The following is a 57,671-nucleotide window of genomic DNA, read 5'->3' as shown; positions in this document are numbered from 1 at the left end:
TTCGACGATCATTGATCGCTGCATTTGCACTATAGCCCGCACCAGCACAAATCCCCATTGCGCCAATTTTATCGTTATCGACGTACTCTAACGTTGTCAGATAGTCGACGACTGCGCTCACGTCTTCAGTACTCGTGTAAGGGTTTTCCATTTGGCGAGGCTCACCTGTACTTTCACCTTGATACGAACGGTCAAACGCAATGGCAATTATGCCGCTTTTTGCAAGTTTACTCGCATATAGGCCTGCGGTTTGCTCTTTTACGCCACCACCTGGGTGTGAAACAACAACCGCCGCATATTGTTTACTTGCATCAAAATCTGTAGGGAAGTTGATAACCGCTGAAATCTCAATACCTTGACCATTGAGATTTTTGAAAGTGACTTTAGACATAGCGACATTCTCCATTAGAGGTTAACTGTTCATCTCAGGCTGACCTAAGCTTCGATGTAATATTAGTCAACACACTGTTTCGGATAAATATCGTTTTATCTACATGACTGTTTAGTTATACTTAACAAATGAGAATAGAACCTTCTTTAATTTCATCACTGACGTGGTTTGCACATATTGCTCGCCATCGCAGTTTCACTAAAGCAGCCTTAGAAATGGGGGTAACCCGTGCTGCCTTATCACAACACCTAAAAGCGTTAGAACAACAGCTACAAGTTCGGTTAATTAATCGAACCACCAGAAGTATGTCGCTGACGGAAGAAGGCCAACGTCTGCTTGATATTTTGCAACCTTCATTGGTGAACATTGAGCAGGTCGTTAACGAATTGAACGACTCTCATCTTGAGCCTTCGGGATTAATCCGTATCAGTGTATCAAGAACCGCTGCTCGGCTGCTTATTGAGCCCTATCTAGGTGAGTTCCTCTCTCGTTATCCTAAAATACGCCTAGAGCTAATCATGGATGATGGGTTTTCTAACATCGTCGCAGAAGGCGTTGACGCTGGCATTCGCTTAGGATTAAGCTTAGATGAACATATGGTTGCGATCCCTATTACTCCGCCGTTAACAACGGCAATAGTGAGCTCTCCTGAATACTTTAGGCAAAATGGACTACCTCAAACTCCTGAGGATTTAGAAGATCACAATTGCCTTGCTTATCGTTTTACCTCTAGCGGAACAATTGATCATTGGTCGCTAACCTCTCCAGATGTTGCAAAGCGCACCCTCGTTTTCGAGCCTAAAGGTAATGCTATTTTTAATGATGACTATAGTATGTTACAAGCTGCAATACAGGGTGTGGGTTTAGTGAAGCATATTGATTTATGGGTGGAAAAGCACATAGATGAGGGAAGATTGACCCGAGTTCTGACACCTTGGTGCAAAGAGTTTCCAGGGTTTTATTTATATATGCCTTCACGAGAGCATATGCCGAAAAAAATCCGCGTCTTGATGGATTTTTTAATCGAAAAGCGCGAAGCTCTGAAACTCAAAGAGTAATTACCAAATTGCTTTAAATAAAAAAGCGAGCACGAGGCTCGCTTTTAACTTTCTGTTTTCGTTATATATTACAATAGCTCAACCGATTGTTTAGCTATCACAAATTCCTCGTTAGTAGGAATAACAAGAGCTTTGGCACCTAACAACTCAGATGCTGCAATAACACCTGCGTTACCAAATCTTGCATCTTCGTTACCTTTCTCATCTTCAACAAAACCTAACAGTTTTAGGTTTTTCAAGATTTCACGACGAATTGGTAGTGAGTTTTCACCAATACCACCAGTGAAGATGATGCCGTCTAATGAATCCAGAGCCGCGAGGTAGGATGTAATGTATTTCGCAACGCGGTAAGTGAAGATCTCAAATGCCAACTTCGCACGTGAATTCCCCGCTTCCATTGCTTCTAGTACGCCACGAGCATCACTTGTCACACCAGATACACCTAAGAAACCTGACTTCTTGTTCATCATCTCGAACACTTCGTCTTTTTCCCAGCCTTTACGGAAAAGGAACTCGATAACACTTGGGTCGAGGTCACCACAGCGAGTGCCCATCATTAGGCCAGCTAACGGCGTCAAACCCATACTTGTATCAACACATTCGCCATTTTTAACCGCACTCACTGATGCACCGTTACCTAAGTGCACAGTGATAAAGCTGCTTTCTTCAACCGGCTTATCTAGCATTTTCGCTGCTTCACGGCTTACGTAGTAGTGGCTTGTACCGTGAGCACCGTAACGACGCACTTTATGCTCTTCGTAAAGCTCGTAAGGAAGTGCGTACATAAAGGCTTTGGCTGGCATTGTTTGGTGGAAAGCAGTGTCAAATACAGCAAATTGAGGCAGTGAAGGGAACGCCGCCATTGCCGCTCTCATGCCTTCAGCGTTCGCTTTGTTATGAAGTGGTGCAAGTTCAGCAAGGCGCTCTACTTCTTGAATAACTGTTTCATCAACTTTCACAGTTCCTTTAAAGGTTTCACCGCCTGCGACAATGCGATGGCCTACAGCGACAAATTTTGAGCTCAAACCTAGAGTTTCGAGTAGTTTTACCACTCGCTCAACAGCGTACTGATGATGGTTACCGCCAGCTGGAATTGCTTCAACGGTTTTTTCTCCCTGATATTTCCAACTGATTTCAGCTTCAGGTAGGCCAAAACACTCACCAATACCTGATACCAAAGCTTCACCGGTTTCAGAATCAATAACAGCAAATTTTAATGAAGAGCTACCAGAGTTGATCACCAGTACAAACGAATTAGACATGAAATAGTTATCCTGTTGTAGAGCAGAGGTTGTAATAGCGCTTGTGCGCTGCGTACTTCTTGTTTGCCCCTCTATTATTCAATAATTTTTTAATCTTTCAACAATCTTTTAGTAAAAGCGATTTGATTGAACAAATTTTGTTGATCTGTAGCAAGTTTTGATTTTATTTGAAGACTAAAAAATATCACTTGTTAAACATAATTTATGAATAGGTCAATTTGTACAAAGTCAGATATATAAGCTACGTTGTTTATTGGGTGAACAAAAATAACAAACCAATCAATAAATTGGGGGTAATAATGTGCCCACTATTGCATTTCTATTAGTGATCTTAGGTTTGATTTTGCTCTGCTGGGGATGGCAGATGACAAAAAACATCTGCTCGAAAACTGACGTAACCGGGTGGACTTTCCTATTATTGTTAATCAGCTGTTTCATTTTTGCTTATGCCGTTTTTTTGCACGCTATCATGCAAAAACCTATTACTTCTCTCTTAGAAACGGGGGTTTCTCTTATACTTTTTGGCGGCAGTATCTTTGTCGTGCTGGTGATTAAGTGGAGCAACGATTCGATATTAAAGCTTCATACTGTTGCTGAAAGAGAGAAGCGCAATGCCGTCCATGACGCTCTTACTGGGCTCCCTTATCGTAAATACTACTTTGAGTCTATCGAAGACATGACACAACCTGAAGGCCAATGACTGATTCAAATTATGAGATAACCTCAAAAACGTCGAAAGATTGATAATACGTTTCAAGGTAAGCTGGTTAATTTCTTTTCACAGCAAGCCGCACTGAAGGCTCCCGCTCTATCGTTGAGAACACGATTGCGCTAGCACATGGATTAGGGTATTCGGTCGTAGCAGAAGGCGTTCAAGACATGGACACACTGCATTTTTTGAGAAGTCGAGGCTGTGACATCATTCAGGGTTACTTGTTCTGCCCTGCCCTTAGACGAAGTAATAAGTTGGGTAAACAAACACGATGAAAAGCAAAACCGTATTAGACGCGCATAAAAAAGCCGAGCGCTTTGCTCGGCTTTCAATTCTTTTTGTAGCAACTTAAACCGTCGCTTTAATCACTCGTGATTATGCGTCTGTACGACGGCCACGACCGTGACCACGTTCACCACGATGTGCACCACGGTGATCACCACCACGGTTGCGATCGAAACGACGTTCGCCACCTTCACGATTACCATCGCGGTTGCCGTCACGGTTACCACGGAAACCACCTTCGCGACGACCGCCTTCACGACGATCACCACCACGATTGCCGCCTTCGCGGTTGCCACGGTAACCACCGCCATCACGACGACCACCATCGCGACGACCACCGTCACGGCGACCACCACGAGACTCGCGGAAATCATCGAAATCACATACTACAGCACCAACATCTTGTTGACGGATACGTAGTTTGCTTAGCTTGTTCGCCGCGTCTGAAGTCATTGCTTTAGGTAGCTGTACGAATGTGTGACCTTGAGCTAGCTTGATCGCACCGATAGAACCTTTACCTAGACCTAGTTCGTTTGCTAGAGCGCCAACGATGTCTTTAACTTGAACGCCTTGCTCACGACCAACTTGAAGCTGGTAAGTATCCCAGTCTTGGTTGTTGAAGTTACGACCGCCGTCGCGACCACCTTCACGGCGCTCTTTACGACGTTGCTTGTCACGCTCAATTGCTTCAACCATTGGGTCTTCGCCAATGTAGAACAGAGGACGTTTGCCTTGCTGACGCTTAAGAAGCATAGCAGCAAGTGTTGCTGGGTCGATGTCTAGAGAAGTTTGTAGTTTCTCTACCAGCTCAGCAAATTTGTCTAGTGCTTTGTGCTCTTTCTCTGCTTCAAGCTCAGCGCCTAGCTTAGCTAGACGAGCTTCAGCAACTTGGTCACGTAGAGGAAGTTGGATTTCTTCCATAGATGACTTAGTTACACGCTCGATAGTGCGAAGCATACGAATTTGGTTAGTGCGAACTAGAAGGATCGCTTTACCCTTACGTCCAGCACGGCCAGTACGACCGATACGGTGGATGTATGACTCAACATCAAATGGGATGTCGTAGTTAAATACGTGCGTAATACGTGGAACGTCAAGACCACGAGCTACAACATCAGTTGCAACTAGGATGTCAATAACACCTTGTTTGATGTGATCAACAGTACGTTCACGTAGAGACTGAGGAATGTCACCGTGCAGTGCAGCTGCTTTGAAGCCACGTGCAGATAGCCAGTCAGCCAGACGCTCAGTATCTTGACGAGTACGTACGAATACGATTGACGCGTCAGTTTCTTCAGTTTCAAGAAGACGAGACATCGCTTCATCTTTCTCTACACCTTTCACTACCCAGAACTGTTGTTGAACTTTGTCTACAGTGTGGTTTTTACCAGCAACGTCAACCGTTACAGGGTCACGAAGGAAGCGTTCAACGATCTTCTTCAGCATTGGAGGCATAGTTGCAGAAAACAGAACGCGTTGTGCTGACTCTGGAGCGTGCTCCATGATCGCAGTTACGTCATCTACGAAACCCATGTTTAGCATTTCGTCTGCTTCATCAAGAACGAAAGTACTAACTTCGTCTAGGTGTAGACGTTCGCGATTGATAAGATCTTGAACACGGCCTGGAGTACCGACAACTACATGAGCGCCACTTTTAAGAGCACGCATTTGGTCGACAATAGATGCGCCACCGTAAATCTCTAGAACTTTCAAACCTTTGATATTTTTACCAAGGTTTTTCATTTCCGCTGCAACCTGAATTGCCAGCTCACGAGTCGGAGCAAGTACAATCGCTTGCGGTTTGCGTTGGTTTAGATCGAGTTTGTTGAGAAGAGGCAGAGAGAACGCTGCTGTTTTACCTGTACCTGTTTGAGCTTTACCCAGCGCGTCAGCACCTTCCAATAGGTGTGGGATTGCCGCAGCCTGAATTGGAGTTGGTGACACGAAACCCATTCCGTCTAGAGCAGAAAGGATAGAATCATTCAGAGATAAATCACTGAATTGAATAACAGAATCTTGCATTGGGATCCTACTTAATTAAACAAAAAAACAGTCCCATATGCTCTTCCAATTCGATACTGATCCATCCAGATACTGATTCCATTCAGACGGGAACACAGCACAGTACACAACCGCGATAAGCCATTAGGGACGACTAAGGGAGGCGGATTATTCCTTAAAAGCATAAAAAAATCCAGAAAAAATTGAATTACATCACAATTTATTCTCAACAATGGTATTTTTAGCATATTTTTCCACCAGCCCTACCATTCCCCGTAGATTCGCGTAACTCACAGATGAGAATTTCATCAATATTTAAGCCAATTTCTCGTGGTTAAATTGGCAAAATTCACGGCGAAATTACGCTCCACAGGTAGTAATAATAGCTCGCAATGATTATAGTGTGCCCAACTCCATAGGTAATTTAAGAAAAGATGTTTCAAGATAACCCACTACTCGCTCAGCTTAAGCAGAAAATCCAAGAAAACCTGCCCAAAAAAGAAGGCTCAATAAAAGCCACAGATAAAGGCTTTGGCTTTTTGGAAGTGGACAGTAAGACGAGCTTCTTCATCCCGCCTGCGTACATGAAAAAGTGCATGCACGGTGACAAAGTCGTCGCCATTATCCGCACCGAAAATGAACGCGAAGTTGCAGAGCCACAAGAGCTGCTGGAACAAGCCGTGACTCGCTTTATTGGTCGAGTAAAAATGTTCAAAGGCAAGCTCAACGTAGCACCTGATCACCCACAGCTTAAAAAGCTATCTCTTAAAGCGAAACTAAAGAAAGGTCTAAAACCTGACGAGTTCGCCGAAGGTGATTGGGTTGTCGCACATCTTATTCGCCACCCTCTAAAAGGCGATAATTCCTTCTTCGTAGAAATTTCTGAAAAAATCACTGACGCGAATGATAAAATTGCGCCTTGGTGGGTAACGCTTGCTCAAAACGATCTACCAAACTCTGAGCCAGCAGGCATCGATAACTGGGAACTGAAAGACGACGCGGAGCTAGAACGCGTAGACATGACTCATGTTCCATTCGTCACTATCGACGGTGAATCGACTAAAGATATGGACGATGCGCTGTACGCGAAGAAAACCGTATCTGGCGATTTCGAACTCACCATCGCTATTGCGGACCCAACCGCCTACATCACACCTGAAGATGAAATGGATAAAGTAGCACGTGAGCGTGGCTATACTATTTATCTTCCAGGCCGCAACATCCCGATGTTACCTCGTGATTTAGCGGACAACCTATGCTCTCTGATTGAAGGTGAAACCCGCCCTGCTATTTGCTGTACCGTAACGGTAAGTAAAGATGGTGTGATTGGCGACGATATTAAATTCTTCGCAGCAAACATCAAATCACATGCACGCCTAGCATACGATCACGTGTCTGATTGGTTAGAAAACGGCAGCTCTGAAGCATGGACGCCATCTGAAGAGATCGCGACTATCGTTCGTGATCTTTATGAGTTCTCTCTTGCTCGCGCTGAATGGCGTGAGAAAAACGCAGTGGTCTTCCCTGATCGTCCTGACTACCGTTTTGAGCTCAGTGAAGATAACGATGTAATCGCTATCCACGCAGACATGCGCCGCAGTGCAAACCGTCTTGTTGAAGAATCCATGATTACCGCAAACATCTGTGCAGGTCGTACATTACGCGATAAATTTGAAACAGGTGTCTTCAATACGCATGCAGGTATCAAGAACGAGAAGATTGAAGAATTGGTTCAACTTGTCAATCCAGAAGGCCAGTTGGAGTTCACAGCGGAGTCTATTGCTACGCTAGAAGGCTTTGCTGCGTTGCGCCGCTGGTTGGCAGCTCAAGAAACGTCTTATCTAGATAACCGCATTCGTAAGTTCCAAGCATACAGTGAGGTGGGTAATCAGCCTCTGCCTCATTACGCAATGGGTTTAGACATCTATGCAACTTGGACATCACCAATTCGTAAATACGGTGATATGATCAACCACCGTATGTTGAAGGCCGTCATCCTTGGTAAAGAACCCGTACAAAAACCAGAGGACCAAGTAGGCGAAGAGCTAGCTCTACATCGTAAACATCATAAAATCGCTGAGCGAAATGTCTCAGATTGGCTATATGCACGCACGCTTGCTGATGAGCCGAGCAAGAAAACTTGTTTCACAGGTGAGATTTTCGATATTAATCGTGCAGGCGCACGTGTCCGACTTCTCGAAAATGGCGCAGCAGCCTTTATTCCTGGTGCACTAATTCTTGATAATAAAGAAAGAATTGAGTGCAATGGCGACAACGGTACCATCTCTATCGATAAAGAGGTCGTATACAAACTTGGGGATACATTGGAAATTGTCCTTACGGACGTAAACCAAGAAAACCGCAGTTTAGTTGCAAAGCCAACCCAGGTATTCGCTGAACAACCAGCAGCACAAACAGAACAGACTGTAAGTGAATAATACCGAATGAAGTTAAAAGGCGCTCTATTGAGCGCCTTTTTTATTTGTTATGTAAAACGATAAGAACGAGTATGCCGAACATTGAGATCATTCGCTTTAATCACTTCACTGCACGCAAAAGTGAGCGTTACACTGCAACACATAATGGGTTATATATTGTTGAAGAAGGTGCCCTATTAGTTCATCAACCTAATGGTGAGCAATTTGAACTTAAAGCCGGAGATTTCACACTCTATAACTCCGCAGATCTGAGCAATGCAGAAGCCGTCTCTAGTGACGGAGGCTTTAAAGCACTGGCTTTAGTCTTCAATCCAAATATATTCTGTGACTTTAAGAAAGCGCACCCGATGCTACGTTCCAAAACGGAAGAAAGGCGCTTCTATCCTTTTTCAACGCAATCCAGTAGCGAAGTAGCACAATTGAAGGACATGTTGGTTAAGTTAGCGAGTCGCAATGCTCCAGACTACACACAAAGCCATATCGCAATGGCATTGCTGTCGTTGATGGTTGAGGTAGAGCCAAACATCCTATCTATCATAGATGATGCAAGTAGCCTGAGCGACTCTCAAAAAGCCATTAAGTACATTGAGGGTAATATTGAAAAAGACATCACGCTAGAAGGCTTAGCGGCTCATATGAGCATGTCCATCGCAACCTTAAAACGTCGCCTCGCCGCAGATGATCTTTCGTTTTCTCAGATATTAAAGGTGAAACGGATAAACTTCGCAGCAACCCAACTGCGCAAGTCAGAAAAATCAATAACAGAAATAGCGTTTGAGTCTGGTTTTAAAAGTGCAGCGCATTTCAGTACAGCATTTAAATCCGTTTACAACATGACCCCCAAAGACTTTAGAAACCAAGTTGTTAGGCCTAAAGTATAAATCATGTCGGCATTCGCATCCGTTGGGCTCGCCCTATTCCCAAAAACACGCTTGAGGATCGCGCTCCAACTCGTTGAGTAAGTCCTCAAGCATTCGGCTAAATGGAAGTGGCTTATAAGGCACCCACCTTAACAGCTCGTTGTGATATGTGGGAACATAGAAATACCAAAGTTGGTTGTCCTCATCAAACATGATCTTCGCGACGGGAGAAGTATACTCGCTATGCTGGGAGTCGAGGAGAAAATGCGCCCGATGAAGCTCAACGCCATTTTCTACTAGCTCATAGAGGCACTTGCCCTGTTCGACAGGCAAGTTAGCATTACGCGCAGAGCAGAGCGATTGAACTGATTTGTATAAACGACTTGTCGCCATTTGGGACACTGACATCAACGTTCTCCCGATGGATGATAGTTAGAGCTGTCGATCCTAGTATATAGCCTTTACATCATCACCGATGGTAGTTATCTACCTAACTCAAGTATAAGATAGCTATATTATCATTTGCCCAGATTATCATCTCAATCCACTTGGAAACGCTAGCTCCATCACCTCTTGACTAGAAACAATTCCCCTGTTTAGCGCTAACAGTTCACAAAAGTGTAACCTGAACGCAATATCATAAACTCTGCTTTATCCCGTATATGGAGTTTAATATGTTACGTTTTACTGTGGCGACGTTATTGGCCATAGCAGTCTCCCTCCCTACCATTGCAAAAGAAATCAACATCTCGGGTTCAACTTCGGTTGCTCGTGTGATGGATGTACTTGCTGAGGAATACAACAAAACACACCCAGACGATTACGTTGCTGTTCAGGGCATTGGTTCGAGTGCTGGTATCACCATGGTCAATAAAGGAGTAGCCGAAATAGGCATGAGCTCTCGCTATCTGACTGAAAGCGAAAAAGGTGAAGATCTCAATGTATACCCTATCGCTTATGATGGCCTCGCTGTTGTTGTAAACCGTACCAACTCTGTAGAAAACCTTTCTCAGCAACAGCTGTTTGATATTTACAAAGGTAAGATTAAGAATTGGAAAGAGGTCGGGGGCACAGATCAGCCTATCGCGGTGGTTACTAGAGAAGCGTCTTCAGGTTCACGTTACAGCTTCGAAAGCTTGCTGGGACTGACCAAAATCGTTAATGATCGCCTTGTCTCGGATATCAGCCCAAACAACTTGGTTGTAAACAGCAACAGCATGGTAAAAACCATTGTTAACCATAACACTCGCGCCATTGGTTTTATCTCTGTAGGGTCAGTAGATCGCTCGATCAAGGCGATTCAGTTAGATGGTATTGACCCAACGTCGACAAACATTAGCAATCATAAGTACAAGTTGGCGCGACCATTCCTAGTGCTATACAAAGTAGATAAGATTAGCGATGCAGGTAAAGGTTTTATCGCTTTCCTTCGTTCAGAGCAGGGACAAAAAGCGATTGCAGATTACGGTTATACGCCAGTAAAAAACTTTAATCAGTAAAAATAAAAAAGAGAGCACCTTGATGCTCTCTTTTCCTATGTAGTGTTCTCTCCGGTTTCGGAATTAGAAATGCAGTTGAATTACAGAGACCACAACCGCACCAGGTCGACGAATACCTTCAATTTCCACTTTAATTTCGCGCTCAATCTCCAAACCTTTTTTGATTGGCGTTACTTTTGTTAACGTGCTGACTGCACGAACATTATTGCCTGCTTTGACAGGGTAAGGGAAACGAACTTGGTTTAAACCCAAATTAACTACCATTTTAGCTGTTGGGAACATTGGCTTTTCTGGATCGACTGAATCCGTCAGTTTAGGCAGCAATGCTAATGTTAAAAAGCCATGAGCGATAGTTGTCTTAAATGGAGATTCAGTTGAAGCACGCTCTGGATCAGTATGAATCCATTGCATGTCTTCCGTTACCGCACCAAATTGGTTAATACGTTCTTGAGACACATGAACCCAATCACCAGTGTGAATAACTTCGCCAATTTTTTCACTTAACTCGTCATAAAGCTTTTGAGCCTCAGGTGCCATTACGATCGGTGCAGGTTGAGGTGCAACTTCTTCGTTGACGGCTGGCTGCTGGTGATCACGAACTTTTGAGAAAAGAAAGCTATTTTGAGCTTTCCCCAAAAAGTCACTCCAATAATCGCGTAACGTTGGAGACATCCAATTCATAAACTCGGATTGATGAGCAGAAATCGCATCAACTTTGTCTTTAAATAGATTTGTGACCTTCATAAACACCCTTAAGAATTCTAAGCACAACTGGCTATACCAGTTAATTTTGAATTAGTTCACAAAGTCTTGCAAATACTTTCGGGCGAACACATGTACCCTAAAAGCATGTTATGTCTTATATATCAGCAAGATAACAATAAAACACCATTTTATTGACGTGCGCCAATATAAAGTAAAAACTCTACAAATTGGTACTTTTTGTCCCTTTTTCACTCCGTTTTCAAACTGTCCAACATCACATCAGTGATCATAAAACAAGCAAACAGTACTTCTATTATAATTCAGCACTTTACAAGTTGGACTATGCTCCTTATTATACCGCCCACAACGGAGAGATGGCTGAGTGGTTGAAAGCACCGGTCTTGAAAACCGGCATACGTTAATAGCGTATCTAGGGTTCAAATCCCTATCTCTCCGCCACTTATTTAGAGAGCTCGCATTTATTGCGAGCTTTCGTCATTTTAGCTCTTAAAAAACGAGATTTAGAAATCCTCGCTCGTAAACGAATCCGGCACTTCACTATATTCCAGTTAAAAGCCCGCTAATGTTTAGCGGGCTTTTAACTTCGATTTTCTAAAGTTTAAGCAAACTTCTTAATCATTTCAGACAGGTCATTGGTGCAATTTTGCACTTTGGTGTTCATATGATTCGTTTCAGTCATCAGTTCATACGATTCACTGTACTTTAAATTAAGCGACTGGATGTTTTCATTTATTTCATCCGTTACATAAACCTGCTCTTCTATCGCGACCGCAATTTGTTGGTTTCGTTCGACGACGTCCTGAACAAGGGATTCCAATTGTTGAATGCTATCCAAAGCAGTACCTAACAATGTTACCGTTCCGGTCGACATTTCGTTACCTTTCTCTAACGCAGAAACCGCTGATTTGCTCCCATTTTGAATCCCTTCAATGGCCGATTTAATCTCTGTTGTCGATTCCTGAGTTCTTTTAGCTAAGGTTCTCACTTCATCTGCTACAACGGCAAACCCTCTGCCTTGTTCGCCTGCCCTCGCGGCTTCAATAGCAGCGTTCAACGCTAATAAATTAGTTTGTTCGGCAATACCATTGATGACTTCAACAACAGTTCCAATTTGCTCGGTTTGTTGGTTCAAACGTATGACCACTTTAGATATTTCGCCGAGCTCACCCACCAACTCTAAAACCGATTGGTTAACATTATCGATAACGCTACGGCTGTCTATCATCGTATTTTGCGCTTCTAACGTAGCCTCGGCGGTCGCTTGAGCATTATTTGATATCTCAGATGAAGAGGCTTGCATCTCGTTGACCGCTGTTGCGACCGAGTCAATCTCCACTTTCTGTGCGCTTAAGTTCTCCGTCACTTGCTGGCTATTTGTCGCAGCACTGTTAGCACTTGCGCGCGTTTCTTCGCAAGAGTCTTTTACAGACACGCCAACGCGCCCCAATAGCGCATTTGCAAATTGCTTACGCATCTTCATACCCAGCTCAATCTCAGCCAGATCGTTGATTCTTCCGCAATAAATATATTCCATGAGTGGATTATTGAAGTCTTGCCTAGCCTGTTTAGCGAGCTTCTCAACTGGTCTGGTTAATACATAAATAGAGAAAACGGAAAGTAACGCAACAACGCCAAACGCTATCACTGGTGATTGATTCATTTGTAGAATGAGTAAGCCAAGAAGGTTTGAAATTAAAAGGAAGAAGGCCGATCTCATCCACAAACGTGTACGAGGAAGATACATTTTCCACGGCTTACGATTATTTCGAAGCTTCGAATACGCTTTTTCCGCTCGCTGGATGTGTATACGCTCAGGTTTAAATCTCACTGATTGGTATTCCACAACTTCACCATTAGATTTTATAGGAGAAGCAAACGCGTCAACCCAATAATAGCCGCCGTTTTTACGTCGATTTTTGACCATTCCCATCCAGTGTTTGCCAGTTTTCAGGTGAGTCCATAAATCTTTAAAAGCCTGTTTTGGCATATCAGGATGACGCACAACATTGTGGGGTTTACCAATAAGCTCCCCTTCATCAAACCCCGCTACTTCATTAAAGTTTTCACTGGCATATTTGATGTAACTGGAGGTATCGGTAATGGAAACTAGGCTGTAACTCGAGGGGTAATCGTATTCCGTTTCACTCATAAACATGTGTCCTTACATTGATTAATTAACAAACGGCAAATATGAACTTATCGGCATAACATTCACATGCATAATGATAGGTTGATTCAAAAATAAAACAAAATTATTGACAAGCTTACTTGTTACTTAATGACTCTAGTCGCATTTTTATCCTCTAATACAAGGCTTCGTTAATATGTACAAGACTGAGCACTGTTCAAAATTAATACACAAAAGCGCTTCCGTACTGAGTTCGTAAATTGTTATAAGTAATCCACTAAAGCGAAAACAAGGAAGACAAACACAATGACTATTCACTTTCGTCAGCTTGCAGCTAAGAGAAACACGACACACTTGTTTATTGACGATTGGAAAATTAACACTCAGCAGTCTTGGGGGATATTCAGCGCGGATGGAGATATTGGCTCTCTGCTTGGAGACCTTATTTGTGATGAAATATCACCAAATAGTGGGGAAATTGAGCTAAATGGGCTGTCCGTTGCGCAAGTGTCGTTATCAGAGCAACAGCGATTACTGGAAAGAGAATTAGAAAAAGATGATACGGATTTTCTTGATCGTATCGACCAAGGAAGCACTGTTTATTCATTAATCCTAGAACAGAGCCAAGACACTAACTTAACTGAACAGCGAGTTAATGATCTCGACCTAAGTCATCTTAGAGATAGTGGCTTCCGTGTTCTCTCTACCGGAGAAACCAGAAGAGTAATGCTCGCCCGAGCTTTAGCCACACAACCTGACTTAGTATTACTCGATAATCCATTTACTGGCTTAGATATTGCGCACCGAGCTGCTCTCGCTCGCTATTTACACTCGCTTTCTCAAAATGTGCAACTACTCATAACCTTCTCTCGCGAATCTGACATGCCTGAGTGGATCAATAGCATCGCGCTTTTCAGTGCAGGAAAGCTTGATAGTACAATGGATAAGTCCAGTTGGGATAATCATCCAATCATTGGACAAATAAAATCTCAGTCAGAGCAACAGAGTGAAGAAATGATAAGCTTGATACGTCAGCATCAGCACTCGACGCCATTCAACAACCCAATATTTGAACTAAAGAATGGGGCTGTCGAATACACCGATAAGAAGATTTTTACTGACTTGAACTGGCGCATAGACAAGGGCCAACATTGGCAGGTCAAAGGTCCAAATGGTTGTGGAAAGAGTACCTTACTTGGATTGATCTTTGGCGATCATCCGCAATGCTACAGCAATGACATTGATATTTTTGGTAAAAAGCGTGGTACTGGCGAGACAATCTGGGAAATTAAGCAGCATATCGGCATGGTGTCTTCAGCGCTACACCTCCAATATCGAGTCAATTGCAGCGCATTAGAAGTCATTTTGTCAGGATTTTACGATTCGATTGGGTTGTATAACCAGCCAACTCGCAAAGAGATGAATATTGCAAACGAGTGGCTCGATATCTTACATATGAGCCAGTACAAAAAAACCTCATTCAAGCAATTAGAGTACGGTCAGCAGCGACTATTACTGATTGCAAGAGCCATCGTGAAACAACCCACATTATTGATTTTGGACGAGCCGTATCAAGGGTTAGATTTTTTGGGTAGACGGTTAGTTAAGAACACACTTGAACTCATCGCTAGAGAGAATTTAAGCCAACTATTGTATGTGTCTCACTACCAAGAAGACCGCTTAGATAGCATCAAAAATGAGTTGGAGTTTGTGTTTGATGAAAATGCTCAGTGTTATAGAGCTAACGTCTACCAATCATAATGATTTCGCTGCGCAAGCTGCTCATAAGGTAATGGTTTGGAGTACAGGTATCCCTGATGATATCTCACTCCCATCTGCTTTAAGTGTTCAGCTTGCGCTATGGTTTCCACGCCTTCAGCGATCAATTGTACTTGTAACTCTTCCGCGAAATGAACCATCGCTTTTAAGACAGAAGCACTAAGGCTAGGAATACCAATGGTTTCGACAAAGCACTTATCGATTTTTAAGTAATCTATGCGCATGTGCTGTAAAAATGCTAACGAGGTTTGGCCAGTTCCAAAATCATCGATCAGCACATCAATACCATGCACTCGCAGTGCTGCAATGCATTTTCTCGCCTCTGAATCAATGAGCTGACGCTCCGTTATCTCTACCCCTAATGAGACTTTGTTTCGGCTCAACTGTCTGTCGAGCAATTGAATTTTTCTGATCGCGTTTGGTCCGACTAAATAACCAGGCGGCACGTTAATACCAAGGTGGACAGGCTGATCAAAGCCTAATTTACTGAAGTCCTCTGCCGCTTTATCCAGAACGAAATCAGTAAGTAAAAAAACCAATCCACTTTGCTCTGCCGCAGGGACAAACTCATCCGGAGAAATGAACCCCTTACTTTGATGCTCCCATCGCACTAGCGCTTCAAACCCGAATAACTGGCCGGTATCAACGTTAACTTGCGGTTGGTAATACAGGGTCAACTCTCCTCTTTTTATCGCTCTTTTAAGATCCAGTATCAAATTGCGATGAGGATCAATAAACTTATTCAACGCATACAAGCAAAGGTAGATCACGAAAATAATTGGAATTGAGTACAAAAAATAGGAAAGTGTTCTCTGTTTGACGAAAAGATCGCTGGCTTCGCTCAAAGCTTCATACTCAAACATTTGCGACGATTTGATACCGATAGGATTACTTCCCGCTCTTAATGCTCCTTCAGGTGAAACTTGCTCATGAATAAACAGCGCAGAACGTTTTAGGCGTAAATCGTTGTTAAACCCTATTGTCGCATTAAAGTAGTCATGATCGATAATCGTTACGGCTTGATAACCGCGCTCTCCTTCCGTTACCACTAGCAAAAACTGATCGTACAAGCTATCAACACTACCAAGCGCTAGCGTTTGTCCCTTGGGAAAGGTGATGTGCTCAGCTAACGGTTTAGAGATACTTCCCAATTTCGAAGAACAAGTAATGACTCCCTCTTTCACAATGAGCATTTCTTCAATATCTCGTTCAAACATTAAGCTTTGCTGGAGCTCTTCACATCGCTCAGGGTGTAGCAGCGCCGTGCGGTTTTCTGTCTCTATTTGGAATAAAATTTCATCTGCAATTTGCACATTTTTTTCTAATAAATGATTGAGATTGTTTTGCACGCTTTCACGAGCTAAATACAAAACCTCTCCAATAACCAAGGGAATAGGCAGAAGAAAAATGATGGCTTTTTTAAAAATCGCCTTATTCAGCATATAAAAGTAACCTTTTATAAAACCGATTTACTGAGATGGTACCTCGATTCCGATACCCGCTAGCAACTCACGTTTTTTAACATTATTTGTTTGGATTAACTCAGTATGCGAAACGCTGAGTAATACCGCAAACTAAACAATGTCTTATTCACTCCTGTTCCAATTTAGTATCAAGCGCCTCAAACCTGAGACTTTAATTCGACACCATGTTATGTCTATCGGTACTTGCGAAAGTCTTTACCTGTCTGTTTCTCATCATGTAAGAATTACCCATTAAAATTATTTTTCTTTTCTCAGTGATTAAGAATTATATTTGTCGTAACTCCTACAACACGTTACAACACTCTCATGACGACAAACAAAGCTAATGCTAACCAGGTAAACGAAAAATCACTGCAGTTGTTAATGCAAGTTGCAGTTAGTCCGTTCCCAGTTTCTGCGAAAACGCTAAGCGAGCAATTGAACGTTCCTTTAAGCAGCCTTTACCGACACTTAAAACTGCTTAAAGAGTGGAACTTGATCGAAGAAAGCGTTCACGACAAGACATTTGTAGTTGGTCCGGCGGCATTATTACTCATGCACAGCTATGAGACCGCGCAACATGGGCTCGACATGGTCGAAACCATACTGGCTAGGTTGGTACAACAAACCGGGGAAATGGCCGCTTATATGGTACCAGCGGGTTATCGTGCGCTTTGTGTCAGACAGAAAGAAAGTATGCAGGCGCTGCGTTGCAGCTTCGTCCAGGGTCAAAGTCAACCTCTGCTGCGCGGTGCCTCATCTAAAGTGATGCTCGCTTTTATGCCTCAAAGTCGATGCGAGAAAATCTTGAGATACTTTAATCAAGATCACCGACGCGACGAGTGGGAAAAAGAGCTCACAACCATCCGTAAACACGGATATGCCGTCAGTACTTCTGAGATTGACCCTGGTGTGTCAGGTATTAGCGCACCGGTAATGAAAGGAAGCAAACTGATTGGCGCAGTCTCGGTGATGGCTCCGGCCCACCGAGTCGAAAAGGACAAGCAGCGCATTATTTTACATGTACTGCAAGCGGCAAGGGCACTACCACCAGAAAGGTAATTCATAATGTTAAGCTTTTTCAAACGCTATAAACTCCACCACACCGTGAAACAGCCGCAGCATTACCCTTTTTCTTTTATGACAGTGTGTGAGTATTTGCCACCCATGTCTAAGGGCGCGTTTGAATTAGCTGATCAAAGTTTGGAAAATGCTAGTGATTGGCTTTACCAACAACATGATCATGAAACCGCTGAGAACTATGGGCACTTCAACCACGACAAGCTGGAAAATGGCGAGTTTCAGGAAGCATTAAGCCTTTCGCTTTCTCGCCACTCAATTCCTGTTTTAGTAACTAACTGTACCGAGGCAATCTTGTCCATGTTACCTGTGGTCGTGTCCTATCGAGACGAAGTGGGTGTGGTAAATATTGGACATGACATGAACTTGAAACCAACACTTGAACCACGGTTAGGCTCGGCATTCCATTTTGCTCTTTCTCGCTATCAAAACGTACGATTGTTTTTTGCTGGCGTCAGTGAGCAAGAGACGAAGCAGGAAACGTGGGAATACGCGGAAGATCAAGGTTGTGATTGGGTGACCGAGAAAGAGTTTTCTTTTCGTCATCGCAATAACGTTAAGCAACAGATCGGCAATTACCTAGACCACTGCGACCAAATAATCATTAGCATCGACCTTGGATCTCTAAAAACCAAAAACAGCCTTGATGGCGCGTCAGAAATTGATATCCAAATGGTTCTACGCACGATTAGGCAATGTTTGGTTGCAGGTAAAGTGAGAGCAATTCAGCTCGTTGGCGATCGAGATTGTCTGGTGTATTCGAGACAAACGAAAGCCATACTAGAAGAGTTATATCAGATGGCTCCACTCATCGTTCACGCTGCCTAGCGTTATAAACGTTCAGAATTAGGATCGCGTCCTTCCTGATTCTGAACCAACATGCTTACTTATTATCCTTAACTAACAAATAGTTACACATATAAATCGACACACATCACACTTGCCTCTTGAACTAACCTGACACTTACGTTGTAATAAGGCCGCTAAACTTTGGTATGACATACGAAATAAAAAATAACCAAAGTTCAATAACTAAGCGGCTTCAGAACAAAAAAGTACCGCAGCTATTCCAATTTCAGTGAGCATTTGCTCACGCTCGCTTGATGCCATCTTGTTCCACTCATTAGGACATTTGATGATGCGTCTTTGCAGTATTTTCACTGCGGTTTTTTTTTACCGCTAACCTCACACGCCACCACTTATGACGTAAAAGATCTATCTGAGTTAGGTCAACTTTGCTCACACAAGAGTTTTAGTATCGAAAGCGATGGCACGACTTATCTCTGTACAGGGAAACTAGTCCTACCCGCTGGTGATAAAATTGTCTCCTCATTACCGGAAAAAGAGATAACGTTAAAAGCAGATTATGGCATTGTGTTAGAGGGGAATAATACGATTGGTGAACCCAATAAGCGTATTTCTCTACACGCCCTCGCTACCGGATTAACGGTTAACAATGAGAAAGCTTCAAACCTCGACGATTACCAAAACAAACACACTGTCATCTATGGTGATCTTCTATCGGCATACCCAACAAAGCTGCATAACATTCTCATAGACGGGAATATTAAGCTAACAGGTTCGACACTTCACATTGATGGAACGTACAACACCATTATTGGTGATATTTCGACACACAGCACGACCAACATATTTAATACAAACATCTGTGGTAAGGTCGAATCACAAGGCGAAACACTACACCTAAAAACAAACCATCCTTTACAAGACCATTTTGTCGTCGGTAATGTTTCTGCGCACAACTCTTTGATTATAAAAGATATGTCGATCTATGGTACAGCTGAATCTGTAGGATCGTCAGCTACATTAAGTGGCTCATTCTATAGTTCCATCGCAGCAATTAAATACTTCCAAACATTGAACTTCAACAACGCTCCAAATCAGCCTAGTCAAGTTTGTGGTGAAATCCAACAAACGCCAGGAAGTGCACAAACGAAAGCACAAGACAACAAATACACGCAATACTGTGGATTGGGCGAGGCTGATTGTCACTACTCTTCCCAAGTCTGTCCAATCACCCCTCAAGATGTTCCGAATTGCAGCATGCAGCCTCCATCAGAGAACGACTTCGACCTAAGCGTCACACCATCGGACGACATGGCACTGATGTGCGGCGACGATCCTCCGCAATTTACAGCAATGACATCCAATAATGGAGAAGTTGTAAGCGCAGAAGTCAGTGCAGCCCTATCACACCCTGACTTGTTCACTTTAGAGGTGATCAAAGGTCAGCAGACATTAAAAGCAAACCAATTTATGTCTGACGACAATGGTGAGCTCGTTGTTCGAGTGGTCCCGAACGATATTGATACCATCGCGTTAGGTACTAACTACACGCTGACTTTCACTATGGCAGAAGACACCAGCAAGCAACAAACGGTTAGCTTTATATTTACGCCATTTATGTTTGAGGCCTACTCAAAGACGAAAAGCGCCACTTTAAATGAAATACGCGTTATTGCAGGTAAACCAGAAAACGTGCATACGCGATTGCTTGCTTGTGCTTCCACCGGCGAACCTGTAGTCGCAAGCAACTACAATGGTACTCCTAAGGTTTTTCATCCATTGGTTCAACCATTAGGAGGAAGTGAAGGAAACTTTAGCTATTCAGCGGAATTTAAAGACGGCTTGTCTGAACATGGTCTTATCACGAACGAGTCCGGCATATTTGAAGTGACATTGTCCGATCATTTTGAATGTGAGGGATTTGAAGAGTGTCCAGAAGAAGGCAAAGTGGAAGTGAAAGGGACATTTAATGTGCACTCGCGACCATGGACACTCGCTATTTGTGACAACCAACGTGCTTTGCCTTCTGGCACCTCTGAACATGGAGAAGGGTTTCTTGCTGCCGGAGAACTTTTCTCTCTAACGGTGAAACCAATCATTTGGCAAACTGACGGCTCTGTAAGTGGTTCTGTTGAATCAGCACGTTATTGTGATGCCTCTATCACCCGTAATTTTATGCTTGATGACGCTCCAGCAGCATCGGTTGTCTTGTCGAGTGAGCAACATACGCCATCAGAGACAGCGAACCAAACCTCAAAATTGCTAAAAAGTAGTGACTCACTGGCTCAGGCGCATAATTCAGCCAAGAATGATCAATTCGTCTTTAATGGATTATATTGGGAAGAAGTCGGGAGCTTGAGAGTAAAAGCAAACCTAGAAAGTAAATATCTAGGTATGACTGTGAACGAAGGCTATCGTTACGTTGGTCGTTTTTATCCAAAATATTTTCAAGTGCAAGACCAAGAATGGCACTACCCACATGGCCAAACTTTTGCTTACATGAATCAACCTTTTGAGAAAGTCACTTACGATGTTGTCGCACTCAATGCGAATAAGGAAAACGTGAAGAATTACGTCCACTTTTCGTCTAACCTTCAACAACATTTCGATTTAGGCGAGCTAAGCTCATACTCCGATCGGTTTTTGCCGCCTAAGCCTAAGAAGGTAGACTGGAAACTACTGGGTAGCGCGAGTGTTGGAACGTTTGTTATAGAGAAGCCCTCGACCAATGCGACTTGTAACAATAGCCCATGCTGGAAAAAGAACACGACAGATAAGCAATATCCTGATGGTCCATTCAATACCGAGACTAATAGTGATATCAGCCAAATAGGTTTAGTCTCAGTAAAAGCCGTTGATGAGGTAAACTTCTTCGACGATAGCGAAGTGCTCACAAAACAACCAGACATTCGATTCGGTCGTTTGAACTTTCAAGATGTAGGTGGCAACCAAGGCATGGTGTTCAAAGTGCCACTTGCTGTGGAAATTTGGCAAAACGGTCGATTTACGACTAACTTCGATGACAACTCAACAACGGCGAATGGTGAATATTACTTCAGCACGCCAATTTGGTCGCATGCGCCTGCAAACAACGCCCTGCTTTCTGGCGTTGGAACGATGAGTATTGGCAGGATAACCGATATCGTTGCAAGCCAAATTGACTCAGCGCGCGAGCAAATACAATTCCATCTAGATTTAGACAGCTCAGGCAATCGCATCCCTTGGCTGAAATACGATTGGGATAGCTCTACAAGTGAAGAGGAAAACCCACCCGTCATTGTTACGTTTGGTATTCACCGAGGAAACGATCGCATTATTTATCGTGGTGAACCAAATATGCTTGGCCTAAATTAACGCGAAACGACAAAACAAAAAGAGCCCCTCAATTGAGGGGCTCTTTTCACACAGACTGTGTAATTTACTTTGCGCCACGACGCGCTTTCAGGCGCTTTACCATAGCAAGACGACGCTCTGCCGACCCTTGGTCTGTTGCCGACTGGTTCGGGTTATTACGACGACCTTGACGATTCTTAAACGCTGGTTTTGAGTGCAGCTTTTCAATGTAAGATTCACGCTGTTTTGGTTCATAGCCTGCAAGCTCAATACGGCGAATGCGTTGCTGGATCAGATTTTCAACCTGAACAACCGTGAGCTCTTCATCTCGGTTTACAAATGAAACGGCATGACCTTGTTTACCTGCACGGCCTGTACGACCAATTCGGTGAACGTAATCTTCCGCTAGGAAAGGCATGTCATAGTTCACAACGTGAGGTAAATCTTCAATATCTAGACCTCGAGCAGCGACATCGGTAGCCACCATGACACGTGCTTTACCGGACTTGAACTCTTCTAACGCACGACGACGAGCACTTTGAGCACGGTCACCATGACAAACCACCGCTTTGATACCATCAAGTTTCAGCTCTTTTACCACTTCGTTTGCGGTCTCTTTGTAGTTCACAAATACCAACACTTGTTTCCAGTTCTTACGACCAATTAGCTCTGAAAGCAGTTCCGTTTTTCGCTCTTGATCAACTGGATATAACACGTGAGCAACTGTCTGTGCTGTCGTATTCGCTCGCTCAACTTCAATACGCTTAGGCTTACGCAGGATATCTTTTGCTAACAGATTTAGTTGGCTCGAAGTCGTTGCTGAAAACATCATAATTTGCGGATCAGTATCCACATCTAGCATGATCTTACGTACTGCGTGAATAAAGCCCATGTCCAAGATACGGTCTGCTTCATCAAACACTAAAAACTCTAAGTGTGCGACCGAGACATTACCTTGTTCAATGTGCTCTTCCAATCGACCTGGTGTAGCCACTAGGATATCTACACCGTTTTCTAATGCCGTTACTTGAGAAGACATTTTACGGCCACCGAAAATCGCAGCCACCGACAGGTTCGTGTACTTCGTGTAAGCTTTGATGTTGTCAGCAATTTGTTCAGCAAGCTCACGAGTTGGAGCCAAGATAAGTGCGCGAGCAGTCTTACGAGAAGCGCTACGGTTACTGTCTAGCAACTGCTGAATCATAGGCAGAGAAAACGCAGCCGTTTTACCAGTACCTGTTTGTGCTGTAGCGAAAATATCATGGCCTTTGCGAGCCATTGGAATCGCCTTCTGTTGAATTGGCGTTAACTTTTCATAACCGCATTCTGCCAGTGCTTTAACCACTTCTGGCGCAAAACCTTGAGATGAAAATGACATTGAGCGTATTCCTTAAACAAACCACTAAAAATAGCTTTAAAAATTTAGCCGTGCACTATACCCGAATTTGAGTGATTTATCTCACTTTTCTCATTGAAATCCTACAAAAGAAAAAACGGTGAGCACAGATATATTAGTGGTTCACCGTTTTCGTTTAACCTTTGCGCGATTTAATGTTTGATGCCAGATAACTGAAGGAGAATTCGCTCAAGCTCATCCCATGGCAACAGCTGAGAATCTATCACTTCTAATCGTGATTCAAAGCCTTCTAAGCTGATTTCATTCACCGACACGACTCGGTTGGCAACATTAAACGCGTAACAACCTTGATCCGTATTGACCACTGCTTTAACACGCTCTGCGGTCAAGTCCGAAAGCATAGAGAAAAGCTTTTCAAAATCAAACTTATACTCTGCCCCAAACAACCACCCACAACTAAAATAACCCTGCCCTTTGTTCTCTTTGCGCACAAAGGCTTCACCAGGCGCCAATTGGAATTGAGGCTCTTGATGAGCGTGGTCATGATGATGTGACTCGATATGGGAAGAAGCGCTGCCGTAAACCCGCTCAATATCCAAGACTTCTATCGGCAACTCACCGTCATGAATAAGCTTACTGAATACTTTTGAAGGGGATTGGTCCGTCACCCAGTCATTAAACACATCAAGGTCGTGGCTGGAACATAGGTCAACCTTACTACCAATAACCACATCTGCACTGTCTAACTGGTCCACGAAGTTTTGGTTAGAAAGATACTTTTCATCACTTAAGTTACGCGGATCAACCAAGGCAATCGTCGCTTTAAGATCAACGTAAGGTTCATACTGCTGTGAGGTAAGCGTCGCGATAACCTGTTTTGGATGACCAAGGCCTGTCGGCTCAATCAATAAACGGTCCGGTTTTTGACGCAATAATGCGGTGATACCTACCGACATCGGCACACCCGCAGTGCAGCACATACAACCACCCGGCACTTCTTTAATCAGCGCGCCTTGGTCGGTCATCAATGCACCGTCGATGCCAATCTCACCAAATTCATTGACCAAAACCGCCCAGTTTTCTTTTTCCGGTTTGTTCTTCAGTAGATTTAAAATCGTGGTCGTTTTACCGACACCCAAAAATCCGGTCAGTATGTTGGTTGGTACTCGATTTGACATGCTTATCTCCGACACGTTAGTGCATTAATGCTCCAGCAAAGTATACGGAGAATGTGACTCGCTTCAACGCTTTTTATCGCACGCATCAAGCTCATTGCGTGATGCGTTGGAACACATTTTTCGAGCTTGTTTGGGTTGACTTATCAACTCTGAACGCTTCATATCAGACAGGTATCTACTGGTATAAATAACGCAAGTAAAAAACGCGATAATAGCGACTACGATGGGAAGAACTCCGAGCGTGTTTTCGAATTTAAGCGCAGCAATAGCCAACGCGAAAACAACGACAGAGATAAGTGCGATTGACTTACTTTTGTTGCTTTTCATAATAACTCGCCTTTCGTAAAGTTAGCCCCTAACACCTCCTGTACTAGAGGAATGCCAGTTTGAACAACATCCAACCTGACTATTCAATGCTACTCCTTTCGCTACTTGTGAAATTTGACAAAGCTAACATTTACTACAACATCAAACGACGAGCTTATTATTATCTTTCATATACTTACTGGATTTTAAAACACTTACTAGCAAATCGACCCGCCGCTGACCAATATGTCGTTTTCATTGGCAATACAAACTTGCGCCACCAGCCTTAGCCCTTCGACTATCATCTCCAGAGACATAGAAGGCTGAATGCCATCTGCTGCTTGTTCTGGCAATAATGGAATATGAACAAACCCGTGACGAATCGGATTGTCTTTCAAGTAATGTTGGATGCCATAAAAAAGGTGGTTACATACAAATGTTCCAGCACTGTTGGAAATCTGGCTAGGTATACCCTGCGTTTGCAATGTTTGCACAACACGCTTTATCGGTAGTGTCGAGAAGTAAGCATCAGGACCATCAGCCACCACGGGTTCATCAATCGGTTGATGACCAGCGTTATCTGGAATACGAAAATCATCGACATTGATTGCGACACGCTCTGGGGTTATCGCGCTACGCCCGGCCGCTTGCCCTACAGTAATCACACAGTCTGGCTGGTGCGCTTCTATTGCTTCAATAACGACTTTCACCGAGTCATATCGAACTACGGGGACTGGGCAAGTAACTATCACACCTCCTTTTATGGCCGCGGCCTCTAATTGCTTGACCGCTTCTAAGGCGGGGTTAATGGCGTCACCACCAAAAGGTTCAAAACCGGTAATCAGGACTTTCTTCATAACAGCCTTTAGGAAAAGAGTTTCACAAATTATTGCACTCCCCTTCACCCCATCCAATAGCAAAAGTATTGATGAGATAAACCAGACAACATTATGTGACTCATGTCTAACCAGAGAGTGTTTTCTGCCTCATTGAATCTAGGCAAGTTCCGGACTATCGAGACTAACTTATTGATGATTAGTGGCAGGGCAAGGTTCTCTCATTACATGACGCACGTAGAAGCTTGGTTTCCACGCTTAACTTAGGTAGAGTACGCGACCGCAATGCAATTCGAAGAGATTGAATACAATGAATATTGATAACCATGTAATCGAAACGATTGAAGAGTTAGAGGCATTTCTGCATTTAGTAGAAAGCGGCGCTCTGGGTCTTGAAGGTGTCACTGGCGTTGCGCTAGCCACCTCTAATACCGATGGCCGTCCATTTATTGCCGTATTAGGAGAAAAGCACCAATTGCTCCTCGGTCGCTGGGTTTCGCAGCACGTATATGACAATGGTAAAGACATCGTTCGTAACGGCCCAACCAGAAAACACTAAGCGCTCGACGCCACCTATAACATCACGCCGTCTTATACACCAAGCGTATGCTTTGAAAGCAATGCGCTTGGTGTACTCAAAAAATAAAAAAGAAAAGGCTAGCCTTTATTAATTTTGTCGGTATACTGCACATCAGCTCTTACGGAAAGAGCTATTAATGTAATTAAAGATCAAAGTTTCTCTCAGTTCCACATCGAATTCCTCGTTTACGTTCCTGCGACAAAATAGTTATCTCTAAAATCATATAGTAGCACTTGATATTAGCTAAAAATTCAATATTTAAAACAATCAAATATAGAGGTATCTATGTCTAATAAATTAACTGGTTCAGTAAAATGGTTCAACGAAACTAAAGGTTTTGGTTTTATTTCTCAAGACAATGGCGGTGATGACGTATTCGTTCACTTCCGTTCTATTGTTTCTGAAGGCTTCAAAACTCTTACTGAGGGCCAAAAAGTATCGTTCGTTGTTGAACAAGGTAACAAAGGTTTACAAGCAGCTGAAGTAACTGCACTGTAATTCTTTGTGTGGCATCAATGTTGTTGGTGCCACAATCCCCTTCCACTTATTACTGCCCTTACTATTCTCTATCTAAGTTTATATACCCAAATCACTTACCTCTCCCACACCATCATTAATCACTTTCAATAAAGTCACTTTGGTATACATCTTTAGGTAATCACACCGCCTACCTTGCAATTCCAGTTTGGAACTAAATTAATCTCATTCATATCTGAATCACTTCGCCTCATGCTTTGCTCATAAAAATAAAGTTTATAAAATAAAAGCGATTGGCGAATATAAGAGAAAAAATGAAATTAAATATATCTGCTCATCAATAAATTCTAATAATTACGAGCACATTATCCCTAGCTGAGAGATTGAGTTTGCACTGAAATGCCATTACATGAAGCCATTTATCGGACAACACTTTATAGGGACAGCGTCTGGATTCACACACTTCGGAGCATTTGTTGAGTTAGAGGAAAACCGAATCGAAGGTCTCATTCCTTTATCAAGTTTCCAAAATGGTGAGTTCGAATTTGATGCAGTCAAACAAAAAATTTCTAGCCAGAGCACCACGTTTACTTTAGGGACTAAAGTGCACGTATTGGTTAAAAACGTCGATTCGAAACAAAGAAAGATCATGTTCAATTTAAAAGATGCAGAACACACGGTAGGTTAGTCTGTTTTAGGTTACTTTCTAATCTATTAATCAAAAATAAAAAATAAGCTTTTAATACCGCAATTAACTTGTGACATTTCGCTGACATCGACTCATTCTAAAACCCTAATATCTGACAAAGGAAACGAATCTAATTTTTGTTTCCAGACACCATCGCAGAGTGTATTTCCAGCACTCTGTTTGCCTCGAGAGGTTCTTATGACAGCCTAGGATCTCTCGAGGCTTTTTTGCACCTATTCAAACCACCTGATTCTACATCACAACTATTATCCCCTACACAAGCTGTACTTTTTAACTAGTGCACTAGATCGCGAACTCTGATTTAAGCAACTGATCACACAACCACTTCTAAATTTTGGGTATAAAAGTATCAATACTTTCGCTAACTAGGATGTAAATAATGAAAAACTCGTTTGATCTCACTATGCCCAACGAAGAAGGATACTTTGGTGAATACGGTGGTAGTTTTGTTCCACCTGAGCTTGAACAAATCATGCATGACATCAACGCAGCTTATGAGGAATGCAGCAAAGATCCTGAATTTAAAGCGGAACTCGCTCGCCTGTATAAGCACTTTGTTGGACGACCTAGCCCAATCTTCCATGCGGAAAACTTGTCTAAAAAATACGGAGTAGACATCTACCTAAAGCGCGAAGACTTAAACCATACAGGCGCACATAAAATTAACCACTGCTTAGGGGAAGCCATTCTCGCTAAAAAGATGGGTAAGAAGAAACTAATTGCAGAAACTGGCGCAGGGCAACACGGTGTTGCGCTTGCTACAGCCGCGGCATTGGTTGGCTTGAAATGCGATATTTACATGGGTGAAGTTGATATCGCCAAAGAACATCCGAATGTCGTCCGCATGAGAATCCTTGGTGCTAATGTCATTCCTGCCACTCATGGGCGCAAAACCCTCAAAGAAGCGGTAGATTCTGCATTCGAAGCTTATCTGAAAGATCCTGATACACAACTTTATGCGATAGGCTCTGTCGTTGGCCCTCACCCATTCCCTAAAATGGTGAGAGATTTCCAATCAATTATCGGTAACGAAGCACGAGTTCAATTCAAAGAAATGACCGGCAAGTTACCCAATAATCTCGTCGCATGCGTTGGAGGTAGTTCTAACGCGATGGGGCTATTTACTGCTTTCTTAGAGGATGAACAAGTCGCCATTCACGGCGTTGAACCTGCGGGCCGCTCTTTGCAAAAGGTTGGCGAGCATGCTGCAACACTCACACTCGGTGAGCCAGGTATCATGCACGGATTTAAGTCTTACATGCTTAAAGATGCGCAAGGCGAACCTCAGGAAGTGTACTCTGTAGCAAGTGGCTTGGATTACCCATCGGTTGGACCTCAGCATAGTTACTTAAAAGACATTGGCCGTGTCAATTACGGCTCAATCAGTGATGACGAAGCGATTGATGCCTTCTTTGAGCTGTCTCGTGAAGAGGGAATAATCCCTGCTATTGAATCCTCACACGCTGTCGCTTACGCAATTAAACTCGCGCAGCAAGGAGAAACCGGCTCGATTTTGATCAACTTATCAGGCCGTGGTGACAAAGACATTGATTTTGTCGTTGAACACTACGGCGCAAAATACGGCATTGAATCACTCATATAGCCTAACTCCGTAGCCTAACCCTACATGCAAAAAGCTACCTGGTACTAGGTAGCTTTTTGTTTTTGTCTTGTATTTTAAGAAGCAAGTCCTTTTATTCACCAATCCCACTATGCCTTTAAAGCATAATTCGATTAACCGATAAGAGCTGGAATGCCTGGAAGCTGACCAACAACAGCAAGGGAGCCTGCACAAACGATAAACGCAGTGCCAGGAATCAGATATTTATCTTTGCGCGATAGTTCGTTAGCACGCTCATGGTCGCCGATAAGCCCGAGGTTATCCAACAGCATCGTGATTGCCCAACCGAAGACTGGATTAACGAATGCACAGGCAAAAATACAGATACCTGCACTGAGTGAATCTTTATGCTTATGGATCATCTGCATACCCGCTTCAAGAAGTGGTAAGAATACACCCACAATCAAAGCAACGCGCAGAACAGGTTCCCACATTGCTAGATCCATTGGGTAGCCAATTACCGCCGCCGCAATACACATGAAACCCGTTAACAGTGCGCCACCTGGAATAGGACGTTTGGCAATTGCGGCTGGAATCATGTACGTACCCCAAGAAGAAGCTAAATTACCGCCACCTAATAGTGAACCACCCCCCTGACGAACAGACGCTCCGACCATCGTGTCGTCGACATCCATGAGTACGCCTTTCGCTTCTTTTGGGTAGTTAAGTTCTTGAAACACACGATGGCCGAGATAATCAGGGGACCACATAGCGACTGCCAATAGAGCAAATGGAGTCACGGCAATAAAGTGCTCTAGAGTTGGCCAGCCTAGTTGCCAACCAGTATTTTCACCCCACCAGTAAAATGGACTGAAATTAGGCAGGCCCGGCTCTGTGGTAAAAGCAAACTCAGCGCCCATCAAATAAGCAACAATACCCGCGAGTGCAGAGCACAATGGGATAGCGAGCCAACGTTTATTGATCTTGGCTAAGTAAGCGTAAACCATAACGGTTAGGCCTATGACCACAAACGAAATGTAACCTTGGTCCGTACTTGCAGCCCACGCTTCCGTCTTATTAATTTGCCCGAGCAACCCAACAGCACCAAGGTAGATCAACAACCCTCCTCGAACCCCGATACCAGTCAGAGTCATGAGTTTAGAGCCACCTTTGGTTAAGGCGAGAATTAACCCAAAAACACATACCATCAAACCTAGCGCGAGAGGGTGCCCTCCTGCAGCTGCAATCATAGGAATCAGCGGTATCATTGGGCCATGGGTTCCCGCTAAGTTTGCATTCGGGTTTAGTATGGCAGAAAACAGGATGACGAACAGGGCTCCAGCGATAAGTAATTCGTAACGCACGTTTTCTGCAATGAATTCCGGAGATAAACCAAACTGAGCAGCAAAAGCGGAAACCATGGCAGTGACCATAACCACTTTACCAATGGTTGCTGCTAATGCCGGTACCCAGTCTTCGATTTCAATACTGTAATCACGTGAGGGCAAATGAATTCCCCAGCGACGGAAACTCATGACGGTTAAATCATGATTTAGAAAGTCTTCTCGGTTTTCAAATTCATGCGGTTTTTTGCGCACATCCCTGTAAAAAGTCTTACTTTTGTCAGACATTGAGTCATCCTTTTATGTTTCAACGTTGAACTACGTCAACTAGAGTTTCGCTTGGTAGACAGGCCTTCGACCAATACGAGACAACACCCACATCAAACTTCTAGGCCATACTAAGAAAGCGGCATGAACCAATTTTGATTTTGAGCTTATTAAGCATGTGTTGCTATGGGTAGGAATATTAGACATTAGTAAAAGAACAACAAAAATCTCACTTATTACACAATGATTTAACATCGAGCTAGGACGCTTGAACTTTTATGAGTCATTTTTGAGCAGAGAGCCAAGTAGAACGGCTAATTCCGATTTATACTTTCAAGGTAGAGAGCACTGTGCTCGCATCCACCGCAAAGTAACTATAGATATCTCTGCATTGTATACTTTGTTAAACTCCGCCCTTTAATGAGTAAGGCCCTTAAAAATGATGACTGACGAAGAGAGAATCGAGCTGCAACAGAACAATCCACTGCACGGGTTAAAGCTAGAGACTATGTTGCAAGAGTTAGTAGATTTTTACGGCTGGGACATTCTAGATACAGCAATGCGTTTTAATTGCTTTAACACTAAGCCTTCGATTGCAAGTAGCGTGAAGTATTTAAAGAAAACCGAATGGGCGAGAGAAAAATTAGAAAACTTTTACCTTTATCGTTTTAAGCGCATGCCACGCGCGAGCGAAGAAGAATACAACTTACCGCCAAGAGCTCGTACGTTCCCTCATGGCCTTGAACCTAAAGAACCTATGCCACTAACCGTTGACTCTATTCTTAAGTCACAAGCTAAAGCAGCGTCTGCATTTAAAAAGCGTTCACCTCGCGGACGCCCTGCTCGTCGCCAATAACACTATCTTGAAAAGCAATAGAGCCCTACTGGTAGCTCCAGCAGGGCTCTATTGTTCTTTAAAGGAATGGCTAGAAGCGAAGACTCAAGCTAGTGAGCATTCCCTTTCTCTAACAACTCCCGTAAGTAAACTCACATGTAGTTTACGTTTTCTATTGATTACGCTTTTTCTTCTTTTTACCCGTACCTGCCGGCTTCGCTCGCGGCTTCATTGGTAAAAAGTAGGCTTCACTCTGATCGTCTTCCACTTCAAAACCGACTACCTGCTCGCGTTCAAGTTGGAACTTATTTTTCTTTTCTATCACTTTGAAATGGTGGTAGTCGTCGTAATCGATAAGAGATAATCCTAAACCTACTTCACCAGCACGACCACTACGACCGATTCGATGCATATAATCAGCAGGGCTACGCGGAAGATCGAAGTTAATCACCACTGGAAGTTTTTCAATATCAAGGCCGCGTGCTGCGATATCGGTGGCAATAAGAACTTGAATCTCGCCAGACTTAAAACCGTCAAGGACACGAGTACGAGCGCCCTGCCCTTTATCACCATGGAAAACTTCAGCGGTAATACCGCGTTTTGACAACTTTTGAGCTAAATGGTTACAGGCATTCTTAGCGTTCACAAAAATCAGAGTCTGTCGCCACTGATGCTGTTTGATTAAGTGCGCGAGTACCGCCGTCTTCTCACCTTTATTTACACTAAACACGCGCTGCACCAAAGTGCTAGCTTCTGCGCTCTGCAACTGAACTTCAACAGGGTCGCGGAGCAACTGCTGAGCCAGCGTCGTGACTTTATCAGGGAAAGTTGCAGAAAATAACAGCGTCTGTTTCTTCTCTGGCAGTAACGCAAGAATCTTATTGAGTTCTTCGGTAAATCCGAGGCTCAACATTCGGTCGGCTTCGTCAAGGACGAGCGTTTCTACTTGGTTCAACTTAATCGCGTTACTGGATACCAGATCAAGTAATCGACCCGGCGTAGCTACGATAATGTCACAGCCACCGCGAAGCGCTAGCATTTGTGGGTTCACCGATACACCACCAAATACGGCAACCGTTTTGATCTTATCTCTAAGATGGTACGAGTAAGATTTGACGTTGTATGCCACCTGTGATGCCAACTCACGAGTTGGAACTAAAATCAGGTGAGAAACGAAGTTACCACGGCGATTGTTTGATCCGTCTTGCTGAATAATTTTTTGCAGGATTGGCAGCGAAAAAGCAGCGGTTTTACCAGAACCCGTATTGGCACCACCAATAATATCTTTCCCTTCAAGGATATCAGGAATAGCACGGGATTGAATGGGCGTCGGTTGGCTGTATTCTAACGCTTCTAGCCGCTCGACTAAGGTTGGAATCAGGCCAAGATCGGCAAATGTCGCTTGCTGTGTTTTATCTGTCATTACGATGAGTGGCTCAGTGCTAGTAAAGGCCGTGTATCTTATGCTATTTCGCGTCTGGATGTTAGAGATAATGGCCCAAACAGAAGATTGGTGAAAGAAGCACGATAGAGTTCAGGAATTTCCTTTCACTAACATGAGTTAATGGTTTCGATAACCAATACTCTACTACCAAGATGGTAGCGTTCGCGACAAGCAAAGGGAAAAGGAGCCAGGCACTCTGACTCCTGTAAAGCAAAATACAGCTTGAGAAAACCCTATAGCTTATAATTGGACAAAAATGCGTTACGACAAATAGAATATTAGCAACTAATGGATAACTTCAAGTATTGAGAGCTAGCGCATGACATGTACATACGCTAGCAGGGTGCTTGTGCCAAGAGCTTGAAAGATGATTTAATCGCACGAACTAGGGTCTAAAACATACGTCCGACTTGAGGATTTTAATGTAAGTTCTTGTTCAGAAGTACATTCAATATAGTCATATTGCTTTATTTTTTCTCTCGTGTTGTTATCTAACCATATGGCAGAGGCAATAGAACTTAATACTATTATCGCTATAGAATATAGCCCTGTTTTTGTCGAAAATGGTACTTTTAGTAATAGTTCTGTTGACCTGTGTAGCATAGCTATGGGAATGATCGCTATAAAACCAAATATTAGAAGGCCTACAAAAGAAGCAACATTGTTCACTAAACCTGCTAGTTTTACTTTAGGAATGATACCGATTGAGTTGTTAATGCTAATTAACTCATTAATTGAGCTGTAGCTCAACCACACCATAAAAACCATAAGAGGCCAACTAGCCATCACTTTAAGCCAACGCTTTATCTTTAGTCTTCGGTTAAATTTTTCATTAGAAATCATTAATAGTTTTCTCTACTTGATTCTTCATCGGTTCCGTGAATTTAAATTGGTCATCTAGTTTAGATATTTCCTTTCCTACAATAAACGCAGTAACAGCGAAAATACCAAGTGTTAGAGCGGTTGGCACAACAAGTACCGTACTTAATGTTGCGACTCCCAGAATAGTTATTCCTTGAGCGATAACTCCTGCGGCAATGCCCTTAGATATATCCGCTGTAAATTGGCCGACCACTTCACCTAGCGTTTTTTCATCATGTAGAATGTAGTCAACCGCATTAACCGCACCACTAAACACAAGTTCAACATAGATGTTGCCTTTCAAGAAACTGACATTGCCTTGAACAGTATTTAGAGCATGACCAATTTTAAGCATTTGTGGTGTTGCTTCTTGCCAACGGATACCTAGGTCTAAATATTTAGGCTTGTAGTTCTCAACCACAATATTCATTACACCATTGATATTGACAGCTTTAGCGACCTCATAAGCGCCTTTAAGCCCCATGCCTACGCCAGTGTAGTCCTTGCCGTTCGAAAGTTGTCCATGCGAGTCTTTGATGAGCAAGTCTAAATACTCGTTACCTTCTTCAACAGTCAGTACCGCAATACTCACGTTCTCTTGTTGAGAGGTGTCCCACTGATATTCTTTAGCTTGCTTTTGTAAATCATCGTTCCATTCTTTTTCTGTTAGGTCGTAAGCTTGTTGGACCGCTTTGCGTTCAGCAAGAACGCGCTCTCTATTTTCAGCCCATCGTTTCTCATCGCTCGCGGTAGATCTCAGCTCTTCCTGACGTTCTCAGCGTTGACGTGCTGCTCGTTCTCTAGTGGTTTCTTGTCTTTCTTCTGGGGCTACAGGAGAGGATTCATATCTCATGGGAGTCGGTTTTACTGATAAATAAAAAGGATAATAACAATATTTTCAGTGATTTATCATCCCCAACAAGATTGCATGATGATTTAACCAATTAAATAGGCAGTTTGACTAATCAAACAAGCACAATGAAGGCTCAATAGTGTTGAGTTACATTCAATCGGATAACTTTTCGTAGGGTAAAACGTACGAACCAAATTTTGTAGAGTATTTATTCCAGTTCTTTTTTGGGGCAAAAAAGAGTCAGCCTAACGGTCTGGCTCTTTTGAATGAAAAAATAGTCTGGTGGGAGAACTTGTAAGGCTGTGGCAGGTTACACTCACTTACTCCTTAGGCAGGTGACCAGTTTCCTTCGCAAGCTTTTGCATCGCCTCGGCAAACGTTGTTGTCCCGCCTTTAGCTTTAAGCTGTATTACCTTATATCCCAACTTTTCCAACGCTTGGCGCTCTGCCAAAACAGCTTTGTCATTGTGTTGGCTACCTTGAGCTGGCTGATGAATGTAGCATCCCTCTAGTTTACCATCTTCGACCAATTGGTGATGTTTCAGTGCATCGATATCAAAATTCATAATAAGTCTTTTCATTAAGAGTGGGAGTTTCTGTGGCTAGTTACATACGCTTCAAAGGCTTCACGACACTATCTAAGCCTTCAATTTTGAGCGCTAAACATAGCTTGAGCAAATCCCCTAGCTCGCCGCTTGGCCAGCCCTTTTTATCAAACCACAGTAAGTATTCTTCAGGCAGGTCGATTAACACTCGCCCTGCATATTTCCCAAATGGCATTTGCATTCTAGCGAGTTTAATGAGGTTTTCTTTTTCTAACATAAGTGACAGAGAGTTAAGGTAACTCGTGCAAGGGTAACACTGGTTCTCCCTCCTCACCAGCAAATCGCAGTCACGTTTATTTTGGCGGCCTTGACTCGCTTTGTGCTAGAGTACGCGGCATAAAAAATGAGAACGAGAAAGCAATGAAGTCACCTTGTCGAGCAGCATGTAAAAATAACGCCGGAATATGCTCTGGTTGTCACCGGACGATGGATGAAATCATCCAATGGAAAGACAAAACCGATCTCCAACGAGATGCGATTATCGAACAAATCGCAGGAGAAGATTCAACGCACAGTTGTCCTGAGTGCGGGACTCAAGCCCATTGTGATATCGCCGCAGGCAAAGAGACATGCTGGTGCTTTACTATTGAAACCCGTGATTTACCCAAGCCAAGCGCCAACCAGCTGTGTTTGTGCCGAAAATGTCTAGAAAAAAGCCAGTCGCGTAATACGACTGGCTTACTGATCATCGTTTTCTGACTGGTGTTTATTTAGCGGTTAAAGCGGACGCTTCAAACTTAATGCCTTCCCACCCTGTCACCATAAAATTACGAATATTCTGGTGATCGCTGTTCTCTGGATGCTGCAATACATCTTCACGATAAAAACGGCCAAAGCAGGCTAGCGTCGCTTCTTTGTCTAGGTTGTTTAGCAAACCGAAAGCGAAGATCTTACACGAACCGTTGTTCTCGCCTGCATTGTTTTGTGTCTCACCATTTACAAAAGCGGTTGGCTCAAACGTATAGTTATCTTCGATCACCGCCATCGTTGCTTCAAATTCGACCTGCTCTGGTGACGCTGCCAATAAATCTAAAAACGATTTTAATTCCATTATTCCTCTATCCCTACTTCATCATATTGATGACGCATTAGTTTCATAAAAAGCCAATATAAGAGTCATCAATCATACATATATTCAGAGCCTTACCAAATCAAACGTCATTCAGCGCTCTATCATTCCAGTTGCGGAAATGGACAGCAGCATAAAACCCATGCTGATTGACAACCTATCGGATTGATAAGGAGATATCATGATCACCCCTTTAAAGGCAATCGGTGTACTCGCATTGTCATCACTTGCCATCGCGTGTTCATCACAACCCGAAGATACCGTGGCTTCATTCGCTACACAATGCAAACCTACCACTGCCCCCGTTACTGGGGAAACGTCAATTCAAGGTTTAACGTTTATCGGAACATCCGTTGCTGATGCTCCATTCGACACATCGGCAGCTGAAATCGTCAGTTATGACGCTTGTACAGATAAGCTCTATGTGGTTAATGCTCAAGCAAAACGTGTCGATGTAATGTCTATGGATGACAACGGCGTACCAACGCAAAGCGCATTCATCGATCTCAACAGCGCTGGCGAAGCAGCGGGCATTGAAATTGGCGCAGCAAACAGTGTCGCTGTATTCAATGGTTTGGTAGCAGTTGCGATTGAAAACAGTAATAAACAAGCGAATGGTATTGTTGGCTTGTACCGCTCCGACGATTTGTCATTAGTCACGACTTTCCCAACAGGCGCATTGCCAGACATGGTTGGCTTCTCAAAAGATGGCCGATACATCGCAACCGCTAATGAAGGAGAACCAAACAGCGATTACAGCATTGACCCTGAAGGTAGTATCACTTTGATCGATCTGAGCCTTGGTGTTACTCAAGCAGAAGTGACACAAATTGGCTTTAACGAATTTGATGGTTCACGAAAAGCAGAGCTCCCAATGAATGTGCGTATTTCGGGGCCAAACGCCACCGTCGCACAAGATCTAGAGCCTGAATACCTCACTTTTGCAGATAACGGTAAAATCTATGTCGCGCTACAAGAAAATAACGCCATGGCAATCGTCAATCCAGAGAGCAAATCGGTAGAAAAAATTGTTGGCTTAGGTGAGAAGTCTTGGTCGGGCGCTAAACTCGATGCATCCAACAAAGACAAAATCATTGGGAACTTGAAAAGCTACCCACAACTGGTTGGCTTATTTATGCCTGACACTATCGACAGCTACTCAGTGAATGGGAGTACTTACATCGTATCTGCAAATGAAGGCGACGGGCGTGAGTACGGATTCACAACCACTCAAGAACTGTGCGACAAAGCTGGCTTTATGTGGGATGAAGACGATTACCTCGGTACAGATGAATATACATCTGAGCAAGGAACCTGTTTAAGCCATATTGATGAAGTGCGCGGTAAGAAGCTGAAAGTGGCAGCAGAACACCCATTGGCAGAGGCACTAAAAGACAACAAACAACTCGCGCGTTTAAAAGTGATTAAGCCGGAACAAACGCTTTCTGCACAAGAGAATGTTCAATCATTTGGCGCGCGTTCATTCTCGATTTGGGATGAAAACGGCAAGTTGGTTTTCGATAGTGGTGACGATTTCGCAACCATCGCATTAATGAATGAAGGTAAGAACTTCAACAGCACCAACGATAGCAATGACAGTGGGGATGACCGCAGTGACGACAAAGGCATTGAGCCAGAGGCAATTGAAGTAGCACAAATCAATGGTCGTCATTACGCGTTCATCGGCTTGGAGCGTCAAGGCGGCATCATGATTTATGACATCACAGACCCGAAACAAGCGCAGTTCCTGCATTACGTAAACCGTCGTGATTACAGCCAACCAGTTTGTACTGAAGTGGAAGATGGCGAATGCGCGAACGACACTTACAATCCAAAAGCAGGCGATTTAGGTCCAGAATCCATTAATTACTTTACCCGTAATGGTGGTCATTTTATCGCCGTTGGCAATGAGGTATCGGGCACGACATCCGTCTTCCGAATCAATCTATAAAGTAATGTAAAAGTCATTTAGAACCAAAACGCCCGACGTAAGCCGGGCGTTTTTTTGTATGAGGTAATGTCCTACTCTGCCGATGCTAGCGCGTCACACTTTGATGCGCAGATAAAATCGTTTTTATGCAGACCTTTGATAGAGTGACTCCACCACGTTACGGTAACCTTACCCCATTCCAACAAAATAGAAGGATGGTGGAACTCATCTTCTGCCAGTTCCGCGATTTTGTTACTGAAAGCCCATGCTTGTTTGAAGTTCTTAAATTTATACACCTTTTCTAGTTGAGGTATATCTTCTCTTTCAATGATCTGCCAATCAGACAATTGCAGAAGCAGAGACTGTTGTTCTTCTTTGCTTAGTGCAATGGCATCGATACTACAAGCTTCGCATTTTTGTTCATTCAACATGAGCAGGTTCCTTTGGTTCAAAAAGTGGAGGAAGCAGTCCAGCTTCAATCGCTAGATCGGCTTGTTTCAATAAATTTAACTGACTGATTTTAAAAAGTTGAGAAAAGTCGTCAATCACGTAGTACTTCGGTTGCATGATGTCGATACGATAAGGCGTTCTCAGCACAGTTTGTAATTCAAATGGGTCGCGAATTGCTGCATCACTCTCTAATGCGTAGAGGGTTTCGCCAGGAGATGAAAGAATACCACCACCGTAAATTTTGGTTTTGTCCCCTTCTTTCACTAAGCCAAACTCTACGGTAAACCAGTAGAGGCGAGCGAGATAGGCTCTTTGTTTTGGGGTAGCGGCTTGCCCTAGTTGACCATAATGCTCGGTAAATGCAGCAAAGTCTGGGTTGGTTAACATCGCACAATGACCAAATATTTCGTGGAAGAAATCTGGCTCCTGTAAGTAATCGAACTCATCTCTTGTACGCAAGAATGTGGCGACTGGAAAGCGCTTATTACCGAGTAGATTAAAAAATCGGTCGAAATCAATAAGCGCGGGAACGGGCTCCACTTGCCAACCTGTTGTCTCCATCAAGACACGATTAATTTCTGGTAACTGAGGAACGCGGTCTTGAGGTAAATCAAGCAGCGTCAAACCGTGTAAATAAGCCTCACAAGCTCTGTTTTGGATCACACCCATTTGTCGTGTTACCAAATCTCGCCAAATGGCGTCTTCTTCACGGCTCCATTCAACCCTGCCTTCCTGGTTTACGGGTTTAGAACGATACTGGGTCATGGCTCATCTCCATTAACAAATCCTTTACATTAAGCCTATCTGTAGTCTTAAGAGCTTCCAATCCCTGCGCGATTTTCTCAGCATCATCCCGATGTAACATATTGTTTACAATGCATCGTAACTGCATGATTTTTATGACACGATATAATATCTGGCTTGTTTGACTTTATCGTGTATTCCTCTCAAACTAGAACCTGTTATCACTTTGTTATAGAGGGACCTATGCGCGAGAGCAGCAAAGTATGGCAACCGAGCGAAAGTCGTATCGAAGAAGCCAACATTACACAGTTTATTGAACACATTAATCGACAAGGAAGTACCCTTGAAAGCTTCGCTGATCTGCATCAATGGTCACTCGATCATGCAGAAAAATTTTGGCAGGAAGTTTGGCTATTCTGCGACGTCATTGGCACTCAGGGAGAGACCATAAAAGAGCGAGCAGAAAGTCGCTGGCAGCAACCTGTTGAAAATAGGGATATAAAATGGTTCCCAAACGCACAAATTAACTACGCCGAAAATTTGCTAACCTACGCGTGTCACCAACCCGATGATCTCGCTATTTGGTTTGAAAATGAACGTGAAGAAAAACAGACCTACACCTGGAAACAATTGTGCGAAGAAGTTTCGAGTGTGCAGCAATGGTTGAAAGAATGTGGAATTAAGCAAGGTGATGTCGTCGCTGGTTATTTACCTCACCTACCTCAAACGGTGATAGCCATGCTAGCAACCACCAGTTTAGGGGCGACCTGGACTTCCACCTCACCTGATTTTGGCGTCGAAAGCGTTTTGGAGCGCTTTGGTCAAGTGAAACCCAAAATCCTGTTTACTTGTGATGGCTATACATTCAATGGCAAAACTTTCGATATGTCAGAGAAAAACCAGCATATTGCGGATCATCTTGAAGGTCTTAAACAAGTTTGCCAAATTAGCTACCTTAAACCACACATTTTTGAATGCGATGTCTGCACCCAAGATTGGCAAAACGTCCTGAATCAATACACACCCGAAGCGCTGACTTTTACTCGTGTGAATTTTAACGATCCGCTATTTGTGCTTTATTCTTCAGGCACAACAGGCAAACCGAAATGCATCGTTCATTCCGTCGGCGGAACGGTGCTTAATCACTTGAAAGAGCATCAACTGCATTGCGATATTCAACCGAACGAACGCGTGTTTTATTACACGACCTGCGGTTGGATGATGTGGAACTGGCACGTTTCTTCACTCGCGAGCGGTGCATGTTTGGTGATTTTTGATGGTAGCCCTGTTTACCCCACTCATGATGTGCTCTGGGACCTCGCAGAACGAGCCGAAGTGACGCTGTTTGGAACCTCAGCAAAATACCTAGAGGCGCTGGAAAAAGCATCTTTTTCTCCGCAGAAAAGTGATGCATTTCCAAGTCTGAAAACCATTTGCTCAACGGGCTCTGTTCTGTATCCAGAACAGTTTGATTATGTCTATCAGCACATTAAAGAAGATGTACACCTCGCCTCGATTTCTGGCGGAACAGACATTTGTGGCTGCTTTGTATTAGGCAACCCTATTTCTCCCGTTTATCGGGGAGAGTGCCAATCAGCAGGGTTAGGGGTCGATGTCCGAGTCTTTAACCCACAAGGTAATAGCGTAATGGGAGATCGCGGTGAGTTGGTTTGTGCCAATTCATTACCCAACTTCCCTGCTGGCTTTTGGAACGACACCGGTGAGAGATATCATCGCGCTTATTGGGATAAATTCGACAATATTTGGCACCACGGCGATGATGTTGAACAGACCAGCGTTGGGGGATACGTGTTTTATGGTCGAAGTGATACTACGTTGAATCCCGGTGGCGTAAGAATCGGCACGGCCGAAATCTATCAGCAAGTGAACTGTATAGACGGTATTCTAGATTCGATCGCAGTAGGAAAAGAAGTCGATCGCAACGAACAAGTATGGCTGTTTGTCCAATTAGTCAAAGGGGTAGAGCTCAATGACGAGATGATCGCTTCCATCAAAGCACAGCTAAAGTCTGCATGTTCTCCAAGGCATGTACCTAGTGCGATTTACGCAATAAGCGATATACCTAAGACACGCTCAGGAAAGCTGGTCGAGTTAGCCGTTAAGCAAGTCGTTAACAACCGAAACGTCGAAAATTTAGGCGCAATAGCCAACCCTGAAGTGCTGGAGGAGATACGCAGGATAGTCGTCTCAAAATAACCTCCGAAGACTTAGTTGTTCGAGTATGTCCTTGCCTGCACCACGACGACTTGTTTAGAGCAAGTGAAGTTACATATACCCTCAGCAGATAAGAAAAAAGCGAGCTTGTTAGCTCGCTTTTGTCATTTTGTGTTCTTTATTCAGCAGTATTAGCGACGACCAAGCCCCATTAATACCGACATTGTTTTACCATCAGATGTAATGTCAAAAACGTGTTGCGATTCAACTTCAGTAAAACCCGCTTCTTTCAGTGCACGCTCAGACTTCGCAAGGGTAAAACCGTCTTGTTCACATTCTGCAATCCAATCAAAATGAACAAAATAGCCGCCGTGGTTAAGTAGAGAATGTGAGATCGTTAATGACGCGTCTAAGTCTTCCACGAACGCTAAAACTGATGATGCAACCACCAAGTCGAACTGTCCACGAAACGCAGGGTGCTGAGCAACCAAGCCGCGAGATAATGCATCTACCACAGGTTCTACGTTGACGAGCTCTTTTTTATCGAGTTCCTCAATCATGGCTTCCGATGCGTCTAATGCTACGATGTCTTTAACCATCGGTGACAATCGTTGACTTAACTGCCCTGTTCCGCATCCAAAATCTAGTACTTTAATGCCATCAAGCTGAGTTAGCTGTTGTAACTGCTCAAACACCGACTGCGCAAATTGCTCTGTTGCTGGATTTGATTCCCAGTTTTTTGCTAAGCCGTCCCAATCTTGTGCCATCGTGGCCTCCATGTTCACTTTTTGTAACCCACATAGATTACCGCAAAACCGTTAAAAGACCATAGACTTATCTGGCGGATTCGCGTTTTTTTCGATAATCTTTCATGGCTTTGGGAGCGCATCTGCATAATACCCAAATTATTTGAATTCATTTATTGGTTGTGTCAAATCATGAACTTAACTCAAGTAGAAGCCTTCTGCACCATCGCTGAGTGTGGTTCTGTTTCTGAAGCGGCAAGGCAACTCGACTGCAATCGTACCAAACTCAGTATGTCGATTAAGGCATTAGAGAAAGATCTCGACGTTGAATTGTTTAACCGAACTGGCAACCAGCTCACCCTCTCTGAAGCTGGGAAAGCCATTTACAAAGATTGCGAACACCTACTTATCATCGCACAACGGGTCAGAAAGACCTGCGCTCAAATCTCGGAAGGGTTTAACGCGGAAGTTTGGGTAGCACGTGACGACTCCTTACCTGATGATCTCTGGCAAGAATTATCTCATACATTGAATAACCGCTTTCCTTCAACAACCTTCAACTTAATCTTGGCATCCAGTGGCGACTTAGCCAACTTGGTCAGTACCCACCAAGTAGATTTTGCTTTCGGCGTTGATTATGAGCGAGTAGACGATCCTCGTATCGTATATAACCCATTAGGCAAGATACGTATGATGTCAGTATGCAGTGTAGAACACCGCCTAAGTAAGATGCGCCGTGTCTCAGACGAAGATCTACGTAGTCAGATGCAAGCACTAATGGTGTACCTAAATGAGAAAGACAACCCTGAACTGCAACCTTTCTCGACTCGATATATTGGTTTTTCGAGTTTTGACTACATGCTGAACACCATCTTAGAAGAAGACGCTTGGGGCGTGCTTCCAGAACCATTAATCCGCCATTACCTTCGTCAGCAGAAGCTCGCCGTTATCAAACACACATACGGATTGACGCAAGAAGACTACTGTATGTTTTCACCTAACGGCCATACTGAGCATCCAGCAATGACGTGGTTAGCAGATAAATTGAGCGAGTATTTATTTGACTTCTAAACATTTTATCAGTGAGCGTCAATTTTACTGACACCAAAAAATCACAGTAAGCCATTGTTTTATAGGGATATAAATAAAAACGCAATTTTTTAGATTAGTTACTGGTCACTTTGTGGTTGCCTAAATTACCTTATGAGCGAAGAATAGTAAGGTATTAAAATTCAAAGGCATCTTTTATGTGTGACAGGACAAGCAAAAACGAAAACCGTATTCTAACCATTTCAGCCCTTTTGGCATCTGGGTTCGCTGCTGGTGGTATGGTACTTGGCTTGCTTGTAGGATCAATTGTCATCGTGTTTGACGGTGTTTACTCTTTGGTCAGCTTACTGTTAACTTTATTGTCACTGGCCGCTTCTTACTATATTAACAAGCCTTCAAAATCTGTATTCCCATTTGGAAAAGCGGTCTTAGAACCAATCGTTATTGCGATAAAAGCAGCCGTCATTTTAGTGGTTGTAAGCTTCTCTCTCTACTCTGCGATATCAGCATTGATGTCTGGAGGTCGCGAGGTCGATGCTTCTATTGCGACCTTATTCGGCATCGTGAATGTTATCGGTTGTGGTTACGCTTGGTGGTTTATGGCGAAACGCAGCCGCCGCTTCTCATCAGGCTTGATTGAAGCGGAGAAAAAACAGTGGCAAATGGATACTTTGTTGAGTGTGGCGGTGACCGTAGGATTTATCTCGGCTTGGGCTGTTTCACTAACGCCATTCTCTGAGTATGCGGTATATGCCGACCCCATGATGATGGTTTTAATGGGCTTTTACTTCCTCAAAGTACCGTTCGATATGCTAGTAGGTGCCTTACGTGAACTACTAATGATGGCACCAAGCAAAGAGCTGTGTCAGAGCGTTGGCAAAGATGTTCTTGAGATTGAAAAAGTAACTGAGCATCAATTGAAACTGGCTGGCGTAACGAAGGTGGGCCAAGAGCTACGAGTAAATGTGGACGTACATATTGATGACGACACATTGGAGCTTGATACACTAGAGCACACTCGTAAGCAGCTTATCAAGCGACTGTCGAAGCACAGATTCAAGCTTCAACTACACTTGAACGTCGCTTATTAGAGTGCCACCAAAGAGCCGTTAAAACTCAATAAAAAGCTCCCAATCTCGGGAGCTTTTTTAATTTTTTCGATTTAGTTTCTTCGTATTCGAATACAGCTCGCAAGGGAGATCTGTTCGTTGCTCACTTAAATTCTCTGATCTCGTTGGTAACTTACCCAGCCGCTTCGCGCTTCTCTTTGGTGACTAACCAACACATCAGCGAGCCCACCGTTACCATCACAACGCCCTGCCAAAAGCTATGGCTCAGAGTTACGCCAAGAATAATGGAAGAAAATAAAGCGGAAAAAATGGGTGTGAAGTAAGACAAGGTGGCGAGAAAAACCATATTGCCGCCAACGATCGCGATATTCCATAAACCATAACCACCAGCCATTAAAGCCGCAGAGGCCACTAAGTACCCCATCGCTTCCCAACTGAATGTCATTGGTGGCTCATCCGTAAACGCGTATTTGACCCAAAGCGAAACAGCTGTTGCAATAAAAAACAGGGTAATCGCATTATGTTTAGATTGCTGCCTTTGGGTTAAGTTGCAATAAAAAGCCCATATAACCGCGCCAGCGAAAGCCATAAAATACACCAGAGGGTTACTACTAACATTGGACATGATCTGAGTTATGGATAAGCCATTCTCACCGCTCACAGTCCAAGCAACCCCAACAAACGCCAGCGTAACTGCGGGATAAAGCAACCAGTTTGTTTTTTTATTGCTGCCAAGGACCGCAAATAAAACCGTCAGTGCGGGCCAAAGGTAATTGACAATCGACACCTCAATTGCCTGCGCGCGCGAGTTGGAATATCCCAAAGATAGAGCGAGAAATATTTCATAACAGACGAACATCGCACCACCAAGCGCAAGATACTTGGGAGAAAAGTAAGACAACTTTGGAATACCGACCACGATAAGAAGGAAAACAGAGCTAAGAGAGTACAACATGGCTGCCCCGCCTACAGGACCTAAACTCTCCGTAACCAACCTCGCGATGCCAAGCAGACAACTCCAAGAGAGAATCGCGATACAACCATAAAGTGTGAAACGAAATTGCACTGATTTCATGTGACCTACCACTCACGAATGCCAAAGGAAACGTCAGCTTAACTCAAAAATGATCAGGTTCAACGTACTGTTTTATAAAAATCAGTATAAAAATCATTCTATTAAGCCGTTGGAGTCGATATGAAACATTTTCTGCCCTCTAGTGTTATGCTTACACCCTTTGTTGTGCGCTACTATGATGAAGATGACAACGAGAGTGAAAACGTTAAAACACATTCGGAAACGCATGGTCTAGATAGCGAAGAGCAATCTAAGGAACGTTCAGAGTAAAGGAATCCAAACATGAAAAAAGTCGCAGTCATTTTAAGTGGTTCAGGCGTTTACGACGGTTCTGAGATCCACGAAGCAGTGTTGGCGCTCTACGCCATCGAGAAGGCAGGTGCAACTTGGCACTGCTTTGCACCTAACATTGACCAACTCCACGTCATCAATCACCTAACTGGTGACGAAATGGATGAAACACGTAACGTATTGATCGAATCAGCTCGTATTGCACGCGGAAATATTGACGATGTCGCCAAACTTAACGTCGATGAATACGATGCCCTACTGCTTCCAGGTGGGTTTGGTGCCGCGAAAAACTTAACCGACTTCGCTGTTTCGGGTGCGGAGTGCTCCATTAACACACACGTAGCTCAAGCTTGTCGCGCGTTTGCTAATGCGAAAAAACCAGCTGGCTATCTGTGTATTTCTCCTGTCATTATTCCGATGATTTATGAGCAAGGCGTGAAAGGAACGGTAGGCAACGATGAGGCAGTCTCAATAGCATTTAATCAAATGGGCGGTGAACACACCACGTGCCCTGTCGAAGACATCGTTTTTGATGAAAAACACCTCGTACTTTCAACCCCTGCTTACATGTTGGCAGAGAATATCTCTCAAGCGGCTTCAGGTATCGAAAAGTTAGTATCAAAACTGATTAAAATAGCGTAATTATTAGTAGTTAGCTTATAAAACACTTCCCTATCCCCATTGATAATTAAGTTATTAATGGGGATTTTTTATACTTTAGTCGAATTTAGAGATATATCCGCGTCAGAAGTCAATTTCTGCCAATCGTTTGCGTCCATAGTTTCATATTTGTTCTACTTTATATCAGTGTTGCACTTATACGCAGTGCAACAAGATCACTGTCACAGTTTTTCTCTTGCAAGTACCTCTAAGTGGGTAAACTTGCTTTAGATCAACTTCAATCTGGAAACGAATGTGCGACAGTAAATGGCAAATTAAGAAAGATTATTAAAAATAACGACGGAGCTATCCAATATGACAAGTGCATTTTTTATCCCTACGGTAAACCTAATGGGCGCTGGTTGTTTGAAAGACGCAGCAGACAGCATCCAATCTCAAGGCTTTAAAAAAGGTTTGATCGTTACGGATAAGATCCTTAACCAAATCGGTGTAGTCAAACAAGTTCAAGACCTTCTCACTGAGCGCGATGTAGCAACCGTTGTGTTTGATGGCACTCAACCAAATCCAACTATCAGCAACGTTAACGACGGCTTAGCACTTCTTACTGATAACGAATGTGACTTCGTTATCTCTCTAGGCGGCGGTTCACCACACGACTGTGCGAAAGGTATCGCGCTTGTTGCTTCTAACGGCGGCAAAATCGCAGATTACGAAGGCGTAGACCAATCTGCAAAACCAATGATGCCACTTATCGCGATCAACACGACGGCGGGTACTGCATCTGAAATGACGCGTTTCTGCATCATCACTGACGAAGAGCGTCACATTAAGATGGCTATCGTTGATAAGCACACAACACCGCTTATCTCGGTAAACGATCCAGAGCTAATGCTCGCTAAACCTGCTTCGCTAACTGCGGCAACAGGTATGGATGCCCTAACTCACGCGATTGAAGCTTACGTATCTATCGCGGCAACACCAATCACTGATGCAGTAGCAATCAAAGCGATTGAGCTTATCCAAGCTTACCTACGCACAGCAGTGAAAAACGGTGAAGATCTAGAAGCTCGTGAACAAATGGCATACGCACAGTTCATGGCGGGTATGGCGTTCAACAACGCTTCTCTAGGTTACGTACACGCAATGGCACACCAGCTAGGTGGTTTCTACGACCTTCCACACGGTGTTTGTAACGCGATTCTTCTACCTCACGTACAGCGTTACAACGCGCAAGTATGTCCTGAGCGTCTACGTGACGTAGCAAAAGCAATGGGCGTAAACGTAGAGGGCATGTCTGCTGAAGAAGGTGCAGCGGCAGCAATCGACGCTATCGTTACTCTAGCGAAAGATGTGGGTATCCCAGCAGGTATTAAAGAGCTTGGTGCGAAACTAGAAGACATCCCAACACTAGCAGACAACGCACTGAAAGACGCTTGTGGTTTCACTAACCCTAAACAAGCAACTCACGAAGAAATCTCTAAGATCTTCGAAGAAGCGATGTAATCTCGCTACATAAACAATTCTCTAGCCTTAATTCAATCCCCGATCTCGTATCGGGGATTTTTTACATTCATATACAAGTGAATCTCTGCCAAACATAGTCTTTTAGTGTTAGCTTTTAAGTATTAACACGATTCATATTGGAAGGAACCATGAGAACGATTGCTGCCACCCTACTCGCTTGTTTATCCTTTTCTGCCAACACTGCCGAATACCGCGCCAACGAAGTGGCGAGTGGATTTCAGATCCCTTGGGGGATCGAGTTCTTAGATAATCAACGCGTTATCGTCAATCAAAAGAACGGTACGGTTTCGTTGCTGGATATCACCACAGGCAAACCTCAAAAGCTGTTTAACGTCCCCGATGTGAACACCAGTGGACAAGCCGGCTTATTGGATGTTGCGCTCGCACCGAATGCCGATACGCAAAACCCGCAACTCTTCTTTACCTACAGCAAGCGCACAAGTAAAGGCAATACGGTGGCGTTAGCGACGGCGCAATTGCAAAACAATCAACTTGTGGGTTGGAACGATCTCTTTGTTGCTGATGCCATCACCGACACGGGTCGCCACTACGGCAGTCGAATTTCATTTGTAGACGATAAAGTTTACTTCTCAATCGGTGACCGTGGCGAACGTGATAATGGGCAAGACAGTCAAACCCATGCTGGTAGTATTGTGCGCCTTAACCTTGATGGTTCGGTTCCTCAAGACAACCCATTCAAACCTTCCCAAGCTCGTCCTGAGATATGGAGTTACGGGCACCGCAACCCACAAGGTATGTTTTACGACGAAGCAACAAAACAGCTGTGGTCTATTGAACATGGACCACGCGGCGGCGATGAAATTAATCTAATCAAGAAAGGCGCGAACTACGGCTGGGCAAAAGTCTCTCATGGTAAAGAATATTGGGGTCCGTTGGACGTCGGTGAAGCTAAGTCGTTACCGGGAATGGAAGATCCCAAGCTGGTATACGTCCCTTCTATCGCACCCAGTAATATGATTTTGTACCGTGGTGATAAATACCCAGAGTTGGACGGAAAAATCCTCGCCGGTGCCTTGAAGCTGGCGCACATCAACGTGGTTTCTATTGAGAATGGCAAGCTCACCGAATCAAAAAGATTGATGGAGAATCTTGGTGAGCGAGTAAGAGATATAACCATCAGCCCCGATGGTTATATCTACTTTTCTACCGACAGCGGCAAAATCTTTCGTCTTGAGGAAAGGTAATCAAACACTAAAATCGTTAAGACTATTTAATTTGTGACGTACTAGTGATTTATTTTCGTACAATCTAAGCAGAAGAATCTAAACTTAACAATAACCTTTTGTTTTTTAAAACGATAGTTCGGTTAAGTTGTACGAGGTCATTATGATTCCATTCCCTTTACAGCTCGATAAAATTAAAGCCGTGGTGTTTGATTTGGACAACACCTTGGTGAGTTCTGATATGAACTTCGGCGAATTGCGACAACAGCTTGGCTGTCCGCAGAGTGAAGATCTATTGGATTTTGTCGACGCACTTGAGCATCCTCATCATCGAGAGCACGCTCATAACGTGATATTTGATTACGAGATTTCTGATGCTGAGCAGTCTGCTCCAATGATTGGCTGCCATGAATTGCTCGCCCACTTGCATCAAAATGAAATCAAAACCGCTATCGTGACGCGCAACTGCCAAATCGCCACTCAGCGCAAACTAGAGCACAACCAAATCTCAGTAGAACGAGTCATCACTCGTGAATGCTTCCCGCCCAAGCCAGACCCTTTGTCTCTGCAGGTATTGGCGAAAGAGTGGCGTTTGATGCCTGATGAAGTGCTTTATGTCGGCGATTACCTTTACGACTTGCAGGCAGCGTATAACGCGCAGATGCCCTCTTGCCTTGTGCACCATGGGAATCAAGAAACCTTCAATGACTCAGCCTCGTTGGCGCTTAATGAACTCAGCGATTTACTGAGCCATTTCCAATCCTTACCACGCAAATAAAGCACACACATAAAACACGCAAACAAAAAAAGGGGCACCAGCGTGCCCCTTATGACTTATTCCCGATTGTTTCATGCGTTCCCAAGGATTGCTTGGGTGATGCGCTGCTTAGCCTTGTAGGTAAGCGTTAAGCATCCACATTAATTTTTCTTGCTCACGGATGTAGTCACCCATCAATGCCGCTGTACCTTCGTCATCTGCTTCACCCGCGTTTTGTAGAATCTCACGCTGTTTTAGAAGCAGAACGCTAAAGCCTTGAACCAGACCTTGTACACACTCCTCACCAGAAGTAGCGTTTTGATGTTCTTTAATTTCACTTGCTTCCAAGTAGTTGCTGAATGCGTGCGCTGGCGTGTGACCCAAAGTTAGAATACGCTCTGCAAGCTCATCGATTTTTGTTTGTAGATCAGTGTAGATCTCTTCAAATTTTACGTGCAGTTCGAAGAATTGCGCACCTTTAATGTTCCAGTGGTAACCGCGAGAGTTCATGTACAACACTTGGTAATGCGCTAACAGTTGATTGAGCTGTTGAGCTAGTTGTGCTGATTGTTCGCTGTCTAGACCAATTAGGCTTACTTGTTTGTTCATAATCTTGCTCCTAGAAGGATGATACCAATCGTAGTAACGAACGATTCTCTTACCGGGATTGGTATAAAGTTTAAAAATTCTTTTGCAGTATTTGCTGCCGATGGAGTCATATTACGACTCCGGCTCGGCGAAGAGAATTTGGTTTTAGCTATGATTTAAATAGCCAAATCCAATGAGCAAGCAGACGAATATCGGCGTATCATCCAACAAAAAGCCCCAACCCTTTTTGTGTAAAAAGGATTGGGGCTTTTTTACTATTTGGTTAACGTTCAAAAGTCGATGAAAGATGTAAACCTTATCTACGCCGTTTTGAAAGTTGCCATCTGTTGATTCAGCTCAGTAACTTGCTCTTTTACTTGCAATGATGTCTCTGATGCACGTTGGCTGTTATTCGAAACTTCATCCACTGATTGAGTAATACCGGACATCAATCCAGTGATCGAATTGGTCGCATGAGATTGCTGCTCTGCCGCTGCTGCAAGTTCTGCCATTTGCTCATTCAAGGAACCTATTTGCTCAGTAGTAACAAGCAAACGAGTTACCGCTTTTTCAATGTGCTCAGCGCCCTGCTCCGCAAGTGATTGACTGTGTTCAATCTCCTCTACCACCGAATTGGTCGAGCGTTGAATCGCATTGATGATACCGTTGATTTCTGTCGTCGATTGAGTAGTGCGAGTCGCTAACATACGTACTTCATCCGCCACAACCGCAAAGCCTCGTCCTTGGTCACCCGCACGCGCTGCTTCTATCGCGGCATTCAATGCCAGTAAGTTAGTTTGTTCTGCTAAGCCTTCAATCACCTCTGTAACTCGGCCAATGGCTTCGCTCTCTTTGCTTAACTGCGTCACCTGCGTACTCGCGGTTTCAATGCTGCCGTGCAAACTTTCCATAGTGACTTTGTTTTGCTCTAAAGCATCACGACCTTGTTCAATCTCGCCTTTTGAATCAGAAAGCTTCTGCACTGATTGGTTGGCTTGATCTAGGGTGTTACGCGCGGCTAAAGCGATTTCATCCAATTGGCTTCCCATTTCAACAATGCTGGTCTGTTGCTGTTCTACATTCGATGAAGTGACTTGCGCCGATTCCAACAAAGCCCCCATACTGGTATCCACTTGGTGCGCTTTCTCACTCACCCCTGCCACGATGCTCGCTAACGATTGGTTCATGCGGTTAATCGAATCGGTAAGGTCTGCCAATTCATCTTTCCCAACAACAGTTAACGGAGGCTGAGAAACGTCCCCTGAAGCGATCGTCTTTGCACGCTCCGATAAGTTTTTCACTCGGCGACCAATGGTGTTGCCCATGTATTTTGAAATCGCTACTGCGGCAAACAAAACCAATGCCGCGGCAATCAGCATGGTGGTGAGTACGTTTTTGATCGACTGATTAATGCCCTGTCCACTTTGATCTGCACGACTTTGCTGAGCCAATACGATCGTTTCTAAGCTTTGGTCTAGTGCATCCGCTGCTGGCAACAGTTCATTCGCCATTAACAAGTTTGATTCGTTCCACTCTGGCGATTGACGCAATGCAATTACCTGCTCTGCTAAAGGAAAGTACAGTTGCTGCATTTCTTTAAACAGTGACCACAAAGATTGGTCGTTATCAGTAAGTCTGTCGAGTTTGCTATCGATTTCCGCCACAGATTGATTGTGGTATTTAATCAAGTCGTGGTATTTGTCTAGGTGATCTTGCTGCCCGTATAACAGGAAATCTCGCAGTGCAGACAGTGCATTGGCGAGCGAGGTATAGCTGTCGGCATAAACTTTGAACAGACGTTTTCTGTCTCCACCGAATGGGTTTCCTGACTCTTCGTTGATTAAGCTTTGAAGCTGGTCAAGTGCCACTTCTGCAATGGGTGCCGCTTCGTTAATAAAGAGGTTGTGTGCGGGTAAGTTCTCATCACTGTGGCTAAGTTCAATCAGCTTGTTTAGAGAAACTTTTACCGCGTCCCACTGGCTTTGGATCGCTTGAAAATCCTGTTCAGAGATCAACGCCTGCAACGTTGGAAGCGACTCGTCTGTAGATGCCATGATATTACGCACGTCCTCACTCAGACGTGCGCTCGCCTCTTCATCGCCACCTAGCAACATGTAGGCTCGAATCGAGGACAGCGACGCTTGAACGGACTGTTGGATACCGCGACTGGTGTCGACGGTCGGTAAATCGGATTTAAGTAACGAAGAGGCGTATTGCTCTACGGTAGTGACGTTGCGATACGTGAATACCGCTGATGCCATAAAAAGTACGGCTAGCAGCACAAAACTGAGCTGCAACTTCCCTGATATCGTAAGGTTCATCCATAAACTCCTGACAACGATGAGCCTTAAATATAACGATGTTTACAAAAATGTTAAATACAGGTGTCAAAAGTTACTAAGAAAACCATGTAAACCACTATTTTAAGCCTATAAATAGGGCTTATTCGAAGTATGGTATGCGCTCACTACGTAAAATCAGATAATTAACGTAAGTCGTTTCTAAGCAGTCTTGCTCCCACAACGAAAGAATCCGCTTAGTGGCGAAGTAGTAATCTTTATTACGCAGTAACACGCCCACCGTGCGACTGAGCTGCTCAAAGCGCTGTTGCTCATTAGCAGAGATGTCATTGTCCTCATTTTCAATGATGGGCGCCAATCCATCGGCAAACCAATTGTTCAGAATTTCACGCATCTCAAGTTCTGACTCCGGTACATCGATACTCGACAACTCGCGATGCTGTGGTGGCGGTACTATGTACTTTGACGCTTTTGGTGAACTGACATAACGGTACATGTCGCTCCTCCTTGTAAATGACTCTTATACCCAAGTGACTTCAAGATGCAGGATTCAGAGCGTTGTCATTGATTCGGGGTCAAGGAAAACAACGCAGCGTAATAGTCAGCTCTTTCCAAGTTGTTTGACACAGAAACCGAGTCAATGACACGCTCCCGAAGGGCGAGCTGTCTTGGTTTGTATACTTTGTTGTCGATTCTTGATTTAGACCCACTAGACCTTTAAATCGCCGCCGCGTCTACAAACCAAGCCATTCTCGCTGAACCTAACATCTCGAGGTTACTTGGGTATAAACTAGCTAAGAATACTTTTTTCAATTTCCAAGTTTTTTTCTAGAGCTCATAGAAAGAAGCCCAACAAAAAAGCCATGCAAAGTAGGCTCTGCATGGCTTTGGTTTGGGCAGCAATGACACTGCCCTCGTCTAGGACTGGTTACATTGAGCTTTGATCGAAATCGTTGCCTTGGTCAGTACCCGTTTGAGTATCCGAGTCGAAGCTGCCAGAGTCATCCGTGAAGTCAACACCTTGATCTTGACCTCCTGCACTTGTCCAGTCGCTGCCGCCAGATTCCATACCCGCCATATCTGGTTGCTGATCTTGAGCAGAACCTTGCATGGTGTATTGATCATCGACTTCAACTTCAACTGTGCCACTCGCACCTTCTACTGCGCTGCCCAATTCGTCGTAACCTTGGAATTGGATTTCGCTCGTACCTTCGTAACCTTCTGGTAGGTCAACTGATACTGGTTGGTTGAGGTTGCCACTTAATGTGAAGCTACCATCGCCATTATCCAGTGCGTTGCTTACCGATGCACCATCAGGTAGACCGGACATTTCTGCATAATCCACCGATTCGTTACCACTGACCTCATCTGGAACCGAGATAGAAATAGTATCGCCTGGTGCTGCAGTCACATCAGCTGCGCTCTCCTCTTCACTGTCTGCACCGTTTGCTGCTTGCTCTTCAGGCTGTTGCGCTTCGCCAACTTGCTGCTCTGCTGATGCTTGGGCAGTTTGGATTTGTGGCTCGTCGCTTTGCGCTGAATCGTCCGCAACTTGGATGCTCAGATTCTGAGTCAATACTTCACCATTGTCGTTGACCTGAACATCCATAGCCAAATTGCCATCGAAGTCATCGTTCGGCCAGTATGTCCACTCTTCATCACCTGATTTCGCAAAGAAACCAGCATCGTTTGCATCGGCGACATCCAACACTTCTGCAGAAGGGCTAATGCCAAGTTCATCAATCAACTGCGCTTCCGTTAGTGTTAGTGAACCATCATCAGCCAGTGCGTAGCCTTCGCTGGTTGTGGTTTCACCTTCACCTTGGATGTCGACATTGAAGAAGCTCTCAATGCGGTTTTCACCGTCAGTTGCAATGAAGCCAACTTGAACATCTCCGGTGTAGCCTTCTGCTGGTGTGAATTGGTAGTTACCTTGGTTATCGGTCTCTATCACACCTTGACCTTCCATTAGGCTCACTGACTCAATGCTCAAGCTGTCGCCTTCTGCATCGCTCAAGGTCGATAGCATGTCATCATTGGTGAACGACAAGGTGCCATCCGCTGCCATTTCTGTGGTAGAAATGCTGTCGATTTCTGGTGAAGCATTCTCTTGTGGTGCGTCTTCTTTCACGACCACGCCTGTTTGCTCATCATGAAGCACACCGTCTTTATCAATCACGTAAGCGATATCCGCTTCACCCGTAAAGCCTGGTGCTGGATTGAATGTCCATGTGCCATCACCGTTATCGACAATTTCACCTTGGCTGCGATCAGCTAGGTGAACGAATTTCACTTCATCACCCGCGTCAGCGTCCACATTCTCTGCCAATCCGATTAGGTCATCTGCGGTTAGTACAACTGGCTCACCCGCTAAGGTTTCGAAGTCACCTGAATCGATGCCATCTTCGAACTCTTCTGGCTCGTCACCATAATCCACCGTTGTTGCGGTCACGGTTACGAAGAACTCGCCATTAAAGTCAGCCGGAGGCGTCATTTGCAGGTCTGAGATATCCCACTCGTTCAAGTCGATGTATTGACCCGGTTCCGTGATGGTAACGGTGTTCACACCATCCGTAACTTCGAAGCCAACAGGGAAACCAGTCATCACTAGGTTACTTAGCGTTTCTGAATCGTCGATCAGACCGACATTCAAGCCTAGGTGACCTGTTTCGTCCTCACCGAAGACTAACGGACCATCATGGTCGGTTGTGATGACTGCGCCATCCGCAACAGGGCGAACAAACACTGGTACATCAAGTACCGTCTCAAACTCACCGTCACTTACCACGACTTGCAAGTCAGAAACCCCTGCAAAATCGCCAGTCGGTGTGAATGTCCAAGTACCGTCACCGTTGTCTGTTACGTCACCACCATCTTCACCTTCTGCGGTGATAATGCGTGATACGACTAGGTTTTCAGTGTCGATATCGCCGAACAAGTTCATCAGGTCGCCAGCATCGAAGGTGAATGCGCCATCCTCGTCGGTTGCCATAAAGGCATTACCCACATTAAATGGTGCATCGTTGACTGGAATAACATCCACATTCAACGAGCCTTCAACCACTTCTTCACCATCCGTCGCGGTGTAGCCCAGTTCCACCAAACCATTAAAGTCTTGAGTGGTCACCAAGTGGTACATACCATCTGGTTGCTGAGTTAATGTCGCGTTTGCAGGAGCACGAACCGTGATGCTTTCTACGCTGATTTCGTCACCATCAAGATCCGTAACTTGATCAGCGATGTAAGCTGGGTCAATCACCATGACCACATCTTCTTCGCCTTGCATCTGGATGGTTGGCGCTTCTGGTGCATCGTTAACCGCTTCGACGTTTAGATTGCCTTCAACCGGCGTAACTAAATCACCATCGCTGACGCCGAACGACATTGGCACATCACCATTGAAGTTCTCAGCCGGAGTGAATGACCAAGTACCATCACCGTTGTCTAGCAAGTCACCGTATTGCTCATCAATCACTAAGTCGACAGCAGACAGTTCGTCGTAGGTGTTATCGATGTCTGTCGCGTTAGCAAGCAACATGTCCTGCGTGATAAGAATGGTGGTATCTTCGGTGCCAGCAATATTCACTGGCGTTGATTGCGGCGCATCGTTAATTGGGTTCACCGTTAGGTCAACGCCCACTTCCACGCTTGCACCATCGTTATCAATCAAGTCGAAACTTAGGTCTATATCGCCATTGAAGTTCGCATCAGGCGTAATCGTAAAGCTACCATCTTGGTTCTCAACAACGGTTGCATTGGCTACCGCGGTTAAGTTCACTGCTTCTAGATTATCGCTGTCGACGTCACCCGCTTGAGCCAGTAACTGCTCTTGACTCAATGTGATTGAACCGTCTTCATCGACGCTGTAAGCCAAGTCGCCAGATACCGGAGCATCGTTGACTGGCAATACATCAATGTTCGCGTTGGTTGTCGCAGTTGCACCGTCTTCATCAGCGATGACTACGTCTAGGCTTACGCCACCGTTGAAGTTTTCATTTGGTGCGAAGCTGTAAGTGCCATCGTCATTCGCCGTTAGAATGCCGTCGCTACCACTGTAAGAGACGCTTTCTAGGCTCACGTCGCCTTCCACGTCACTTGACTGCGCTAGCAGTTGCTCTTCCGTAAAGATAATGACTTCGTCTTCATTAACAGAGTAACTTGTCGCACCTGCGATTGGTGGATCGTTCACCTCAAGAACAGTAATGCCAGCGGTGGTTGAGTCCGTCGCACCGTCTTCATCTACCACGACAACATCTAGGCTCACCTCGCCGCTGAAATTTTCGTTTGGTGAGAAGGTGTACGTACCATCACCGTTGATTTCCAGCACGCCATCGTTACCGCTGTAGCTCACGCTATCAATCGCCACTTCGCCTTCTATATCAGACGAGTTAGCCAACAGCTGTTCGTTACTAATGGTAATCGAATTGTCTTCATGAACGGTGTAAGCCGTGCTGCCTGCAACCGGTGGATCGTTCTCTGGCGTCACTGTTACATCGATATTTGCCGTCACGGTATCCGTGCCATCGGAAACATCGAAAGTGAAATTCACGTCGCCATTGAAGTTCTCGTTTGGTGCGAAGCTGTAGGTGCCATCACCATTGTCAGTAAGAACACCGTCTGCGCCTGTGTAAGTGACGCCCTCAACAGATAAGTCATCCCCTTCAATATCGGTAGCGCCTGTTAGGAGATCCGCATCAGTAAAGGTCAGCACACCATCTTCACCAATGGTGAGCGCTTGATCTTGTGGTTCAGGCGCATCGTTAACTGGTGACACCAATAACTCAAGGTTGGTTGAGACAACATCATCGCCGTCAGACACATCGAACGTAAAGGTGATATCACCATTAAAGTCCGCATCTGGTGTTAAGGTGTAAGTACCGTCACCATTGTCTGTGATGGTGATGTTTTCATCATCCGTTGCCAAGTTCAGTGCTGTCAGTTGGTCTCCATCCAAGTCACGCGCATTAGCGAGCAAATCTTCTTGCGTGATTAGGATTGAACCATCTTCTTCAACCACAGCAGAAACAGGCAATGCTTCAGGCGTATGTTCAATGTGAGCACCC

General features: G+C 44.2%; 47 protein-coding genes, 1 tRNA gene and 4 pseudogenes (2 of these 52 running past the window's edge). 26 read left to right on the top strand and 26 right to left on the bottom strand.

Annotated features, from left to right (window positions below; all coding sequences use genetic code 11):
• Positions 1-391: the 5' end (the start) of an alpha/beta hydrolase gene (locus R7070_RS09890; protein WP_054574368.1), read on the bottom strand. Its footprint begins 524 nt before the window's first position; 391 of the gene's 915 nt are visible here — the first part of the coding sequence; its start codon is at positions 389-391; its stop codon lies beyond the left edge, outside the window.
• Between the two features lie 128 nt (positions 392-519).
• On the opposite strand from R7070_RS09890, the gene R7070_RS09885 reads away from it, so the two are divergent.
• A complete protein-coding gene (locus tag R7070_RS09885; RefSeq protein ID WP_062730945.1) occupies positions 520-1,449 on the top strand; it encodes a LysR family transcriptional regulator in 930 nt (309 codons plus the stop codon).
• Between the two features lie 68 nt (positions 1,450-1,517).
• On the opposite strand, the gene R7070_RS09880 is transcribed toward R7070_RS09885, so the two are convergent.
• The gene (locus R7070_RS09880) at positions 1,518-2,711 is read right to left on the bottom strand and encodes an acetate/propionate family kinase (protein ID WP_053350660.1); all 1,194 of its coding nucleotides are present in this window, start codon (positions 2,709-2,711) and stop codon (positions 1,518-1,520) included.
• A 469-nt stretch (positions 2,712-3,180) separates the two neighbouring features.
• Here R7070_RS09880 and R7070_RS26795 point away from each other — a divergent pair, with 469 nt between their 5' ends.
• Together R7070_RS26795 and R7070_RS26790 are read left to right on the top strand one after the other, a co-directional pair.
• On the top strand, positions 3,181-3,411 hold the full coding sequence (locus R7070_RS26795) for a hypothetical protein (protein ID WP_224721257.1): 231 nt from the start codon (positions 3,181-3,183) through the stop codon (positions 3,409-3,411).
• Positions 3,412-3,482: 71 nt separating this feature from the next.
• Positions 3,483-3,726: pseudogene (locus R7070_RS26790) on the top strand (EAL domain-containing protein); the annotation flags it as partial.
• A 72-nt stretch (positions 3,727-3,798) separates the two neighbouring features.
• On the opposite strand, the gene R7070_RS09870 reads toward R7070_RS26790, so the two are convergent.
• Positions 3,799-5,730, bottom strand: coding sequence for a DEAD/DEAH box helicase (locus R7070_RS09870; protein WP_005375680.1), 1,932 nt, complete (start codon positions 5,728-5,730; stop codon positions 3,799-3,801).
• A gap of 413 nt (positions 5,731-6,143) precedes the next feature.
• Between R7070_RS09870 and rnb the strand changes: the two genes are divergently transcribed.
• Both rnb and R7070_RS09860 read left to right on the top strand, forming a co-directional pair.
• Positions 6,144-8,147, top strand: a complete 2,004-nt coding sequence (gene rnb / locus R7070_RS09865) for an exoribonuclease II (protein WP_318141198.1) — start codon at positions 6,144-6,146, stop codon at positions 8,145-8,147.
• A gap of 71 nt (positions 8,148-8,218) precedes the next feature.
• Complete coding sequence (locus R7070_RS09860; RefSeq protein WP_053303736.1) at positions 8,219-9,028, top strand: AraC family transcriptional regulator; 810 nt, start codon at positions 8,219-8,221, stop codon at positions 9,026-9,028.
• A gap of 33 nt (positions 9,029-9,061) precedes the next feature.
• Here R7070_RS09860 and R7070_RS09855 read toward each other — a convergent pair whose 3' ends face one another.
• The gene (locus tag R7070_RS09855) at positions 9,062-9,415 is read right to left on the bottom strand and encodes a DUF3024 domain-containing protein (RefSeq protein WP_017635751.1); all 354 of its coding nucleotides are present in this window, start codon (positions 9,413-9,415) and stop codon (positions 9,062-9,064) included.
• Positions 9,416-9,681: 266 nt separating this feature from the next.
• Between R7070_RS09855 and R7070_RS09850 the strand changes: the two genes are divergently transcribed.
• Positions 9,682-10,506, top strand: a complete 825-nt coding sequence (locus tag R7070_RS09850) for a phosphate ABC transporter substrate-binding protein (RefSeq protein WP_158155297.1) — start codon at positions 9,682-9,684, stop codon at positions 10,504-10,506.
• A gap of 63 nt (positions 10,507-10,569) precedes the next feature.
• Here the strand turns inward: R7070_RS09850 and R7070_RS09845 are convergent, their stop codons facing one another.
• Entirely contained in the window at positions 10,570-11,250 is a 681-nt protein-coding gene (locus R7070_RS09845) for a MaoC family dehydratase (protein WP_005386198.1), read from the bottom strand.
• A gap of 329 nt (positions 11,251-11,579) precedes the next feature.
• Here R7070_RS09845 and R7070_RS09840 point away from each other — a divergent pair.
• Positions 11,580-11,670 (top strand) — tRNA-Ser (locus R7070_RS09840).
• A gap of 160 nt (positions 11,671-11,830) precedes the next feature.
• Here the strand turns inward: R7070_RS09840 and R7070_RS09835 are convergent.
• A complete protein-coding gene (locus R7070_RS09835; protein WP_033907145.1) occupies positions 11,831-13,381 on the bottom strand; it encodes a PAS domain-containing methyl-accepting chemotaxis protein in 1,551 nt (516 codons plus the stop codon).
• Positions 13,382-13,666: 285 nt separating this feature from the next.
• Here R7070_RS09835 and modF point away from each other — a divergent pair, with 285 nt between their 5' ends.
• Positions 13,667-15,121 carry a molybdate ABC transporter ATP-binding protein ModF gene (gene modF, locus R7070_RS09830; protein WP_318141197.1) on the top strand — a complete coding sequence of 485 codons (1,455 nt, stop codon included), beginning with the start codon at positions 13,667-13,669 and terminating at the stop codon, positions 15,119-15,121.
• Here the strand turns inward: modF and R7070_RS09825 are convergent.
• The gene (locus tag R7070_RS09825; RefSeq protein ID WP_053303738.1) at positions 15,109-16,581 is read right to left on the bottom strand and encodes an EAL domain-containing protein; all 1,473 of its coding nucleotides are present in this window, start codon (positions 16,579-16,581) and stop codon (positions 15,109-15,111) included. The two genes, modF and R7070_RS09825, sit on opposite strands and share 13 nt — an antisense overlap.
• A gap of 348 nt (positions 16,582-16,929) precedes the next feature.
• Here R7070_RS09825 and R7070_RS09820 point away from each other — a divergent pair, with 348 nt between their 5' ends.
• From R7070_RS09820 to R7070_RS09810, 3 genes and pseudogenes are all read left to right on the top strand, one after another.
• Positions 16,930-17,664: an IclR family transcriptional regulator gene (locus tag R7070_RS09820; RefSeq protein WP_005386192.1), complete on the top strand. Its 735-nt coding sequence runs from the start codon at positions 16,930-16,932 to the stop codon at positions 17,662-17,664.
• 6 nt (positions 17,665-17,670) lie between these two features.
• Positions 17,671-18,510 (top strand): arginase family protein, encoded by an 840-nt coding sequence (locus R7070_RS09815; RefSeq protein ID WP_130545533.1) that lies wholly within the window; start codon positions 17,671-17,673, stop codon positions 18,508-18,510.
• Between the two features lie 307 nt (positions 18,511-18,817).
• Positions 18,818-21,843, top strand: a pseudogene (locus R7070_RS09810) (DUF6701 domain-containing protein).
• A gap of 64 nt (positions 21,844-21,907) precedes the next feature.
• Here R7070_RS09810 and R7070_RS09805 read toward each other — a convergent pair.
• The 4 genes from R7070_RS09805 to pcp all read right to left on the bottom strand — a co-directional run bounded on the left by R7070_RS09805 (position 21,908) and on the right by pcp (position 25,520).
• Positions 21,908-23,200: a DEAD/DEAH box helicase gene (locus tag R7070_RS09805; protein WP_005375652.1), complete on the bottom strand. Its 1,293-nt coding sequence runs from the start codon at positions 23,198-23,200 to the stop codon at positions 21,908-21,910.
• Between the two features lie 170 nt (positions 23,201-23,370).
• Positions 23,371-24,357 (bottom strand): CobW family GTP-binding protein, encoded by a 987-nt coding sequence (locus tag R7070_RS09800; protein WP_017821090.1) that lies wholly within the window; start codon positions 24,355-24,357, stop codon positions 23,371-23,373.
• A gap of 63 nt (positions 24,358-24,420) precedes the next feature.
• Entirely contained in the window at positions 24,421-24,684 is a 264-nt protein-coding gene (locus R7070_RS09795) for a hypothetical protein (protein WP_005375648.1), read from the bottom strand.
• Between the two features lie 197 nt (positions 24,685-24,881).
• Positions 24,882-25,520 (bottom strand): pyroglutamyl-peptidase I, encoded by a 639-nt coding sequence (pcp, locus tag R7070_RS09790; protein WP_256900412.1) that lies wholly within the window; start codon positions 25,518-25,520, stop codon positions 24,882-24,884.
• A 289-nt stretch (positions 25,521-25,809) separates the two neighbouring features.
• On the opposite strand from pcp, the gene R7070_RS09785 reads away from it, so the two are divergent.
• From R7070_RS09785 to trpB, 4 genes and pseudogenes are all read left to right on the top strand, one after another.
• Positions 25,810-26,058, top strand: a complete 249-nt coding sequence (locus R7070_RS09785; RefSeq protein ID WP_017635761.1) for a hypothetical protein — start codon at positions 25,810-25,812, stop codon at positions 26,056-26,058.
• A 306-nt stretch (positions 26,059-26,364) separates the two neighbouring features.
• Positions 26,365-26,577, top strand: a complete 213-nt coding sequence (locus tag R7070_RS09780; RefSeq protein WP_005375644.1) for a cold-shock protein — start codon at positions 26,365-26,367, stop codon at positions 26,575-26,577.
• 358 nt (positions 26,578-26,935) lie between these two features.
• A pseudogene (locus R7070_RS09775) lies at positions 26,936-27,244 on the top strand (S1 RNA-binding domain-containing protein); the annotation flags it as partial.
• 400 nt (positions 27,245-27,644) lie between these two features.
• Complete coding sequence (gene trpB, locus R7070_RS09770) at positions 27,645-28,868, top strand: tryptophan synthase subunit beta (protein ID WP_318141196.1); 1,224 nt, start codon at positions 27,645-27,647, stop codon at positions 28,866-28,868.
• A gap of 131 nt (positions 28,869-28,999) precedes the next feature.
• Here the strand turns inward: trpB and R7070_RS09765 are convergent, their stop codons facing one another.
• The gene (locus R7070_RS09765; protein WP_318141195.1) at positions 29,000-30,457 is read right to left on the bottom strand and encodes a DUF3360 family protein; all 1,458 of its coding nucleotides are present in this window, start codon (positions 30,455-30,457) and stop codon (positions 29,000-29,002) included.
• A 418-nt stretch (positions 30,458-30,875) separates the two neighbouring features.
• On the opposite strand from R7070_RS09765, the gene R7070_RS09760 reads away from it, so the two are divergent.
• Positions 30,876-31,292, top strand: coding sequence for a VF530 family DNA-binding protein (locus R7070_RS09760; RefSeq protein WP_005375544.1), 417 nt, complete (start codon positions 30,876-30,878; stop codon positions 31,290-31,292).
• A gap of 151 nt (positions 31,293-31,443) precedes the next feature.
• On the opposite strand, the gene R7070_RS09755 is transcribed toward R7070_RS09760, so the two are convergent.
• The 5 genes and pseudogenes from R7070_RS09755 to R7070_RS09735 all read right to left on the bottom strand — a co-directional run bounded on the left by R7070_RS09755 (position 31,444) and on the right by R7070_RS09735 (position 35,251).
• Positions 31,444-32,694: a DEAD/DEAH box helicase gene (locus R7070_RS09755; RefSeq protein ID WP_256900411.1), complete on the bottom strand. Its 1,251-nt coding sequence runs from the start codon at positions 32,692-32,694 to the stop codon at positions 31,444-31,446.
• Between the two features lie 393 nt (positions 32,695-33,087).
• On the bottom strand, positions 33,088-33,558 hold the full coding sequence (locus tag R7070_RS09750) for a hypothetical protein (RefSeq protein ID WP_017821094.1): 471 nt from the start codon (positions 33,556-33,558) through the stop codon (positions 33,088-33,090).
• A pseudogene (locus R7070_RS09745) lies at positions 33,548-34,429 on the bottom strand (hypothetical protein). The gene R7070_RS09750 and the pseudogene R7070_RS09745 overlap by 11 nt, the downstream one beginning before the upstream one ends.
• Before the next feature lie 320 nt (positions 34,430-34,749).
• Positions 34,750-34,995, bottom strand: a complete 246-nt coding sequence (locus R7070_RS09740; RefSeq protein ID WP_033906842.1) for a hypothetical protein — start codon at positions 34,993-34,995, stop codon at positions 34,750-34,752.
• Between the two features lie 40 nt (positions 34,996-35,035).
• A complete protein-coding gene (locus R7070_RS09735; RefSeq protein WP_005375557.1) occupies positions 35,036-35,251 on the bottom strand; it encodes a DUF3820 family protein in 216 nt (71 codons plus the stop codon).
• A 143-nt stretch (positions 35,252-35,394) separates the two neighbouring features.
• Here R7070_RS09735 and R7070_RS09730 point away from each other — a divergent pair, with 143 nt between their 5' ends.
• Entirely contained in the window at positions 35,395-35,733 is a 339-nt protein-coding gene (locus R7070_RS09730; protein ID WP_213899606.1) for a cysteine-rich CWC family protein, read from the top strand.
• Positions 35,734-35,740: 7 nt separating this feature from the next.
• On the opposite strand, the gene R7070_RS09725 is transcribed toward R7070_RS09730, so the two are convergent.
• Positions 35,741-36,085, bottom strand: coding sequence for a HopJ type III effector protein (locus R7070_RS09725; RefSeq protein WP_005375560.1), 345 nt, complete (start codon positions 36,083-36,085; stop codon positions 35,741-35,743).
• 199 nt (positions 36,086-36,284) lie between these two features.
• Here R7070_RS09725 and R7070_RS09720 point away from each other — a divergent pair, with 199 nt between their 5' ends.
• The gene (locus tag R7070_RS09720; RefSeq protein ID WP_053350626.1) at positions 36,285-38,054 is read left to right on the top strand and encodes a choice-of-anchor I family protein; all 1,770 of its coding nucleotides are present in this window, start codon (positions 36,285-36,287) and stop codon (positions 38,052-38,054) included.
• Between the two features lie 71 nt (positions 38,055-38,125).
• On the opposite strand, the gene R7070_RS09715 is transcribed toward R7070_RS09720, so the two are convergent.
• Together R7070_RS09715 and phhA are read right to left on the bottom strand one after the other, a co-directional pair.
• A complete protein-coding gene (locus R7070_RS09715; RefSeq protein WP_005375563.1) occupies positions 38,126-38,464 on the bottom strand; it encodes a 4a-hydroxytetrahydrobiopterin dehydratase in 339 nt (112 codons plus the stop codon).
• Positions 38,454-39,248 (bottom strand): phenylalanine 4-monooxygenase, encoded by a 795-nt coding sequence (gene phhA, locus R7070_RS09710; RefSeq protein WP_005375564.1) that lies wholly within the window; start codon positions 39,246-39,248, stop codon positions 38,454-38,456. Before phhA ends, R7070_RS09715 begins: the two co-directional genes overlap by 11 nt.
• A 222-nt stretch (positions 39,249-39,470) precedes the next feature.
• Between phhA and R7070_RS09705 the strand changes: the two genes are divergently transcribed.
• The gene (locus tag R7070_RS09705) at positions 39,471-41,444 is read left to right on the top strand and encodes an acetoacetate--CoA ligase (protein WP_161441524.1); all 1,974 of its coding nucleotides are present in this window, start codon (positions 39,471-39,473) and stop codon (positions 41,442-41,444) included.
• A gap of 149 nt (positions 41,445-41,593) precedes the next feature.
• Here R7070_RS09705 and R7070_RS09700 read toward each other — a convergent pair whose 3' ends face one another.
• Complete coding sequence (locus R7070_RS09700) at positions 41,594-42,169, bottom strand: class I SAM-dependent DNA methyltransferase (protein WP_017821100.1); 576 nt, start codon at positions 42,167-42,169, stop codon at positions 41,594-41,596.
• Positions 42,170-42,340: 171 nt separating this feature from the next.
• On the opposite strand from R7070_RS09700, the gene R7070_RS09695 reads away from it, so the two are divergent.
• Both R7070_RS09695 and R7070_RS09690 read left to right on the top strand, forming a co-directional pair.
• The gene (locus tag R7070_RS09695; RefSeq protein ID WP_005375568.1) at positions 42,341-43,219 is read left to right on the top strand and encodes a LysR family transcriptional regulator; all 879 of its coding nucleotides are present in this window, start codon (positions 42,341-42,343) and stop codon (positions 43,217-43,219) included.
• A 176-nt stretch (positions 43,220-43,395) separates the two neighbouring features.
• Complete coding sequence (locus R7070_RS09690) at positions 43,396-44,289, top strand: cation diffusion facilitator family transporter (protein WP_053303754.1); 894 nt, start codon at positions 43,396-43,398, stop codon at positions 44,287-44,289.
• Positions 44,290-44,440: 151 nt separating this feature from the next.
• Here the strand turns inward: R7070_RS09690 and yddG are convergent, their stop codons facing one another.
• Positions 44,441-45,343: an aromatic amino acid DMT transporter YddG gene (yddG, locus tag R7070_RS09685; protein ID WP_005389394.1), complete on the bottom strand. Its 903-nt coding sequence runs from the start codon at positions 45,341-45,343 to the stop codon at positions 44,441-44,443.
• Between the two features lie 120 nt (positions 45,344-45,463).
• Here yddG and R7070_RS09680 point away from each other — a divergent pair, with 120 nt between their 5' ends.
• The 5 genes from R7070_RS09680 to R7070_RS09660 all read left to right on the top strand — a co-directional run bounded on the left by R7070_RS09680 (position 45,464) and on the right by R7070_RS09660 (position 49,741).
• Positions 45,464-45,613, top strand: a complete 150-nt coding sequence (locus tag R7070_RS09680) for a hypothetical protein (RefSeq protein WP_017634379.1) — start codon at positions 45,464-45,466, stop codon at positions 45,611-45,613.
• Positions 45,614-45,625: 12 nt separating this feature from the next.
• The gene (gene elbB / locus R7070_RS09675; protein ID WP_017634378.1) at positions 45,626-46,276 is read left to right on the top strand and encodes an isoprenoid biosynthesis glyoxalase ElbB; all 651 of its coding nucleotides are present in this window, start codon (positions 45,626-45,628) and stop codon (positions 46,274-46,276) included.
• A gap of 333 nt (positions 46,277-46,609) precedes the next feature.
• On the top strand, positions 46,610-47,758 hold the full coding sequence (gene yiaY / locus R7070_RS09670) for an L-threonine dehydrogenase (RefSeq protein WP_005388247.1): 1,149 nt from the start codon (positions 46,610-46,612) through the stop codon (positions 47,756-47,758).
• Between the two features lie 149 nt (positions 47,759-47,907).
• The gene (locus R7070_RS09665) at positions 47,908-48,984 is read left to right on the top strand and encodes a PQQ-dependent sugar dehydrogenase (RefSeq protein WP_169628796.1); all 1,077 of its coding nucleotides are present in this window, start codon (positions 47,908-47,910) and stop codon (positions 48,982-48,984) included.
• A gap of 142 nt (positions 48,985-49,126) precedes the next feature.
• Entirely contained in the window at positions 49,127-49,741 is a 615-nt protein-coding gene (locus R7070_RS09660; protein WP_005375585.1) for an HAD family hydrolase, read from the top strand.
• 108 nt (positions 49,742-49,849) lie between these two features.
• On the opposite strand, the gene R7070_RS09655 is transcribed toward R7070_RS09660, so the two are convergent.
• The 4 genes from R7070_RS09655 to R7070_RS09640 all read right to left on the bottom strand — a co-directional run.
• Entirely contained in the window at positions 49,850-50,329 is a 480-nt protein-coding gene (locus tag R7070_RS09655) for a Dps family protein (RefSeq protein ID WP_005388254.1), read from the bottom strand.
• A 299-nt stretch (positions 50,330-50,628) separates the two neighbouring features.
• On the bottom strand, positions 50,629-52,629 hold the full coding sequence (locus tag R7070_RS09650; protein ID WP_053303759.1) for a methyl-accepting chemotaxis protein: 2,001 nt from the start codon (positions 52,627-52,629) through the stop codon (positions 50,629-50,631).
• A 121-nt stretch (positions 52,630-52,750) separates the two neighbouring features.
• Complete coding sequence (locus R7070_RS09645) at positions 52,751-53,104, bottom strand: hypothetical protein (RefSeq protein ID WP_033906832.1); 354 nt, start codon at positions 53,102-53,104, stop codon at positions 52,751-52,753.
• Positions 53,105-53,536: 432 nt separating this feature from the next.
• Positions 53,537-57,671, bottom strand: partial view of a tandem-95 repeat protein gene (locus R7070_RS09640; protein WP_318141194.1) — the 3' end only. The gene runs 9,089 nt beyond the window's last position; the window shows 4,135 of its 13,224 coding nt (coding positions 9,090-13,224); its start codon lies off the right edge, out of view; the stop codon is at positions 53,537-53,539.

It is taken from the genome of Vibrio sp. 1557 (assembly GCF_033340175.1).
Classification (GTDB): domain Bacteria; phylum Pseudomonadota; class Gammaproteobacteria; order Enterobacterales; family Vibrionaceae; genus Vibrio; species Vibrio alginolyticus.
Note: the sequence above shows the minus strand (reverse complement) of the source record. Positions and strands in the feature narration are given on the sequence as shown.

What these genes read in the sequence shown, in the direction of transcription:
- R7070_RS09660 (WP_005375585.1), top strand. Translation starts at nt 49,127, where the DNA reads ATGATTCCATTCCCTTTACAGCTCGATAAAATTAAAGCCGTGGTGTTT.
- R7070_RS09805 (WP_005375652.1), bottom strand. Translation starts at nt 23,200, where the DNA reads ATGTCATTTTCATCTCAAGGTTTTGCGCCAGAAGTGGTTAAAGCACTG.
- R7070_RS09735 (WP_005375557.1), bottom strand. Translation starts at nt 35,251, where the DNA reads ATGTTAGAAAAAGAAAACCTCATTAAACTCGCTAGAATGCAAATGCCA.
- R7070_RS09835 (WP_033907145.1), bottom strand. Translation starts at nt 13,381, where the DNA reads ATGAGTGAAACGGAATACGATTACCCCTCGAGTTACAGCCTAGTTTCC.
- R7070_RS09785 (WP_017635761.1), top strand. Translation starts at nt 25,810, where the DNA reads ATGAATATTGATAACCATGTAATCGAAACGATTGAAGAGTTAGAGGCA.
- phhA (WP_005375564.1), bottom strand. Translation starts at nt 39,248, where the DNA reads ATGACCCAGTATCGTTCTAAACCCGTAAACCAGGAAGGCAGGGTTGAA.
- R7070_RS09655 (WP_005388254.1), bottom strand. Translation starts at nt 50,329, where the DNA reads ATGAACAAACAAGTAAGCCTAATTGGTCTAGACAGCGAACAATCAGCA.
- R7070_RS09690 (WP_053303754.1), top strand. Translation starts at nt 43,396, where the DNA reads ATGTGTGACAGGACAAGCAAAAACGAAAACCGTATTCTAACCATTTCA.
- trpB (WP_318141196.1), top strand. Translation starts at nt 27,645, where the DNA reads ATGAAAAACTCGTTTGATCTCACTATGCCCAACGAAGAAGGATACTTT.
- R7070_RS09725 (WP_005375560.1), bottom strand. Translation starts at nt 36,085, where the DNA reads ATGGAATTAAAATCGTTTTTAGATTTATTGGCAGCGTCACCAGAGCAG.
- R7070_RS09720 (WP_053350626.1), top strand. Translation starts at nt 36,285, where the DNA reads ATGATCACCCCTTTAAAGGCAATCGGTGTACTCGCATTGTCATCACTT.
- pcp (WP_256900412.1), bottom strand. Translation starts at nt 25,520, where the DNA reads ATGAAGAAAGTCCTGATTACCGGTTTTGAACCTTTTGGTGGTGACGCC.
- R7070_RS09870 (WP_005375680.1), bottom strand. Translation starts at nt 5,730, where the DNA reads ATGCAAGATTCTGTTATTCAATTCAGTGATTTATCTCTGAATGATTCT.
- R7070_RS09850 (WP_158155297.1), top strand. Translation starts at nt 9,682, where the DNA reads ATGTTACGTTTTACTGTGGCGACGTTATTGGCCATAGCAGTCTCCCTC.
- R7070_RS26795 (WP_224721257.1), top strand. Translation starts at nt 3,181, where the DNA reads ATGCAAAAACCTATTACTTCTCTCTTAGAAACGGGGGTTTCTCTTATA.
- R7070_RS09820 (WP_005386192.1), top strand. Translation starts at nt 16,930, where the DNA reads ATGACGACAAACAAAGCTAATGCTAACCAGGTAAACGAAAAATCACTG.
- R7070_RS09650 (WP_053303759.1), bottom strand. Translation starts at nt 52,629, where the DNA reads ATGAACCTTACGATATCAGGGAAGTTGCAGCTCAGTTTTGTGCTGCTA.
- R7070_RS09880 (WP_053350660.1), bottom strand. Translation starts at nt 2,711, where the DNA reads ATGTCTAATTCGTTTGTACTGGTGATCAACTCTGGTAGCTCTTCATTA.
- R7070_RS09765 (WP_318141195.1), bottom strand. Translation starts at nt 30,457, where the DNA reads ATGTCTGACAAAAGTAAGACTTTTTACAGGGATGTGCGCAAAAAACCG.
- R7070_RS09645 (WP_033906832.1), bottom strand. Translation starts at nt 53,104, where the DNA reads ATGTACCGTTATGTCAGTTCACCAAAAGCGTCAAAGTACATAGTACCG.
- R7070_RS09740 (WP_033906842.1), bottom strand. Translation starts at nt 34,995, where the DNA reads ATGAATTTTGATATCGATGCACTGAAACATCACCAATTGGTCGAAGAT.
- R7070_RS09780 (WP_005375644.1), top strand. Translation starts at nt 26,365, where the DNA reads ATGTCTAATAAATTAACTGGTTCAGTAAAATGGTTCAACGAAACTAAA.
- R7070_RS09700 (WP_017821100.1), bottom strand. Translation starts at nt 42,169, where the DNA reads ATGGCACAAGATTGGGACGGCTTAGCAAAAAACTGGGAATCAAATCCA.
- R7070_RS09750 (WP_017821094.1), bottom strand. Translation starts at nt 33,558, where the DNA reads ATGATTTCTAATGAAAAATTTAACCGAAGACTAAAGATAAAGCGTTGG.
- R7070_RS09695 (WP_005375568.1), top strand. Translation starts at nt 42,341, where the DNA reads ATGAACTTAACTCAAGTAGAAGCCTTCTGCACCATCGCTGAGTGTGGT.
- R7070_RS09760 (WP_005375544.1), top strand. Translation starts at nt 30,876, where the DNA reads ATGATGACTGACGAAGAGAGAATCGAGCTGCAACAGAACAATCCACTG.
- R7070_RS09800 (WP_017821090.1), bottom strand. Translation starts at nt 24,357, where the DNA reads ATGTCAAATCGAGTACCAACCAACATACTGACCGGATTTTTGGGTGTC.
- R7070_RS09825 (WP_053303738.1), bottom strand. Translation starts at nt 16,581, where the DNA reads ATGCTGAATAAGGCGATTTTTAAAAAAGCCATCATTTTTCTTCTGCCT.
- elbB (WP_017634378.1), top strand. Translation starts at nt 45,626, where the DNA reads ATGAAAAAAGTCGCAGTCATTTTAAGTGGTTCAGGCGTTTACGACGGT.
- R7070_RS09885 (WP_062730945.1), top strand. Translation starts at nt 520, where the DNA reads ATGAGAATAGAACCTTCTTTAATTTCATCACTGACGTGGTTTGCACAT.
- R7070_RS09665 (WP_169628796.1), top strand. Translation starts at nt 47,908, where the DNA reads ATGAGAACGATTGCTGCCACCCTACTCGCTTGTTTATCCTTTTCTGCC.
- yiaY (WP_005388247.1), top strand. Translation starts at nt 46,610, where the DNA reads ATGACAAGTGCATTTTTTATCCCTACGGTAAACCTAATGGGCGCTGGT.
- R7070_RS09755 (WP_256900411.1), bottom strand. Translation starts at nt 32,694, where the DNA reads ATGACAGATAAAACACAGCAAGCGACATTTGCCGATCTTGGCCTGATT.
- R7070_RS09730 (WP_213899606.1), top strand. Translation starts at nt 35,395, where the DNA reads ATGAAGTCACCTTGTCGAGCAGCATGTAAAAATAACGCCGGAATATGC.
- R7070_RS09705 (WP_161441524.1), top strand. Translation starts at nt 39,471, where the DNA reads ATGCGCGAGAGCAGCAAAGTATGGCAACCGAGCGAAAGTCGTATCGAA.
- R7070_RS09815 (WP_130545533.1), top strand. Translation starts at nt 17,671, where the DNA reads ATGTTAAGCTTTTTCAAACGCTATAAACTCCACCACACCGTGAAACAG.
- rnb (WP_318141198.1), top strand. Translation starts at nt 6,144, where the DNA reads ATGTTTCAAGATAACCCACTACTCGCTCAGCTTAAGCAGAAAATCCAA.
- yddG (WP_005389394.1), bottom strand. Translation starts at nt 45,343, where the DNA reads ATGAAATCAGTGCAATTTCGTTTCACACTTTATGGTTGTATCGCGATT.
- R7070_RS09855 (WP_017635751.1), bottom strand. Translation starts at nt 9,415, where the DNA reads ATGTCAGTGTCCCAAATGGCGACAAGTCGTTTATACAAATCAGTTCAA.
- R7070_RS09715 (WP_005375563.1), bottom strand. Translation starts at nt 38,464, where the DNA reads ATGTTGAATGAACAAAAATGCGAAGCTTGTAGTATCGATGCCATTGCA.
- R7070_RS09795 (WP_005375648.1), bottom strand. Translation starts at nt 24,684, where the DNA reads ATGAAAAGCAACAAAAGTAAGTCAATCGCACTTATCTCTGTCGTTGTT.
- R7070_RS09845 (WP_005386198.1), bottom strand. Translation starts at nt 11,250, where the DNA reads ATGAAGGTCACAAATCTATTTAAAGACAAAGTTGATGCGATTTCTGCT.
- modF (WP_318141197.1), top strand. Translation starts at nt 13,667, where the DNA reads ATGACTATTCACTTTCGTCAGCTTGCAGCTAAGAGAAACACGACACAC.
- R7070_RS09680 (WP_017634379.1), top strand. Translation starts at nt 45,464, where the DNA reads ATGAAACATTTTCTGCCCTCTAGTGTTATGCTTACACCCTTTGTTGTG.
- R7070_RS09860 (WP_053303736.1), top strand. Translation starts at nt 8,219, where the DNA reads ATGCCGAACATTGAGATCATTCGCTTTAATCACTTCACTGCACGCAAA.